Genomic DNA, 56,777 nt, shown 5'->3' with positions numbered 1-56,777 from the left:
CCGCTCGGCGACCCCGTCACGACTGAGGATGGCCAGACGCATGCCGGGTCTGAGCTCATCGTTGCCTGCCACCCCGCTCAGCGCGGCGTTGCCGAGTTCGAGTTCGGCGCCCTGAAACTGCAAGCGCAGGCCATCGTTGTGTTCCAGCTCCACCAGCCAGAGCTCGCCATCGGCGGCCAGAGCGCAGAGCGGCAGTGTCAGCAGCAGGAGGGAAGTGCGTGTCATAGCAAAAGGCCCATGGTCAAACCGTGCGAGGTTTAACTATGGACCCAGCTGTACCATTTTTCCGCCAGCGCCCCGCCGGCCTGGCTCAGTCATCCTCGCGGCAGCGGCTCAGGCGCATGCCGTCAAACTTGCACTCCAGCTCCAGCCAGCGTCCTTCGAACGGGGCCAGGCTGTCGTCCGAAGTGACATAACCCCAGATCCGCCCCTGCTCCACCGGCCCTTCCAGATCCATCTCGTCATCCTCCTCCAGCTTCTCGACCTCCCGGATCAGCCGCAGCTCGCCCTCGACCACCCCTTCCAGGTCAACCCAGGTACCGCCGAGATCGTCCTCTCTCAGCCCGTCCTTGAAGCGGGTCTGCTCATCGAGCACAAAGGGGATGCCGTTGACCATCAGCTGGCCCAGCTGCCAGGTGGTGCGGCCGGTCAATTTGAACTCCGCCGACTGCGCAGCGCCAAGTGGCAGCAAGATCAGCAGCAGGAGAGTGCAGAGAGACTTCTTCATCGGGGATCCTCGGGGTTACACTGCCACACAGGATGCCTTATCCGGTGTGAGATGACCGTGAAATGCCGGTCAAGACCAGGAGATCAAAGCATGAAAATACTGGTGGTGGAAGACAATCCCCAGGTCGCGGAAACCATCATGGATTATCTGGAGCTGGCGGGTCACCGGCTGGACTGCGCCTACCACGGCCAGGCCGCCCTGCAGTTGCTGGCCGAGCAGCGCTTCGACGTCATCATCATGGACGTCATGATGCCGCGCCTCGACGGCCTCAGCACGGTGGCCCGTCTGCGGGAGCAGGGGATCCCGACCCCAGTGCTGTTTCTCACCGCCCGCGACAGCCTGGACGACAAGCTGGCAGGCTTCAAGGCCGGCGGTGACGACTATCTGGTCAAGCCGTTCGCCATGGAGGAGCTGGAAGTGCGGCTGCAGGCGCTGGCCCTGCGCGGCCCGCGCAGCGACATGGGGGCGCTGTGCGTGGGCGAGCTGACCCTGGATCCTGCCAGCGGCCGCGCCACCCGGGCCGGGGTCGAACTCAAGCTCGGCAAGATCCCGTTCCAGATCCTCACCCTGCTGGCCCGTCGGGCCCCCGCCCTGGTCACTCGCCAGGAGGTGCTCGACACCGTCTGGGGCGACGAGGAGCCCGACTCCGATGCCCTGCGCAGCCACATCTATGCCCTGCGCAATGCCCTCGACAAGCCCTTCCCCACTCCCATGCTGGAAACCCTGCACGGTCAGGGCTATCGGCTGGTGACCCCATGATGAGCCGCCAGCGCTACCTGACTCGGCCCGCAGGGAGGCCATCATGAGCCTGCCCAGCCTGCGCCGTCGCCTGATCCTCACCCTGAGTGGCGCCGGCCTGCTGCTGCTGGTCATCATCAGCCTGCTGATGGTGGTGGCCGAGGACAAGATGGAGGAGCTCAGCCTGCGCCACTGGCTGGAGGCCGAGGTGACCCGCTACAGCGACGACTGGCTGCGGCTCGGCATGGCGGCCCCCGCCCCCAGCCCGCGCCAGTTCTCCAGCTACTGGACCGAGGCCGGCCGCCTGCCGGTATGGCTCAAGCCCTACCAGAGTCCGGGCTTCTACGAACACGTGCTGGGGGACGAGGACAAGCACTTCCTGGTGCGGCCCCATCCGTCCGGTGAGGGGCTGCTCTACCTGGTGTTCAACGACGACGCCGACGACTACCTGGATCCTTACGAGGATCAGCTGCACCTGGCGACCCGGCTGATCGGGCTGGTCCTGCTGCTCGGCTGCATCGGCTTCGGCATCTGGCTGGTGCGCCACATCACCCGGCCGCTGCAGCGACTGCAGCAGCGGGTCGCCCACCTCACCCCGGATCAGGCGGACTTCGTGCCCGACGCCCCCTGGCAAGAGCTCAGAGACATCGAGCTGGCACTGCTGGCCGGCAAGCAGGAGGTGGCTGCCGTGTTTGCCCGCGAGCAGGAGTTCAGCCGCTTCGCCAGCCACGAGCTGCGCACCCCCAACATGGTGATCCAGGGCTCGGCCGCCCTGCTCGGCAAGGTGAGCGATCTGCCCGCGCCAGCCGCTCGTGCCACCACCCGCATCCGCGCCGCCGCCGACGAGATGGCGCTGCTCACCGAGACCTTTCTGCTGCTGGGCCGCAAGGAGCCGGTAGAGCGCCCGCCCCAGCAGGTGGCGCCGCTCATTCGCCAGGAGCTGGCCCGCCTCGCCCCGCTGCTGCAGCGGGAGGAGCTGGATATCCGGTTGCAGCTGGACGATGAGAGCGAGGCGCTGGCCCCCCTCTCCCTGCTCGCCATTGCGCTCGGCAACCTGCTGAAGAATGCCCTCAGCTACGCCGAGGGACACATCGACATCGAGCTGGCCGGCCCCGTGCTCACCATCAGCAACCCCACCGCCGCCGCGCCGGACCAGATCCTCGGTTACGGCTGCGGCCTCACCATCATCCAGCGCATCTGCGAGAAGCTGGGCTGGCAGATAGAGACCCGGCTGGAGGGCGGCATCTTCAGTGCCAGACTGGCGATGCGGGAGTAAAAACAACAAGGCGCCCGAGGGCGCCTTGTTCATTGTTTCAACCACCAAAACCGGCCAAAAGGCCGGTTTTGCATTCAGGCCGCGCTCTTGCTGACAGACGCCACCTGTGGACGACCCTGCAGGCGATCCCAGAGGGCCGCCAGCAGCAGGGCACACAGCGAGGGCGGCAGCCAGGCCAGCCCCTGCTCGTTCAGGGGCAGGGCAAGGCTCCAGGCCGGCAGCAGGCCGGCAAGGGCCGAGGCCTTGAGCCCGTCGATCAGGCCGAACAGCAGGCTGATCAGCATGACAGGCCCCACCACCCGGGTGCCGTTGCCCCACCAGCGCAGGGTGAAGCTCAGCACCACCAGCACGATGCAGGGAGGATAGATGGCGGTCAGCACCGGCACCGAGAGCTGGATCAGGTGGCTCAGCCCCAGGTTCGAAACCAGCATGGAGAAGCCGCCCAGCAGCAGCACCAGGGTGCGGTAGGAGAGCGGCAGGTACTGGGCGAAGAACTCGGCGCAGGCACAGGTCAGGCCGACGGCCGTCACCAGACAGGCGATGAAGATAAGCAGTGCCAGGAAGCCGCTGCCCATGTTGCCGAAGGTGTGCTGAACGTAGGCATGCAGGATCTCGGCGCCATTCTGGGCATGGGGTACCAGTTCACCGCTCACCGAGCCCAGGCGGAACAGGCTGAGGTAGACCAGCGTCAAGCCCATCCCGGCGATAAGGCCGGCCAGTACGGTATAACGGGTCAGCAACTTGGCGCTGCTCACCCCGCGCGAGCGGGCCGCATTGACGATGACGATGCCAAACACCATGGCACCCAGGGTGTCCATGGTGAGGTAGCCATTGACGAAACCGTTGGAGAAAGGCTGATGCTGGTAGCTTTCGACGGCAGGGATGGCAGAACCGGCAGGCCACAGCAGAACGGCGAGACCCAGCGCCGCCAGCGCCAGGATCTTGATCGGCGCCAGCACGTGGCCCACGGTGTCGAGCAGCCGGCCAGGATAGAGGGAGATGCCGATCACCAGGCTGAAGTAGACCAGGCTGTAGATCAGCAGGGCCGAGCCATCGTCGCCAAACAGCGGCGCCAGCCCCACCTCGTAGGAGACGGTCGCCGTACGCGGGGTGGCAAACAGCGGCCCCACGGCCAGATAGCAGACGGTGGCCAGCAGCAACCCGGCCTTGCGGCCGATGGGCGCACTCAGGGCATCCACACCACCCCCGACCTTGGCCAGCGCCACCACGGTGAGCACCGGCAGGCCGACTGCCGTCAGCAGGAAGCCGGCGGCGGCGCCCCACACCTGTTCACCGGCCTGCAACCCCACCATGGGCGGGAAGATGATGTTGCCGGCACCGACGAAGAGCGCGAAGGTCATGAAGCCCAACGCGACTATGTCTCTGGATGTTAATTTTTGGTTATTCATGCTGCGTAATCTGCCTATGACAATGTCAAATCATGACGGAAGTCGGCACGAATGGTTTATTCGTGCAAAAAATCCGCAGATAGTTTTATTAAATTTTTATGTTTCGCGACCTGCGAAGGGCGACAAGTAGAGCGTTTGTGCCAACTGGAGGCAAGTGCGGCACGGCAATCCAGTCACTTCATCCAGAAAATAATTAAGCAATGGTGTTTGATATTGGTGTGGTGCAATTTTGCAACAGATGATAACGCCACAACCAGCGTCATTTGTTACCGGCCTTGCCGTTCGCGGCACCCGCAGGTTCAAGCCACCCGCCCAGCCGAGCAATGAGCCCAAAAACAACAGGGCGCCCGAAGGCGCCCTGTGTGATGGAGTGGCGGCAAGCCCGGCGTCACTCCGCCGGCTTGTGCTTGCGACTCGCCTTGAGCTCGAGAAACTCGATGATCTTGCCCGCCACGTCCTTGCCGGAGGCAGCTTCCACCCCTTGCAGGCCGGGGGAGGAGTTCACCTCCAGCACCAGCGGACCGCGGGCACTGCGCAGGATATCCACCCCGGCCACGTCCAGCCCCATGATCTTGGCGGCCTGCACCGCGGTGGCCCGCTCTTCCGGGCTTATCTTGATCGCCTCGGCAGTGCCGCCCCGATGCAGGTTGGAGCGAAACTCCCCCGGCTGGGCCTGGCGGCGCATGGCGGCCACCACCTTGCCGTTGACCACCAGACAGCGGATGTCGGCGCCGTTGGCCTCGCGGATGTACTCCTGCACCAGGATGTTGTTGTTGGTCTGGATGAAAGCCTCGATCACGCTCTCGGCCGCTTTCTGGGTCTCGCACAGCACCACGCCGATCCCCTGGGTCCCCTCCAGCAGCTTCACCACCAGCGGCGCACCGCCCACCATGGTGATGAGGTCGGGCACGTCGTGGGTGCTGTGGGCATAGCCGGTCACCGGCAGGCCGATGCCGTGGCGGGAGAGCAGCTGCATGGCCCGCAGCTTGTCGCGGGAGCGGGAGATGGCCACCGAGCTGTTGAGCGCCATGGTGTTCATCATCTCGAACTGGCGCAGCACGGCGGTGCCGTAGAAGGTGATGCTGGCCCCGATGCGCGGGATCACCGCATCATAGCTCTCCAGTTCCCGTCCTTCGTAGTGGATGGAGGGGTTGTGGGAGGCGATGTTCATGTAACAGCGCAGGGTGTCGAGCACCTCGACCTGATGACCGCGCGCCTGCGCCACCTCGACCAGACGGCGGGTGGAGTAGTTGTTGGGCTCACGGGATAAAATGGCGATCTTCATGACAATTCCGCTAGAAGGCAGTGCCTGGGCAGGATGGGGCGGGAGAGTATAAGGTGCCACAGCGCCAAGACAACGCCAATTGTTTCTCCTGACAACAAGACAAACCACACAGAAACCTGCGCTGCCATCCCGCTGTCACTAGCTTGTCAAACGGCGGCACCAGACTGGTCTGTCCCCCAATACAGGATGCCGCCGTTATTCATCCAGGATCAATCGGGATTGACCCGGTTCCCACCCCTTTAATGCAGGTTCGGCCCCAGCCAGCGCTCGGCTTCGGCCAGGGTCATCCCCTTGCGCTGGGCATAATCTTCCACCTGATCCTGCTGGATCTGCGCCACCGCGAAGTACTTGCTGTCGGGGTGGGAGAAATACCAGCCCGACACCGCCGCCCCCGGCCACATGGCGTAGGATTCGGTGAGCTTCATGCCGATGGCCTGCTCCACCCCCAGCAGTTCCCAGATGCTGCCCTTCTCGGTGTGCTCCGGGCAGGCCGGGTAGCCCGGCGCCGGGCGGATGCCGCGATAGTTCTCGCGGATCAGCTCCTCGTTGCTGAGCGCTTCGTTGGGGGCATAACCCCAGTGCACCTTGCGCACCTGTTCGTGCAGGTACTCGGCGAAGGCCTCGGCCAGGCGATCGCACACCGCCTGAATGAGGATGGCGTTGTAGTCGTCGTGCTCTGCCTTGTAAGCCTTGGCGATGGCCTCCTCGCCGATACCGCCGGTCACCGCGAAGGCACCGATCCAGTCGGGCTTGCCGCTCTCCTTCGGGGCCACATAGTCTGCCAGACAGTAGTTGGGGAAGCCCTGCTTCTCGCTCTGCTGACGCAGGTGGTGCAGCACCTTGCGTACCTCGCGGCGCGACTCATCGGTATAAACCTCGATGCTGTCGCCCACGGCGTTGGCGGGGAACAGGCCTATGATGCCGGCGCAGCGCACGCTCCGATCTTGCTCCAGCTGATCCAGCATGGCGTTGGCGTCGGCGTAGAGGCGCGTTGCCTCCTCCCCCACCACCTCATCTTCCAGGATGCGGGGGAACTTGCCCGCCAGCTCCCAGCTCAGGAAGAACGGCGTCCAGTCGATGTAGGGGCGCAGCACCGAGACCGGCACATCCTCGAAGGTCTGCACACCGGGCTCCCGGGGCTTGGGTGGCTGATAGCCGACCCAGTCCAGCTGATGGCGGTTGGCACGGGCGTGGGCCAGACTGACCGGCTTGGAACGCGGCTGCTTGCGGGCGTGCTGCTCGCGGGCAATCTCGTACTCCTTGTCGATGCGGGCCACGAAGGCGGGCTTGAGCTCCGGGCTCAGCAGACTCTGGGCCACCCCCACCGCGCGCGACGCGTTGGAGACATAAACCACGGGTTCGGAGTAGTTCTGCTCTATCTTCACCGCGGTGTGGGCCTTGGAGGTGGTGGCGCCGCCGATGAGCAGCGGCAACTTGAAGCCCTGGCGCTCCATCTCTTTCGCCACGTGCACCATCTCGTCCAGCGACGGGGTGATCAGGCCCGACAGGCCGATGATGTCGGCATTGACCTCCCGCGCCGTCTTGAGGATCGTCTCGCAAGAGACCATGACCCCGAGATCGACGATCTCGTAGTTGTTGCACTGCAGCACCACCCCGACGATGTTCTTGCCGATGTCGTGCACGTCCCCCTTCACGGTGGCCATCACGATTTTGCCGTTGCTGGAACCGCCGGACTTCTCCGCCTCTATGTAGGGCTGCAGGTAGGCGACCGCCCGCTTCATCACCCGCGCCGACTTCACCACCTGGGGCAGGAACATCTTGCCGGCGCCGAACAGATCGCCCACCACGTTCATGCCGTCCATCAGCGGCCCCTCGATCACGTGCAGCGGCTTCTCAGCCTTGCTGCGGGCCTCCTCGGTATCCTCCTCGATGAAATCGGTGATCCCCTTGACCAGCGCATGCTCCAGCCGCTTGCCTACCGGCCAGCTGCGCCATGCCTGATCCCGTGGATCCTCGGTCTGGGCTCCGCCACCGCGATAGCGCTCGGCGATGGCCAACAGCGCCTCGGTGGCGTCCGGATTGAGGTTCAGCACCACCGCCTCGACCTTCTCTTTCAGATCGCTCGGGATGTCTTCGTAGATGGCCAGCTGACCGGCGTTGACGATCCCCATGTCCATGCCGTTCTGGATGGCGTGATAGAGGAACACCGCGTGGATCGCCTCGCGCACCGGCTCGTTGCCACGAAACGAGAAGGAGACGTTGGAGACGCCACCGGAGATCATGGCGTGGGGCAGGTTCTGCTTGATGTCCTTCACCGCGTCGATGAAGTCCACTGCATAGTTGTTGTGCTCGTCGATGCCGGTCGCCACCGCGAAGATGTTGGGGTCGAAGATGATGTCTTCCGGCGGGAAACCCACCCGGTCCACCAGAATGCGGTAGGCGCGCTGGCAGATCTCGAACTTGCGGGCGCGGGTATCGGCCTGGCCCACCTCGTCGAACGCCATCACGATGACGGCAGCGCCGTAGCGGCGCAGCAATCTGGCCTGCTGGATGAATTTCTCCTCCCCCTCCTTCATGGAGATGGAGTTGACTACCGGCTTGCCCTGCACGCACTTGAGGCCGGCCTCCAGCACCTCCCACTTGGAGGAGTCGATCATCACCGGCACCCGGGCGATGTCCGGTTCGCCGGCAATCAGGTTCAAGAAGCGCACCATGGCCGCCTCGGCGTCCAGCATCCCCTCGTCCATGTTGATGTCGATGATCTGGGCGCCGCTCTCCACCTGCTGCTTGGCGACGTCGAGGGCCTCGTCGTAGAGCCCCTCCTTGATCAGCCGCTTGAACTTGGCCGAGCCGGTGACGTTGGTGCGCTCCCCCACGTTCACGAACATGGATTCGGGGGTGATGATGAGGGGCTCCAGGCCCGACAGCCGGCAGGCTACCGGCAGCTCGGGCAGGGCGCGCGGTTTGATGCCCGCCACGGCGTCCGCCATGGCGCGAATATGGGTCGGGGTGGTGCCGCAGCAGCCGCCCACCAGGTTGAGAAAGCCGCTCGCAGCCCACTCGCGGATATGCTCGGCCATCTCGACGGCATCGAGGTCGTACTCGCCGAACGCATTGGGCAACCCGGCGTTGGGGTGGGCGCTGACATGGGTCTCGCTGATGCGCGACAACTCCTCCACGTACTGGCGCAGCTCATCCGGCCCGAGCGCGCAGTTGAGACCGAACGAGACCGGTTTGACATGGCGCAGCGAGTGGTAGAAGGCTTCGGTGGTCTGGCCGGAGAGGGTACGGCCGGAGGCATCCGTGATGGTGCCCGAGATCATCACCGGCAGGCTGTAGCCCAGCGCCTCGAACACCCCTTCCACCGCGAAGGCGGCGGCCTTGGCGTTGAGGGTATCGAAGATGGTCTCGATCAGAATGATGTCGGCGCCGCCCTCGATCAGGGCGTGGGTCGATTCGGTGTAGGCGGCCACCAGCTGGTCATAGGTGACGTTGCGCTTGCCGGGATCGTTCACGTCCGGCGAGATGGAGGCGGTGCGGTTGGTCGGGCCCAAGACCCCGGCCACGAAGCGCGGCTTGTGGGGCTCTTTCGCCGTCCACTCGTCTGCCACCGCGCGTGCCAGCCGGGCCGCCTCGCAGTTGATCTCGGCCGAGAACTCTTCCATCTCGTAGTCGGCCATGGCGATGCGGGTGGCGTTGAAGGTGTTGGTCTCGAGGATGTCGGCACCGGCGGCGCAGTACTGCTCGTGGATCTCGCGAATCACGGCGGGACGGGTCAGCACCAGCAGGTCATTGTTGCCCTTGATGTCGGTGTGCCAGTCGGCGAAACGCGCGCCGCGATAATCGGCCTCACCGAGCTTGTAGCCCTGGATCATGGTGCCCATGGCGCCATCGATGATCAGGATCCGCTCCTTGAGACAGGCTTCCAGTTTGTTTGTCACATCCGACTTTTTGTTCGACACCGCTCGTTCCTCTTACATCCATGCAACTGCGTAAACAGCATCCTAACAGCAAACAAATCAAATGGAAATCTAGCCGTCTATCTGTCTATATCAGTGACCTATATACTCATAAATAGGTAATGAGTAACATGTGACCCAAGAGTACCCTATGCCCGTCCTCAATCCGGACACGTGCTTGCTGTTTACTAAAGAGAAAAATAACTATGAGCGTCTACTACACACTCTGCTTCCTGGCAGCGTTGGCGATCTTTATCGCCTTTGCCAATCAGTATGTTGTGAAGATCCAGACCACCATCGCCATCACCGCGGGCTCCATGCTGATCTCCGCGCTGCTGGTGCTGTTCGGTAAGCTGGGCTGGTTCAATCTGGAACCCCTGGCCGTCAAGACCATGGAGAGCATCGACTTCCAGAATTTCCTGCTGAAGGGGATCCTGGGCTTCCTGCTGTTCGCCGGCGGTCTCGGGATCAATCTGAAAGCCCTGCGCAGCCAGAAGTGGGAGATCACCATTCTCTCCATCGTGGCGACCCTGCTCTCCACCTTCATGGTCGGCTACGGCTTCTGGTTCATCGCCAAGCTGCTGGGCTGGGAGCTGCCGCTGGTCTATTGCATGCTGTTCGGTGCCCTGATCTCCCCCACCGACCCCATCGCCGTACTGGCCATCGTCAAGAAGATGAAGGCGCCGCCCCAGATCGCCATCCAGATCGAAGGGGAGTCGCTGTTCAACGACGGTGTCGGCCTGGTGATCTTCGCCACCGTGTTCGCCGTTGCATTCGGCGGCGTCGAGCCCACCTTCGGCAGCGTGGCCGGCCTGTTCCTGCATGAGGCCCTCGGCGGCATCCTGTTCGGCGCCGTGCTGGGCCTCATCACCCACGTGATGATCAGCGCCACCGACGATGGTTCGCTGGAGCTGCTGCTGACCCTCTGCATCCCCACCGCCGGCTTCGCCTTCGCCAACATGATCGGCGTCTCCGGCGCCCTGGCCATGGTGGTGACCGGCATCATGATCGGCAACTGGACCCGTCACTCCGGCTTCTCCGAGCAGAGCAGCCATCACCTGGATCACTTCTGGGAGTTGATGGACCAGTTCCTCAATGCCCTGCTGTTCCTGCTGATCGGTCTGGCGCTGGTGCTGCTGGATCTGGCCTGGCGTGACTGGATCCTGCTGGTCATCGCGGTACCGCTCTGCCTCGCCGCCCGCTTCATCAGCGTGTCGCTGCCCTACATGGCCTTCCGCCGCTATCGCAGCTACAACAAGTTCTCGGTGCGGATCCTCACCTGGGGCGGCCTGCGCGGCGGTCTGGCCATGGCCATGGCGCTGGCGCTCCCCTCCGGCGTCATGATGCTGCCGGAACACGGCGTCGACCTGCGGGAAGTGATCCTGGTGATGACCTACTCGGTGGTGATGTTCTCCATCGTGGTACAAGGCATGACCATCACTCCGATGATCACCGCCGCCAAGAAGGCCAGCGGCCACTATTGAGTCACCGGCTGACGTCACCTGGTGATGAAAAAGGGCTCCCTCGGGAGCCCTTTTTGTGGCCGACAGACGACCCTCAAGGAAAAACTGCAAATAATTGTTTGCTTTTTACTCATGTCGAGGAGAGAATGCGCGCCGGCTAGTTAATCAGCCCTGATTATGTTTACCCTGAAATGCTTCACCTCACGATGAATCCTGCCAGTACCCGCATAACCTTCTTCTGATTTACTCGCCTTGAGAACCGTTCAGGCTGTCTGCCTGCGTTGCCCGGCTCTCACGGTGCAGACCCGATCTGCCCACTCCCAAGTAGCATCATGCATCCGCGTGGTCCTTGGCGCATTCCTTGAAAGTGCAGACGCCCCTGAACCGGGCTGGGTATTCCTGCGCGCTCGTCCGCAATCGTGCTGACCGCGCCCATTGACCTGACATTTGCCAATACAAGGAGCAAACACCTAATTGATATAGAGAAATACCATGATGAAAGTAGTACAAACACACAAACCCCTGCGTCGCAGCAAACCCATCAACCTGCCCGTGCAAGAGCACGATGACGACGGGTTCCTGATCCAGTTCAGCACCCGCTTCAGCGGCGGTTTTGCCATCTCCTGTGACGGCATCGCTGGCGAGTTCTCCATCGAAGACCTCAACTGATCCTGCCTGCCCAACGGCAGCGCCCGATGCAGACAGGCCGCAACTCACGGCGGCCTCTTTGTCTTACTCCCGCAAATTGTTCAGGCATAGCCTAATCCGCACTCTTGGCCGGCAAGCCCCATACTCTCAGACCCGGCAGGCCTGTGCTCCTTGCACCTCCAGCAGCAGACACTCATCCGCATCCTCGGCCAGTTTGACCAGCCTGCTCTGTACCAGCCCCAGCTTGGCCAGCAGCGCCACCGAACGCTCGTTGCCCGGGGTGACGATGGCGACCACCCGCTCGATGCCGAGCCGCTCCCGACCATCTTGCAGCGCTGCCTGCGCCGCTTCGATGCCATAACCCTGACCGCGATAGGCGGGCAGGAAGGCGTAGCCGATGTCTTCACAAGGCAGGGTATCGCGCTTGATCAGCCCGCAGATGCCGAGCTTGGCGCCGTCGCTGCGCCGGGCCACCAGATAGAGGCCGTGACCATGGCGGGCATAGCTGACCGCCGGCCCCTGCTGGATGTAGTTTTCGGCATCCTGCAGAGTGCGGATGCCCCGATCGCCGATGTAGCGGTGAAAGTCGGGGTCGTTGAGCAGTTCGACAATGAAGGGGGCGTCGGCAATGGTCAGTTCGCGCAGTTCCAGGCGCTCGGAGAGGATCATGACAAGGGCTCGCATAGAAGAGACAGGCCCCAAGACTGCCCCCGCCACCGGCTATTGGCAAGGCCGTCACCATGAAAAAGGGCCGCAGCGCGGCCCCGGTCAATGAAATCAGCCGTGTCAGGCCGCCAGCAGCCCGGCGTAGCCATTACCCTGCTCGCGCAGCGCCACGAACACCGCCGCACAATCGGACCAGGAGAGGCCGAGCCGCTCGGCCACCTGGGCGGGCCACTCGGGCGGTGCCTCGTCCCCCACGTCGGACTGCGCCGCCAGGGCGATGGCCAGATGGATGAGGGCGGCCTCGACAGAGAACTCCTTGGCCAACAAGGGGTTGTAGTGATACTCCACCGCATGGCAGATGCTCAGGGGGAATTGCCAGCGCCTGGCCATCTCGGCCCCGGTCTGGGCATAGTTGAAGCCGACCACCAGCTCCTCGGCCTTGGCGCGCCCCTTGCTGGGCTCCAGATCCTTGATGTGGTTCACCATGTTCTCCGGCAGCCCCACGTGCATGATGAGCCGCCCCATGTCGTAGAGCAGGGCGCAGGTGAACACCTCCTCCCCCTTCATTCCCTTGAGCTTGGCCAGCCGTCTGGCCAGTTCGGCCACGTCGAATACCTTGCCCCAGAAATGTTTGAGATCGATGCCGGGCACCGCATTGATGGAACCTGTCAGGCCGCAGGCGAGCACCATATTGCGCACCACATCGACCCCGAGCCGTACCACGGCCTCGTTGACAGTGGCGACCTGGCGACTGCCGCCAAACTTGGCGGAGTTGGCCAGCCGCAGCAGCTTGGCGGAGATCACCGGATCCTTGTTGATCTTCTTGGCAATCAGCAGGATATCCGGCTCTTTCTCGTTGAAGGTCTGCACCAGTTCGCGCATGACTTCCGGCACGTTGGGCAGGTTCTGGGGCTTGGATAACAGCGAGTCTATGGTGGGCATATTGATATCCGTCCATGCGATTTTATGATGGTTGTTGTTTGCCGACAGCAAACCCACATTAATTATGGGTAACAAAAACCGCCCCTACCGAAATGTTTTTATCGAAATATTTCAATGTGTTAATAGCCATCTCGCTATACTGGCATCCTTTATGACATGACGAGGCACAGCACATGAGCGAACCCACCGAGTTCTTCGACGAACAAACCCTGCTGGAGATGGTCGACAACCAGCTGAGCGACGGCCACCCGCTGCAGGTCAAGGCGACCCTGATGCGGCTGGTGATGAAGGGCACCCCCCGTGAAGAGACGCTGCAATATATCGCCTGTGCACTAGGGGCCGAGCTGATGGCGATGGAAGCGGATCAGGGCCCCTTCAACCTCGAGCGCTACGGCCAGTTTCTGGACTCCCTGCCCGAGATGCCCTGGGCCGAATAAACGCCCGCTACCACCGCCGGCGACCCGGTCGCCGGCCGGCTCCCGTTAGGCAAGCCACCCCGCCAGCCATTATCATTACTGCCACCGGACAGCAGGGGAGCAAGCATATGCGCTGGCAAGATCGCCGTGAGAGCAACAATGTGGAAGACAGGCGCCAGCAGGGCAGCGGGGGCGGTATCCCCATCGGCGGCAAGGGGCGTCTGATCCTGCTGGTGGTGGTCATGGTGGCCGGCTACTACGGGGTGGACCTCTCCCCCCTGCTCAGCGAGCCGACCACCCAGAGCCAGCCCCAGCGTCAGGAGATGTCTCAGCCGGCCAAGGATCCCCTCGCCAGGTTCACCTCGGTGATGCTCGCCTCCACCGAAGATGCCTGGGGCGAAATCTTCCAGCAGAGCGGCAGCCGCTATCAGGCCCCCAAACTGGTGCTCTATCGCGGCGCAACCCGTACCGGCTGCGGCCAGGGCCAGTCGGTGATGGGCCCCTTCTACTGCCCGGCGGATCGCACCGTCTACATCGATCTCTCCTTCTATCAGGAGATGCGCGACAAGCTGGGGGCCGACGGCGACTTTGCCCAGGGCTACGTGGTGGCACACGAGGTGGGCCACCACGTGCAGAACCTGCTCGGCATCGAGCGCAAGATACGTGAGCAGCAGCAGGGGTTGAGCCGGGCCGAGCAGAACAAGCTGTCGGTCAAACTCGAGTTGCAGGCTGACTGCTTTGCCGGCGTCTGGGGTCACTACATGCAGCAGGAACAGGTGCTGGAGCATGGCGATCTGGAAGAGGCGCTCAACGCCGCCCAGGCCATCGGCGACGACCGTCTGCAGCAGCAGAGCCAGGGCCGGGTGATCCCGGACAGCTTCACCCACGGCAGTTCGGCCCAGCGCTACGCCTGGTTCAAGCGCGGCTTCGACAGCGGCAAGCCCGCCAGCTGCAATACCTTCGCCGCCCGCTAGACGCCCAAAAGAAGGGCCGGATCCTGACAGGATCCGGCCCTTTTTCCATTCATGGGTGAACGTCAGTACTGGGAGTTGACGATCACCTCCTCCCCCAACGCCCCAGCCAGCGGCAGCGGCCGGTAGGTGGAATTGGCCGAGCGCAGCAGCCGGATGCCGCGAATGCCGAGCTCCTGCGCCGCCTTGATGTCGCCATCGGCATCGCCGTAGAAGATCTTCATCTGCTTCTCCTTGAGCCACTGCACCTTGGTGTTCTGGCCCGGCTGATCGCCGGCGAAGATCACCGGGTTGAGCTGGTCGGCCGGAATATTCATGGTCTGCTGCAGGGTCTGGCTGACGGTCTCGGTCTTGGTGGCCGAACGGCCGGTGACGAAATAGATGTGATCGCCGCGCTCAAGGTGCATGGCGATGAGCGCCTTGCCCACCTCCTTCGGCACACTGAACGCGTCCCAGCCGTTGTTCATCTTCTCCCAGAAGGCCGGGTTCTTCAGGTAGCTCTCGTCGTTGGGGGAGAACTCCTGCTTGCCGCGATAGAACCCCGGGCTGGAGAAGAGCAGGGTGTCGTCGATGTCGAAACCTACCGCCATCGGCGGCAACCCATCCAGGCTCTTGGCAATCTGCGTCACCGACACCCAGTGAATGGGGGCCTGCTGGGCCAGGGTCACTGCAGTGACACCGGCGGGGCTGGCCGGGGCTTCGACCGCCACGGCAGGCAGGGTCAGGCTGGCGGCGACCAGGGAGGCAAGCAGGGCAAAACGGGGAGATAAGGACATGATACGGCTCGTGACATGAAGGAAACAGGGGGCCGATCCTGCCCCATGCCGGCACCGGAAACCGTGAAACCCGCCACAAAACAGGGCCAAGTGACACGCATCGCCACGGCAAGCCCCCATCTTGGCGCAATCGCCAAACAGCATGGCGTGAGCACCAAGGCCGGTGCCGACGACAGGCCCCATACTGGCCACTCCCATCCACTCAGGAGCCCATCATGGATTACAAGCAACGGCTGCAAGACTGCCTCAACCGGGTCATCTGCGACCCCGATTTCACCCCGGCCGAGCTCGATCACTGGTTCTGCCCGGACTATGTCCAGCTGGTGGATGACCAGCGGCTGGATCGCGCCGCCTTCGAGCAACACCTGCTGGTCCTGCGCCAGAGCCTGGCCCGCTGCGAGATCCACTTTGTCTCGCTGCTGGCCGAGGGAAACCGGGTCCACTCCCAGCATCGGGTGCGGGCCTGGCGTCACGATGGCGCCCAGATCGAGTGCAAGGTAAGCGCCCTGTTCACCTTTCAGGGTGAACGCCTGAGTCACACCGATGAGCTGACCTGTCTGCTGGCGGGAGAGCCGGCAGACCGGGATCTCGGCTCCCGCCTCACGGCCCCGCCGGCTCCCGCAAGAAGCGATTGAAGGCGTGAGAAAAGGCGCTGAAATCCCCGTAACCCAGTTCGAGGGCTATCCGCGACAGCGGCTGGCCCTGTTGCTGCAACTGGCGGGCCCGTCCCATCACCACCTGTTGCCGCCATTGCCGAAAGCTGCAGCCCAGCTGCTGGCTGAACAGCCGGTTGAGGGTGCGCACCGAGGCACCTGAATCGGCCGCCAGCTCCGCCAATCCGTATTCGATGGAAGGGTGCCGGCAGACCCGTTCCAACACCCGCAGCAACCGCACGTCCAGCGCCGCGCTCAGCATGAATCCAGCCGCCACCGGCGCCTGTCGCAACTCGGCCGCCAATACCGTTAGATAGGCATCCCTGAGCCCCGGCTCTGCCATATCCGCCAGCCGCTCGAACAGGCCAGCCAGCAGCGGGCTCACCTGGCGGGTCGTCAGCTCACTCCCCCCATCCAGGTCATCCAGATAGATCAGACTGAGCCGGGAGTGACGCAGCACCCTGAACTCATGGGCAAGCCCGGCCGGGATCAGGCAGAGCTGGCCCGCCACCAGCAGCACGCCTGCCGCCTGACTGCTGATCACGCCACCACCCCGATGCAGATAGCAAAACTGTGAACCGCCGTGACAGTGGAGGGCGGTGAGCGCGCCTTGCGGGTAGTCGCGATACCAGAGGTTCATGACGAACTCCCCAAGTCCAAGGCCCACCCACCAGCAGGCTCTTTCGGCACTTCTTGCCCCCCGCTCTCGCCCCGGTGGGCTATAACTGCTGTACGCCTTCTAATGACATTCAAATCAATTGCACCATTTATTGGAGATGCCATGGACGTGCACACCGCAGCTGCCCATTCGAATACAGTCACTCCCGCTTCCCCCCAGGCCAGACTGGAGGCCATCGACCAGCTGATGGCACGGCTCGAGCTTGCGCCAGACGGCTTGATTCTGGATGCCAACCCCCGTTTTCTCGCCATCATGGGATATCAGCTGGCCGAGCTCAAGGGTCAGCACTACAGCATGCTGCTCCCCGCGGAAGCGGAAGAATCCGCCGAAGAGGTCGCCCGTTGGCAGGCGCTGCGGACGGGGCAGGTACAGGAGGGAGAGTTTCATCGGCTCGATCGCCAGGGCCGGGACATATGGCTGCGAGGCAGTTGCAGCCCCCAGCTGGATGAACAGGGCGCGCTGATCCAGGTCATCGAATACAGCATGGATCTGACCGAGCAGAAGCAGCTGAACGCCAACTTCGAGGGGCAGCTCAACGCCCTCAGCCGGGTCATGGGCAAGGTGGAGTTTTCACTGGATGGCATCATCCTCGATGCCAATGCCCGCTTCCTGGAGACGGTGGGCTATCAGCTGGAGGAGCTGAAGGGCCAGCACCACCGGCTGCTGGTCGATCCTGACTACGCCCAGTCGGCCGACTATCGTAGCTTCTGGGAAACCCTGCGCCGCGGTGAATTCCTGGCGGGAGAGTTCTGCCGACTCGGCAAGCAGGGTGAAGAGATCTGGATCCAGGGCTCCTACAACCCGGTGCTGGATCTCACCGGCAAGCCCAGCAAGATCGTCAAGTTTGCCACCGACATCACGGCCCAGGTGGCGCAGCATCGCCAACTCAAGCGCGCCATGGAGGAGGCCGAAGAAGCCGCCAGGGTGCGTGAGGAGCTGCACAAGTCGCTGCAGGAGATGTCGACCCCGGTCACCCCCATCTGGGACGGGATCCTGCTGCTGCCGCTGGTGGGGATCATCGATTCCATGCGCACCGCCGACGTGATGAACAAGTCGCTCACCAAGATTGCCGAGACCCGGGCCCGGGTCTTCGTACTGGACATCGCCGGGGTCGCCACCGTGGATACCGGCGTCGCCAATCAGCTGATCAAGATCACCAAGGCGACCCAGTTCATGGGGTGCGAGGCCATCATCTCCGGCGTCTCTCCAGCCATCGCCCGCACCATGGTGGAGCTGGGGGTCTCTGTCGGCGACATCCGTACCACGGCGACCCTGCGGGATGCCTTCGAGATCGCCCTCAAGCGGGTCGGATCCACCCTCTAGGAGAGATGCATGCTGCTCAACAATGATCTGGGCATCGCCGACGTGGCCGACTGCATCGTGGTCAGCATGCGCCCCGACCTCGGTGACGAGGGCATGCAGCAACTGATGCAGGCCCTTTCCCAGCGGCTGATGCTGGGCCGCCAGCACGCGGTACTGCTCGACTTCTCCGGGGTCATGCTGCTCGATCACCACGAATTCAGGCAGGTACGCAAACTGGCCGAGGTGTGTCGCCTGCTCGGTGCCGTCTGCCTGCTGGTGGGACTCAATGCAGGGATCGCGGCCTTCCTGGCGCTGGCCGATGCCGAGCCCGGGCCGCTGCGCTGCTTTCTCGACATGGACGATGCCTTCGCCCATGTTCGCACGACGCTCAAGGATGAGGAGTAGCGCAGCATGCAGTTGGAACAGAGCGTGCTAGAGGCCAGCTACCCGCTGCGCCACGACATCGACCTGCACCTGACGGTGATGGCGGTACGCCGCCTTCCCTTCATCGCCAACCTGTCCGAGGTGGACCGTGCCATGCTCTCCACCGTGGTCTCCGAGCTTGGCAGCAACATCCTGAAATACGCCGAGCGGGGGGAGATCACCCTCACCCTCCACCATCCCAGAGGACGCCCCTGCATCGACATCGTCGCCCGCGATCAGGGCCCCGGCATTGGGGACGTGCATCAGGCCATGCAGGATCACTACAGCACCTCGGGCACCCTGGGCCTGGGCCTGCCCGGCGTGCGCCGCATGATGTCGGAACTCACCATCAGCACCCCGCCGGAAGGGGGGACTCTGGTGCAGGCCCGCAAGTGGCTGGGCGCGGCGCCCCTGGTATCCAGGCCAATCGCCCCCCTCGCCAGTGCCGGCCAGCTGCACGCCGGCCTGCAACTGGCATGGGCCAGCGAAAACCGCCCCTGCTATCCGGAACGGGTCTCCGGCGATCTGGCCTTCATCCGGCCGGGGCCGGAGGGGGTGTCGCTGATCCTGATCGACGTGAGCGGCCACGGCGCCTCGGCCAACAAGCTGGTCCAGGTGCTGGAAGCGGCGCTGCAGCAAACCCACGAGCAGGAGCCGGCCCGCCTGTTGCAACTGCTGCACCAACACTGCATCGGCACCCGGGGCGCCGCCGCTGGCGTGGCCCTGGTCAACGGCGAACGGGGCGAGCTGAGCTATGCCGGCATCGGCAATACCCGCATCTGCCTGCGTGGCCGCGAGCCCTGGCGCGGCATCTCCCGCGATGGGGTGCTGGGAGAGCGCTTTCCCACCCCCCTGCTGCAGCGCCAGCCACTCGTTGCGGGGGACGTGGTAATGCTCTATTCGGACGGTATCAGCGAATCCCTCAACCTGCGCGACGGTGCGCTGGATCTGGCCGCCGAGCCCGCCCAGCTGGCACGCCAGGTGATCGCCCACAGTGGCCGCAGCACCGACGATGCCAGCTGCATCGTGCTGCGCGTGCTGGCAGGGGAGGAGGACTAGATGCGGCAACTGATCGGCGAAACCCTGCTGTCAGGCCCGGCGGCGGCACTCACCGCCCGGCGCAAGGTGATTCAGGTACTCACCTGCCTCGACAGAAGCCCCACCTTCGTGGCACCGCTGGCGGGCGCCACCTCCGAGCTGGTACGCCAGCTGGTGGCGAACGCTGAGCCGCTGCAACTGCAGGTGTGGCTGGAACCGCACGCGCAGGAGTTGTGGCTATCGCTCTCCGCTAATGCCCCTATTTCCCCCGAGCCGGACGGCCGCCATTCACGTGGCATCCGGCTGGTAGCACACGCGGACAACGCCATCGCCCTGGTCTACCGCCTGCCCCGCTGGCCCGATGAACCGCTGCTGCAACAGATGCAGCGGCAGTTCGCCGAACCGACCCGGGACGAGCTGTTTGCGGTGATGCAGGCCAAGAACCAGGAGCTGGAAGTGGCCTATGAGCTGGCGGAGGGCGCGACCCGGGCCAAGAGCGATTTTCTCGCCAACATGAGCCACGAGATCCGCACCCCCATGAACGCCATCCTTGGCATGTCCCATCTCGCCCTGCAGACCCGGCTCGATCCGCAGCAGTTCGACTATGTCAGCAAGATCCAGCGCTCGGCCCAGCATCTGCTCGGCATCATCAACGACATCCTCGACTTCTCCAAGATCGAGGCAGGCAAACTGGATCTGGAGCGGATCGAATTCGATCTCGACCATGTGCTGGAGAATCTGGCCACCCTGGTGGGCGAAAAGGCAGAGGCCAAAGGCATAGAGCTGCTGTTCGAGGTCGATCACCAGCTCGACACCCTGCTCTATGGCGATCCCCTTCGCCTCGGCCAGATCCTGATCAACTACGCCAACAACGCGGTCAAGTTCACCGAGCAGGGGGAGATCCTGGTCAAGGTCAGCTGCCTGGAGAAACAACCCCAGGAGGTGTTGCTGCACTGCTCGGTACAGGACACCGGGATCGGCATGAGCCAGGAGCAGCAGCAGCGGCTGTTCCAGTCATTCCAGCAGGCAGACAGCTCCACCACCCGCAAGTACGGCGGCACCGGCCTCGGCCTCGCCATCTCCCGCAAGCTGGCGGAGCTGATGGGCGGCGAGGTGGGGGTACAGAGCGAGCCAGGCCGGGGCAGCACCTTCTGGTTTACCGCCCGACTCGGTAGGGGCAGACGCAGATCCCGCTATCTGCCAAGCCTGGATCTGCGCGGGCGCCGCATGCTGGTGGCCGACGACAGTGCCAGCGCCCGTACCATCATGGCCGCCCTGCTACGCAGCATGAGCTTTGTGGTGGACACCGCCGAATCTGGCCAGCAGGCACTGCAGATGATCGCCGGCGCCGAGCAGGAGGGGCAGCCCTACGAAGTGGTATTGCTGGACTGGCACATGCCGGGGCTGGATGGCATCGAGACCGGTCGCCGCCTCATCGCCCGCGGCATGGGCCAGCGTCCCTACCGGGTCATGGTGACCGGCTACGGGCGGGAGGAGGTCTTTCGCCAGGCCGATACCGCCGGCTTTGATCGGGTGCTGGTCAAGCCGGTATGCGCCTCCGTGCTGTTCGACACCGTCATCGGCCTGTTTGGTCAGCAAGCAAGCCCCCTCACCTTCAAACCACCCCAGGCGACCCATCACTACCGCTTCGACGGACTCAGGATCCTGCTGGCGGAAGACAACGAGCTCAATCAGCAAGTAGCGCTGGAGCTGCTGCGGGCGGTCGGCGCCGATGTCAGCATCGCCGGCAATGGTGCCATCGCGCTGGAGATGGTGGCCCAGACCCACTACGACCTGATCCTGATGGACATGCAGATGCCGGTGATGGATGGCCTGGCCGCCACCCGGCTGTTGCGCGAGCGGGAAGACGTCGGACAACACACCCCGATCCTGGCGATGACGGCCAACGTCATGGCCGGTGATCGCGAACGCTGCCTCGCTGCCGGGATGGACGATCACATCGCCAAGCCCATCGACCCCGACAGGCTGTATGCGGCCCTGCAGCGCTGGGCCACCTCCTTCAGCCGCGAGGTCAGCAGCAGACTCACTGCCTCGCGCGCATCCCCCGCCACCGCCTTGCTGCCACAGTTGCGGGCGCTCGGCCTCAACGCCGAAACCGCCCTGCAACGCTTGATGCACAACTGGGAGTGGTATCGGGATCTGCTGCAACGCTTCGCCCGCCAAGGGAGTCAGCCGATGGAAACCCTGCTGGCCGCCCTGCAGGCGAATGACCGGGAAGAAGCGCATCGACAGGCCCATACCCTAAAGGGCATAGCCGCAACGCTGGGGGCCGGGTCGCTGCAGGAGCTCTCGGCCCGGCTGGAGAGCGCCCTCGCCCGGGGAGACGACGCCGCCAGCCTGCTGCCGCTGGCCGAGCTGGGGTTGCAACAGCAGCAGCAACTGGCCGCCGGCCTGCTGACGCTGCTGCCGGCCCCTGCCGCCGCCGGCCTGCCGGAAGCAACTCCTGCCGAGTTGGCGCCCCTGCTGCATCAGCTGACCGGGCTGCTGCTGGAAGACGATGCAGAAGCCTTCATCCTGTTCCAGCGCAATCAGGCCAGGCTCGCCCCTTTGCTGGGCGAGGCGGCACCGGCCATGCACGATGCCATGACCCGTTTTCGCTTCGCCGATGCCCTGGCACATCTGCAACAAGTCCGGGCCCTCAGGCCCGATCTGTTCAACCAAGAGTGAGGCCACCATCATGCTCAACTTGCTGGATCCCGATACCAAACCCACCCTGCTGGTGGTCGATGACACACCGGAGAACCTCTCCCTGCTCAGCGCCCTGCTCAGCCCCCACTACCGGGTCAAGGTCGCCATCAGCGGCCAGCGGGCGCTGGAGATCCTCTCGGCCGGCACCCGGGTGGACCTGATCCTGCTCGACGTGGTGATGCCCCAGATGGATGGCTATCAGGTGATGCAGGCACTGCAGGAGATGCCGCAGGCGCGGGAGATCCCGGTGATCTTCCTGACCGCCAAGGTGGAGGAGAGTGCGGAGGCACACGGCCTGGCGCTGGGGGCTGTCGACTACATCCACAAACCGATCACCCCCGCCATCGTGCTGGCCCGGGTCAGAAACCACCTGGAGCTGAAAGCCGCGCGGGATCTGCTGCACGACCAGAACGCCTTTCTGGAGCAGGAGGTGGAGCGGCGCACCCGGGAGAACGAACTGATCCAGAACATCACCATCCACTCCCTCGCCTCGCTTGCCGAAACCCGCGACAACGAGACCGGCAACCATATCTTGCGCACCCAGCACTATGTGCGGCTGCTGGCGGAAACCCTCTGCGAGCACCCCCGCTTTCGTGCCGAGCTGACCCCCAAGACCATCGATCTGCTGTTCAAATCGGCCCCGCTGCACGACATCGGCAAGGTCGGTGTGCCGGACCGGATCCTGCTCAAACCCGGCAAGCTGGATGCGGACGAGTTTGCCCAGATGAAGCACCACTCCATTCTCGGCAAGGAGGCCATCGTCCATGCCGAGGAGGCGCTGGGGGTGGAGGTGGAGTTTCTGCGGCTGGCCAAGGAGATCGCCTGCTACCACCACGAGAAGTGGGACGGCACCGGCTACCCCTATGGCTTGATCGGTGACGAGATCCCCCTCTCGGCCCGCTTGATGGCGCTGGCCGACGTGTACGACGCCCTCATCAGCAAGCGCTGCTACAAGGCCGCCATGTCCCACCAGGAGGTGGTGCCCATCATACTGGCGGGGCGGGGCAATCACTTTGACCCCGACATCACGGACGCCTTTGCCCGCATCCACCAGCAGTTCCACGAGATCGCCCTGCGCTACAACGACGACAAGGGCGAACGGGAGTCCAACCGCGACTAGATGGTGGCGGGCAGCAGGTCGGTGAAGACGAAGCCGTCCCGCTCCACCGTCTCCCCCACCCGGATGGCCAGCGGCCGCTGGAACATGGGGCCGTCCCAGGCCAGGGTATGAAACTCGCCGTTCTCCCCGCAGGGGTCCACTCCGGCGGGCAGGGCCGCCAGCAAGGCCCCATCAAACTCATGCCCGCCGAGGGTGGCAGGCAGCTTGCGCGGATCCAGGGTGCTGATCCTGGCCCTGAGCCCTGCCGCCATCATCTCGCCAGCCAGCTCGTCGGTCTTGCTGCCCCACAGCGGAAACAGCGGCGTGATCCCGGTCCCCGCCAGTTGCCGCTCCCGATAGGCACGCACATCCTCGAGGAAGAGATCGCCAAACGCCATGTGGCGGATCCCCTGCGCCACCACGTCCGCGATGAAGTCGGTCATGATGCGGGCGTAATCTTCATTGCTGCAGGGCCAGGGCAGGTCGATGGTGGTCAGCGGCAAGCCCACGCACTCGGCCTGTGCCAGCAGCAACTGCTTGCGCACTCCGTGCATGGCCACCCGTTCGAACGCCTGGTTGAGGGTGGTGAACAGTCCCACCACCTCGATGGCCGGATCCTGCCGCAGTGCGTGCAGCGCCCAGGCGCTGTCCTTGCCGCTGCTCCAGGAGAGCAGCACCTTGGTCTTCATATGATTTCTCCAGCTATCTTGAGGTCGGAGCCGGCAAGGCGCCGGCCATCGTCCTGATTATTCGTCCGGGCGAGGAGCCCGGCGCTTGAGCGTGTCGCTCCGTCTCGCTGCACTAAAAAGCTGCAAGACAGTGTTGCGAATTGTGCGATTTACATCACGGGATGCAAAAGCATACCCTCGGTAATGAGCGTGTCCCCTGCAAGGATGGGGGAGCAATAACTAAAAAAACGATGGGAAACATAAGGATATGACGACAGTCACACCAGCTTACGACCACAGCCGTCCCCTCAACCGACAGGATTACAAGACCCTGAGCCTGGCCGCCCTCGGCGGTGCCCTCGAGTTTTACGACTTTATCATCTTCGTCTTCTTCGCCGTGGTGATCGGCGAGCTGTTCTTCCCGGCCGACATTCCCGAGTGGCTGCGCCAGTTCCAGACCTTCGGCATCTTCGCCGCCGGCTATCTGGCCCGCCCGCTGGGGGGCATCATCATGGCCCACTTCGGCGATCTCATCGGCCGCAAGCGGATGTTTACCCTCAGCATACTACTGATGGCGCTGCCGACCCTGCTGATCGGCCTGCTGCCCACCTACGCCACCCTCGGCATCGCCGCGCCCCTGCTGTTGCTGCTGTTGCGGATCCTGCAAGGGGCCGCCATCGGCGGTGAAGTACCCGGTGCCTGGGTGTTCGTGGCAGAGCACGTGCCCGCCCGCCGGGTCGGTGTTGCCTGCGGCACCCTCACCGCCGGGTTGACGGCCGGCATCCTGCTCGGCTCCCTGGTGGCCACCGCCATCAACCGCGGCATGAGCCCGAGCGAGGTAAGCGACTGGGGCTGGCGGCTGGCCTTCGTGCTCGGCGGAGCATTCGGCATCGTCGCCATGTACCTGCGCCGCTGGCTGCACGAGACCCCGGTCTTTGCCGAGATGCAGGCCAACAAGGCGCTGGCGGAAGAGCTGCCGCTCAAGACGGTGCTGCGCAGCCACAAGGGCAGCGTCGTGGTCTCCATGCTGCTCACCTGGCTGCTCTCAGCCGGCATAGTGGTGGTGATCTTGATGACCCCCACCTACCTGCAGAAGGTGCACGGCATCAGCCCGGCCGATGCGCTGACCGCCAACTCGCTGGCCATTCTGGCGCTCACCTTCGGCTGCATCGTCTATGGCCGGCTGATCGACGCCCTCGGCAGCGGCCCCACCTTCATGCTGGGCTCCTTGCTGCTGGCCGGCGCCAGCTACGCCTTCTATCACGGGCTGGCGACCGACACCAGCCAGCTGGTGCCGCTCTATGCGCTGGCCGGTTTCTCGGTGGGGATCGTCGGTGCCGTGCCCTACGTCATGGTCAACGCCTTCCCGGCGGTGGTGCGCTTCTCCGGGCTGTCGTTCTCCTACAACGTGGCCTACGCCATCTTCGGCGGCCTGACGCCCATGCTGGTCACGCTCTGGATGAAGGAGGACGTGCTGGCCCCCTCCCACTACGTGGTCAGTCTGGCTGCGCTCGGCTTCGTGCTCGGTCTGCTGCTCTGGCTGCAACAGCGCAGCCAGCGCCAGAGCGCGCCGCAGGCCGCCTGAACCATTCCGAGCCCCGCCCAGTGCGGGGCTTTTTCATATGGCTGGTGTTCAGCCAGGCCGACATAAGATAGCCTCCCTCTCGGGCCCATCGACGGCCCGGGACACTCCTCCACCCTAGTCATCCGAGGTTCATGATGTTCTTTCAGGTCGTATTTCTCGCCTTGCTGGCCCTGCTGCCCATGGTCAACCCGCCCACCACGGCCACCCTGTTGCTGGGGCTGAGCAAGGGCATGTCGCGCGAGCACGTGCGCCGCCAGATCAACCTGGCCGCCATCTATCTGTTCTGCACCCTCTGCGTCAGCTTCTTCATCGGCTCCTCCATCCTGGATCTGTTCGGGATCTCCATTCCCGGCCTGCGCCTGGCCGGCGGCCTCATCATCGCCTTCATCGGCTTTCGCATGCTGTTCCCGGCACCGAGCCAGGCGGCCGGGGTCGACATCAACCAGAGCATCGCCTTCGTGCCGCTCACCATGCCCAGCATGTGCGGGCCGGGCACTATGGCGCTGGTGATCAGCGGCGCCGCCCAGATCGCCGAGCTGCCGGACGAATACAACCGCTTCACCATCTATGCCGCCATGGTCACCGCCTTCGCCCTGATGAGCCTGCTCAGCTGGGGGGTGCTCAAGCTGGCGGATCCGGTCTGCAAGATCCTCGGCGCCACTGGCATCGATGCCATGACCCGGATCATGGGCTTCTTGCTGGTTTGCATGGGTATGCAGTTCTGCATCAATGGCATCAAGGAAGTGGCGCAGGATCCGGTGTTCCACGGTGCGCCGGCGGCACAAACGGCCCCCGCGTTGCCACACGTATCCGGCGCCCTTGATCAATTGCCGGACCCGCGCCAGCCCTGACTGAAAACGGTGTCATAAAAGCGCAGGAATCGTCGCTGATCTTGCGCCTGATCATGTTGTTGACACATAAATGAGTTAGTGTGTTTTTCATACAGATTCGATTCAGAGAGTGCTTGGTAAGTTTATGGATGGACACCCACTCACTTCAGGAGATGTGCAAATGGAAAAGATGCTGACCGAGATTGGAAGCTACAGCCTGTTTCATGAATATCTGAACGTGGTCGGTGCCGCCAGCCCCGCTCTGACCCGGATCAAGAGCCGGTGGGAGTACAAGCAGAGCGATCGTCTGGTTGCCCAGATCAGGGTCGATCAACAAGGCAACGCGCGCTTCTTCATCGACGCCCGCGCCATTTCGGTCAACTGACCGAGCCCCGTATCTGCAGCCCCGGCCCTTGCCGGGGCTTTTTATTGGCTGACGCTCACCCCTCCTCGGCGTAATCAGCACCACCCAGCTCCCCCCATGGATATCACCGTGTAGGAATTTTCATAACTTAAAAACAAAAATAAATGGAATAATTAATTATGCGACATTGATCTCATCATAGAAATCAAAAATCGATAATCATGCCTGTCATCAAGAGGGATGTTTTACGCCGGGAGTGGCGATGACCTTAAGCAGAGGAAACGATGACCATTGACCTATCAAGCATGATTACCGAGACCCGCAACCCGGCCAGCGTCGAGATCGACCAGTTGCCGACCCTGGAGATGCTGCGCGTCATCAATCAGGAGGATCAGCAGGTCGCGCTGGCGGTCAGCCAGTTGCTGCCCGAGATCACCCGGGCGGTCGATGCCATCGCGGCAGCGTTCGGCAAGGGAGGCCGGCTGGTCTACATCGGCGCCGGCACCTCGGGCCGGCTCGGTATCCTGGATGCCAGCGAATGCCCGCCGACCTACGGCGTCTCTGCCGAGCAGGTGGTCGGCCTGATTGCCGGCGGCCACAAGGCCATCTTGCAGGCGGTCGAAAACGCCGAAGATGACGCCGAACTCGGCGCCCAGGATCTGAAAAACATCCAGTTCTGCGCCAACGACGTACTGGTGGGCATCGCCGCCAGCGGCAGAACCCCCTACGTACTGGGCGCCATGGCCCACGCCAGAGCGGTGGGCGCTACGGTCTGCAGCATCAGCTGCAACCCGGGCAGCCCGCTGGCCCAGGCGGCCGACATCAGCATGGTAGCGGTGGTCGGCCCCGAGATCGTCACCGGCTCCTCCCGCATGAAGGCGGGCACCGCGCAGAAGCTGATCCTCAACATGCTCTCCACCGGTGCCATGATCCGCACCGGCAAGGTCTACGGCAACCTGATGGTGGACGTGGAAGCCACCAACGCCAAGCTGGTGGAGCGGCAAAAGCGCATCGTGATGGAGGCCACCGACTGCGAGCGCGCCGTGGCAGAGCGGGCGCTGGCGCAGGCGGACAACCACTGCAAGACCGCCATCGTGATGATCTTGGCGGGACTCACGGCCGACGAAGCCCGCACCCGCCTGCAAAGCAGCAACGGCTTCATCAGCCAGTGCACCCACTGATCGGCCAACCGCACATTGGCCGGGCCAGGGACGGCAATACCACAACAAGAACGGGGTGCCCAGGCACCCTCATGACACAACAGACTGACTGGGTTCTTTATGGCAAAAATAACTGACACCATGGTTGGCCAGCTCATCCAGGCCATCGGTGGTCGCGACAACATCACCCACTGCGGCCACTGCATGACCCGGCTGCGGCTAAGCCTGGCCGACAGCCTGCATGCCGACCGGGATACCATCAAGCGCATCGCCGGCGTGATGGGGGTCATCGAGAGCGACGACCAGTTCCAGATCGTGCTGGGGCCGGGCAAGGCCCAGACCGCCTGCGAGCTGATGAACGGCATGCTGAGCGCGGGGCTCGGCGCACTGGAAGCGCCTACCGCCCAATCCGCCGATCTGGGCGAGATCGCCGCCGCCAAGAAACAGGCGCTGAAGCAGAAACAGACCAGTGCGGCTCACCGCTTCCTGGCCAAGTTTGCCACCATCTTCACTCCGCTGATCCCCGGCTTCATCGCCGCCGGCCTGCTGCTCGGCTTCGCCACCCTGATCGAGCAGACCCTGCTGCTGGAAGGCCAGCAGGCGGGCGGCATGTTGGCCGAATTCGTCGGCTACATGAAGCTGTTCAGCAAGGGCTTGTTCAGCTTCCTCAGCATCCTCATCGGCTACAACGCCCAGAAGGCGTTCGGCGGCTCCGGGGTCAATGGTGCCATCCTCGCCTCGCTGTTCGTCATGGGCTATGACCCGCAGGCCACCAGCGGCATCTATGCCGGGGTCAGCGACTTCTTCGGCCACCAGATAGATCCGCGCGGCAACATCATCGGGGTGCTAATCGCCTGCATCATCGGCGCCTCGGTGGAGCGTCAGGTACGCCGCTTCATACCCGACAGCCTCGACATGATCCTCACCTCCGGCATCACCTTGCTGATCATGGGGGCCGTCACCTTCGTCCTGATCATGCCCCTCGGCGTGCAGCTCTACAACGGCATGTCCTGGCTCTTCATCCACCTCAACGGCAATCCGTTCGGCACCGCCATTCTGGCCGGCCTGTTCCTCATCTCGGTGATGTTCGGCATCCACCAGGGGTTTGTGCCCGTCTACTTCGCACTGATGGATGCCCAGGGCTTCAACTCCCTGTTCCCCATCCTGGCGCTGGCAGGGGCCGGCCAGGTCGGCGCAGCCCTGGCGCTCTACAGCCGCGCCGGCAAGGACTCCCTGCTGCGCACCCAGGTCAAGGGCACCATCATTCCCGGCATCCTGGGGGTGGGCGAGCCGCTCATCTACGGCGTCACCCTGCCGCGGGTCAAACCCTTCATCACCGCCTGCTGCGGTGGCGCCCTCGGCGGCTTCCTGGTCGGCCTCATCTCCTGGCTGGGCCTGCCGGTCGGTCTCAATACCGTGTTCGGTCCCTCCGGCATCGTCGCACTGCCGCTGATGACCTCGGCCCAGGGGATCTTCCCCGGCATGCTGGTCTACGCCGCCGGCCTCGCCGTCGCCTACCTCGGCGGCTACCTCATCACCCTGATGTTCGGCTGCAAGAACGTCGATCTGAGTTAATCCCCCCTCCGGATTTATCGCCAAGGTCTGGCCCCGAGCAATCGGGGTCACGGCCAAACTCACCCCGGCTCTGGCACAGAGCCCTCACAGGAAAGACAACAATGAAACAGTCCATGCTTGCCCTGGCCATTCCTGCCCTGCTTGCCGTCGGTACGGCGCAGGCCGCCGTCATCTATCAGGCCGATGACGGCTCCAACGTCGATCTCTACGGTCGCCTCGGCTTCAACATCTCGGACAAGAAGAGCGGCAACGATCAGGGCGACTTCGACGGCCGCATCGGCTTCACCGCCCGCCAGACCGTCAACGAGCAGGTGGCCGTGATCGGCATGGCCCAGTACCAGGTCAATGCCGCCGAATACGCCAACAACGTGCAGAAGAACAGCAGCGATCTCACCGCCCGTTACGTCTGGGCCGGGCTCGATGGCGGCCAGTGGGGCAAGCTGACCGGTGGCCGGGTCTCCTCCGGGCTCATCATGTTCACCGACATCGGCGACGTGTTTGCCGCCTCCGATGTCTCCATGGCGCGCCAGGCCAGCAAGGTGGACTCCACCGCGGTACAGGTGTTCCGTCAGGACGGCACCCTGCAATACCAGAACACCCTCGGCAATCTGGACTTGTCGCTGGCCTACATCCTCGGCAACGGCACCTCGGATCTCGACTACGGCTACAACGGCGCCCTGCGCTACACCTTCGATCTCGGAGCGGCGGGCAAGCTGGCGCCAGTCATCGCCTACCAGCAGAGCAAGGCGGCCCAGACCGGTGCCAGCAAGGTCGACCCCAACGCCGACGAGTACCGCTTCAGCGGTATCGGTACCCGTTACACCCTGGGCCCGCTGATGCTGGGCGCCCTCTATGCCAAGGATCAGGTGAGCTATCGCAACGGCCAGGCGGACAGCGAAGACAAAGTGTGGGAGCTGACCGCGGTCTACGACATCAACCAGAAGTGGGCCGCCCGCGCCGGCTACCGCCACCTCGACAACGACGGAGGAGACGGCATGAGCCTGCGCGACACCACCCTGGAGCTGCAGTACAAGCTCACTCCGCGCTCCTCCCTCTACAGCGCCTACGTATTCCGGGGCGGTGAAGACGGGCTGGCCGGCAGCACGGTCACCAGTTTTGGCGGCAGCAGCAACAGCGAGGATTTCTACCACCTCGGCCTGCGCTACGAGTTCTGATCCCCTGCCGGCCAGTCGGCCGGCTTTTTGCTTTCTGCTGGAGCCCCCCATGATCCACCTCCCACTGCTCACCACCCTGCTGCTGTTGCTGGCCCTGCCGACCCAGGCCGCCCGGCTGGAGCTGGCAGACAACCTCACCCTGCTGGCCTCATCCCGGGGCAAGGCCTCCCCCTTCGAGCGAGCCCTCACGCTGCCCGCCGGCGAGACCCGGCTGCTGGTGCGCTTCGACAGCCCACTCGATCCCGGCTCCACCAACGAGAGCCAGGGACGCGTCCGCTCCGCCCCGCTGCTGCTGACCCTGACTCTGCCGGCCAGCGGCACCCTGCGGCTGGTCACCCCGCCGCTGCCCACCCCGCAGGCCATTCGCCGCTTTGCGGCCAGCCCGGCACTGCAGCTGGCGACCGCTGACGGCACCCGCCCCTTGCTGACCACTGCCCTGCCACGCAGCCAGGACAGCCTGCTGACTGACTATCAGGCACTACTGGCCCGTTACGACGGGTCGGCCAGCGCAGCCACCGCCCTGCCAGCCGTCACGCCAGTCCTGCCCGCAGCTACCCCGGGCGCCGTGCCCGTCGACCCTGAACTGCAACGGCGCTACCTTGCCGCCGACGAGGCCCAGCGCAAGGCCTTCCTGCGCTGGGCCCTCGCCCTCTGAGCCGGCACTGGCCCATAAAAAAACCACCCGCAAGCGGGTGGTTTTTTCTATCGGCAGGTCTCGGCGTCTGTTGCAGCCGGGCCCGCCTCACTCCTTGTTGAGCCGGTCGATGGCACCACGGGTGCCGTCGATCAGCGCCCAGGCCTCGTCACGGCGCTGCACCAGGCCGAGGAACAGGATGTCGGTGATGGTGTTCTGGGCAGTGCGCGACGAGATGGAGGAGATGCGCAGCTCGTTCTCGTCGGCCACCGTGTCCAGCACCATGTCGGCCATCTGCCGCAGAGGGGTGTTGCGAAACGAGGTGACCGCGATCAGGGTGGCGCCGTTGCGCTTGGCCAGCTCCGCCGCCGCCAGCACATCCCGGCTGGCGCCGGAATAGGAGACCACCAGCTGCACGTCCCCCGGTCCCAGGGTCTGGGCGATGGAGATCTGCACGTGGCTGTCCTGGGCGAACAGGGTGGTGACCCCGATCTTGAGCAGCTTGTACCAGAGATCCTTGGCGGTCAGCGCCGAGCCACCGATCCCCACCAGCTGGACCCGGCCAGCCTGGTTGATGACGTCGAGCACCCGCGCCAAAGTGGCGTTGTCGAGGGCCTGGGTGGTCTCCACGATGGAGTTGATCTTCTCCTGGGCCAGCTTCTTGGCCATGGTCTCCAGATCGTCGTCGCGGCCGATGCCGTTGTAGAGATCCCCTACGTTGTCGGTCTTGATGGCGTGCTTGCGCCCCAGATCCTCGCTGACCGCCAGCTTGAAGGCGGTGAAGCCCTTGAACCCGATCTTCTGGGTGAACTTCACTATGCTCGACTGGCTGACGTCAGCCTGCTGGGCCAGCTCCTGGGAGGAGAAGTGGGTCACCTGCTCCGGGCAAGCCAGGATGTAATCGGCGATCTTGAGCTCGCTGGGGGAGAGCTGACTGCGGATATTGGAAATTTTCGACAGGGTAAGCATGGGTTCTCTCTGCTGCTTGTTCTGCGGCGCCCTTACTGGGTGCCGCCCACGGTGAGCTGATCCAGCTTGAGGGTGGGTTGGCCGACACCGACCGGCACGCTCTGCCCCTCCTTGCCACAGACCCCGACCCCGCGATCCAGCGCGAGATCCTTGCCCACCATGGAAACCTGGCTCATCGCCTCGGGGCCGTTGCCGATCAGGGTCGCCCCCTTGATGGGCGCGGTGATCTTGCCATCCTCGATGAGGTAGGCCTCGGAGGCGGAGAAGACGAACTTGCCGGAGGTGATATCCACCTGACCACCGCCGAAGTTGGGGGCGTAGATCCCCTTCTTCACCGAGGCGATGATCTCGGCCGGATCATACTGACCCGCCAGCATGTAGGTGTTGGTCATGCGCGGCATCGGTAGGGCGGCGTAGGATTCGCGGCGGCCGTTGCCGGTGAGCGGCACGCCCATCAGGCGGGCGTTCTGCTTGTCCTGCAGGTAACCCTTGAGGATGCCGTTCTCGATCAGCACGTTGTAACCGCCCGGCGTCCCCTCATCGTCGATGGAGACGGAGCCGCGCCGACCCGGCAGGGTGCCGTCATCGACGATGGTGCAGTGTTTGGAAGCCACCTGCTCGCCGATGCGACCGGCAAAGGCAGACGACCCCTTGCGGTTGAAATCCCCCTCCAGACCGTGGCCCACCGCCTCGTGCAGCAGCACGCCGGGCCAGCCGGCACCAAGCACCACCGGCATGGTGCCGGCCGGTGCGTCGATGGCGTCAAGGTTGACCAGCGCCTGGCGCACCGCCTCGCGCACATAGCCAAACGCCCGGCTCTCCAGTCCGTCCAACTCAAGGAAATAGTCGTATCCGAAGCGGCCACCACCACCGGCACTGCCGCGTTCGCGACGATCGCCCTTTTCGGCGATGACGGTCACCGAGAGGCGCACCAGCGGGCGCACGTCGGCGGCCAGGGTGCCATCGGTGGCGGCCACCAGTACCTCTTCATAGACGCCGCTGATGGAGGCCATTACCTGATTGATGGCGGGATCCAGACTTCTGGCAAACTTGTCCATCTGCTCCAGCAGGGCGATCTTCTGCTGCTTGTCGAGGGTCTGCAGCGGATCCAGCGCCGGGTAGAGCAGGTTTGCTTCGGTGCGAGCCCACGCCTTCACCTTGCCCTGCGCACCGGCAGCTGCGATGCCACGGGCGGCGGTCACCGACTGTTGCAGTGCCAGCAGGCTCAGTTCGTCCGAGTAGGCGAAGCCGGTCTTCTCGCCGCTGACGGCGCGCACCCCGACCCCCTGATCGATGTTGTAACTGCCATCCTTGACGATACCGTCCTCCAGCATCCAGGACTCGTGCCAGCTGCGCTGGAAATAGAGGTCGCCGAACTCCACCTGATGGCTCATCAGGCTGCCGAGCAGCTGCTGCAGCCGCCCTTCGTCGAGGTCGTGGGGGGCCAACAGGGAGGCACTAACCTGGCTCAATAGACTCAATCTTTCTCTCCACTCTCGATGCGAGATGTCGTAACGGTTAAATCCCAGACCGTGGGTTCGCTTGGCGAAACGTCAGCGGACGTCCAATCCACCATCGGGCTTGCAAGCGTCCGACTCCCCCACCACAGGGCGAATCGAACCTGCACATGTTCATAGCAGACGGGCATGGCCCAGCACCGGCATGGTGCGTTGCAGTTCGTCGACAAGACCGGGGTCCAGCGGTGCCAGCACGGTGCCGCGCCCGCTGTCCAGGCTGGCCAGCACCCGACCCCAGGGGTCGATCACCATGCTGTGACCCCAGGTCTGGCGCCCCGTCTCGTGGGTGCCGCCCTGATTGGCGGCCACCAGGTAACACTGGTTCTCGATGGCGCGGGCCCGCAGCAGCGGCTCCCAGTGCGCCTCGCCAGTCACGGCGGTGAAGGCGGCAGGCACCAGCAGCACGCGGGCACCGGCGCGGGCCAGCCGGCGGTACAGCTCGGGAAAGCGCAGATCATAACAGATCGAGAGGCCGAGGGGACCAAACGGGGAGTCCACCAGCACAGGCTCCTCACCGGGGCTGAAGGTTTCCGACTCCCGGTAACGGCCGTGATTGTCCGCCACGTCCACATCGAACAGGTGGATCTTGTGGTAGTGGCCCTTGCGCTCACCGCTGGGATCGAACACCAGGGTACTGGTGTGGATATGGTCGGAACCGGCGATGGTGGTCGGCATGGCCCCCGCCACCAGCCAGATGCCGTAATCACGGGCCCATTCGGCCAGCTGGGCCTGGATCGGCCCTGCACCGATTGCCTCGGCCCCGTCCAGATAGCCCTGCCGCTCGCCAAACAGGGCGAAATTCTCCGGCAGCAGCACCAGCAGTGGCCGCTCACTCGGCAACAGGGCCAGCTCGGCGGCGATCTGCTCCCGGTTATCCTGCCAGCGACGGCCCGATACCAGCTGTATTGCGGCTAACCACATGAGGCGCTCCTTGTCGTTGTTGCCACCGTCAGATGCTGACCGCATCGCCGGCCTGCAGGGTGTAATCCAGCACTATGATACGTTCCAGCACCGGGCGGAAGATGGCCTTGAGGGCATCGTGATCCGGGTGGGGCAGATAGCGCTGGCGGGCCGCCTCGTCGGCAAAGGTCATCAGCACGCTGTGGGTGAAGCCCTCGGCCCGCCCCTCCGGGCTGTCATCCCGCCCCCACTCCACCGCCAGCACGCCGCTGACCTGATGGGGGATGGCGAGAAAGGCGGCGCGCACCGCGTCTATCTGTGCGGGCTGGGTGCCCGGCTTGAAGGCGATCAGCAGGATATGTCGGATCATGGCTCACTCCTTGTGATGGTGCCGGGCCGCTCGTTCAGCGCTGGGCGGGCCCCGCGTGCTTGGGGGTCAGCAGGAAAGGGGTCACCTCCTGCGTTGGCAGGTTGGGGGCCACCGCGTCAACCGCCTCCTTCTGCTGCTGGTTGAGCTTGATGCGGGCCCGATCCCGTCCCGCCTCGATCAGCTTGGGATCGTCGAGCGGGCCGGAGACCCGGAAATCGATGCGGGTGACCACGTCCACCACCGGCTCCAGCAGTTTGGAGAGCGCCAGCACATAGAGCCCGGTGATCGGGGTCAGCGAGAAGGCCGCCACCACCGGCAGGGTGCCGCCCAGGTTGGGGGAGAAGCTCAACTCGTAGTCGAGCCGCCAGCGCACCAGATCGGCGATACCCTCGCCGCGCAGGTTGCCGGCCGCCCCCTTCATGTAGAAGTCGCGGTTGTCCACCACCCCCTGCTTGATCTTGGCGGAGGCCGACATGGACTCGAAGTAGAAGCCCTTGTCGAACACGTCGCGAAAATCGAGGCGCAGCTTGCGCAGCAATGAATCCAGGCTGAGCAGGGAGAGCAGTCGCGCCCCCTTGTCGTTGACCTCGCGCAGGGTGCCACCTTCCAGCTGGTAGTCTGCAGTGCCGCTCAGGGTCGGCACGTTGGGCCGATAGGGTACGTCGCGCCAGCTCAGATCCAGCGCCATCTTGCCGGGCGCATCGCCGATGGGCGAGGTGTAGCCGAGCCGCTTGAGCAGCAGCTCGCTGTTGTTGCTGCTGATGTGGGCGCGGGCGCGGGTCTGCATGCCATCCGCCCCGGCCAGCCACTCGGCGCTGCCGTTCAGCTGGCTGCCCGCCAGCCGCATCTCCAGCCCCTTGAGGCTCAGCTTGTCGGCCCCCGGGATCAGCTCCCCCTTCACCTCCCCCAGCGGCAACTCGCCGAAGCGGCAGTCCACGCAGCTGAAGGTGAGCCAGGGGATGGCATCCATGATGGCTCTGTCCTGTCTGGCATCGGGGTCCGGGCTCAGATCCGAACTCTTGCCGGACCAGTGGATGCGGGCAAATTTGGCGTCGATGGGCTGACGCTCGGATACCGGCAGGCGCACCACCCCCATCACGTCCGGGCTGTCGATCATCACCTCGGTGGCCTGATTGACCGGCCCCACGGTGAAGTGCACCGCCTTGAGGTTGGCGCTGCCGATGTCGGCGCGGGCCAGACGGCCGTCCACCCACCACTCCTGCGGCAAGAAGGAGGGGCCCACCACCGCATTGCCGCTCGGCGCCGTGCTGGCCGGCAGCCACTGCTTGAGACGGGCCAGCCAGCCAGCCACATCGGCCTGCTGCTGGTTGATGGCGAGCAGCATGGGCCGGTCGCGCAGCACCCGGGCGCCGGGCTGCCCCACGTCCACCCGCACCCGGCTGAGGTAGGGCACACCGTCGCCGTACACCAGCCGGCTCTGCATATCCACGTCGGCCCCGAGCACGGCGCGGATGTCAGCACTGCCATCGCGACCACGCGCGGTCACCTTGAGCGGCAGCCGGCTGCCGGCCGCCTTGGCGAGCGGCGCGGGCAGATCCAGCCCCATGCCCTGCAGGTTGGAGTCGAGCGCCAGCTGGAAGCTGAACGGCTGATCGCCCGGCAGGGTCAGCCCCAGGCTGCCGGCCCAGTTGCCGCGCCCCTTGAGGATGTCCAGCGCCGGGATGTCCTGACGCTGGCGGCGGCTGTCCCACTGCCCCTTGAACTTGAGATCGACCTGATAGCGATTGGGCTGCTGGCGCCCCTGATAGTCGAGGGTGAGCGGCTGGTTCCACAGGCTCGCCTTGAGGTTGCTGAAGCGGGTCTGCTCGTTGTCATACTCGAGCCGCCCCTGCACCTGCTCCAGCGGCAGATCCAGGCTGGTCACCCGCACCTTGTTGTTGCTGAACAGGGCGTCGCCGCTGGCCTTGACCTCGCTCTCGCCATCCAGCGGAATATCCAGCTTCACCGAGCCCTTCATGGGGCCGCGGATCTCCACCTCCCGCAGCGCCTGACCGACCGAGCCGCCGAGCGGCGAGTCCTGCAAGTAGTCGCTGATGGCCTTGCCCTCGCCCTCAACCTTGGCGTCCACGTAGAGGTGAGCACCCGGATAGAGGTCCGGGATCCAGGCGTGCACCGAGTCGGAGCTGGCCTTGCCGAGCTGGGTGGCGCGGCTGTTCATGTCGAGGCTGGCGTTCTGGAACAACAGATCGATCTGCAGGTCGGTAAGCGGTTGCCAACCGGGGAAGAATTCGTAGGAGGCCTGCTGCAGCGGCACCGCCACCTGGAAGATGCCCTCGCCCTTGCGGTAGGGGAAGTCACGGAACTCGCCATACCAGAGCAGGTCAGCCCCCTTGGCCTTGCCCCCCTTGATGGCCCCGCTCAGGTAATCCACCAGGCTCTTGTCCATCACCTGCAGCGGATAGTAACGATCGGCGTTGGCCGCATTCTTGACGTCGATGCGACCGGTCAGGGCGAGGAAGGGGTGCTCGAACAGATCGAGCCGAAAACGGCTGGCTAGGCTCAAGTCCGGGTTGTCCAGCACCAGATCCTGGCCATAGAGCACCCAGCCCTGCGGCACCTGCCACCAGTCGAGCCGCGCCGAGAAACGATCGATGGGGATCGGCTCCTTGAAGTGGCGGGCCGGATCTATGGCATCGTTTGCCAGTTGCAGCCGGGCGCTGCCGCCGGTCGGGGTGAGCCAGAACTCGCCGTTGAGGTCGCGCACGCCGGGCACATCGTGCCAGGCGTTGACCCGGATGTGGGACAGCTGGCCGCTGACGGAGAGCCCCTGCCAGCCGGCATCCGCCTGCAGGATCAGATCCTGGATCTTGCCGGTCGGGCGGGTGCGCTTGAGGGTCTCGGTCAGCTCGGGATAGATCCCCGACACCAGCTGGCTCAGGTTGGCGATCTGGTCCAGATCGATGGCCGGCACATAACCCTGGATGCGATCGCCGACCCGCTCGAGCTGCAGCCGGCTGTGCAGCCAGGGCTTGCCGTCGAGCTTGAAGGTGACGTCGTGGCTGGCAAACTGCCACTCCTTGCCGTCCCGGCGCAGCTGGATCTTGCCCCCCTGCAGCCCGAGCCGGTGCAGGTCACCCTGTTTTTCATCCTGCCAGATCAGATAGTTGTCGCCAAACGCCAGCAGCGAATCCCCCAGCTGGCCGGCCTTGAACTCGCTCCAGAGCTGAAAGTCGAGCTGGCCGCTCACCTTGGGCTCCCCTGAGTGGGTGCGGGCCAGCATGGGGCTGATGTCGAGCTGGCGGGCCCCCAGATAGAGCTGGCCCTTGAGTCGATCGAGCCGCACCTGGGGGGCATCCACGTCGACGATGAGGTCGAGGGTACTCTCGCCCACCCCGTTGATGAGATAGGCCTTACCGACCCCCTGATGGCGTTTGCCGCGGTTCTGCCAGCGCAGCTGGGCGATGTCGAGGGCGCGCACCTCCCCCAGCGCCGTGGTGAGGCTGAGACGGGTGTCGTGAATATCGAAGGTGGAGAGCTGAGTCAGCAGAAAGCGCAGCAGGGCCTGCTGCTGGTCGCTGCCGTTGCCGGTTTCCGGCTCCGCGGGCTGGCCTAGATCCAGCGCGATGTCGCCATCGCTCAGGATCAACTGGCCAAACACCGGCTTGAGTTCGTTGAGGGAGCGCCAGAAGTCGAGGTGGGCCCACACCTTGCCAAGACGCAGGGCGAAGCGACCCGAATTCGGCGCGATCACCAGTTGCTGCAGTTCGAGGGCCGGGCCGAGCTGAGTCCAGTCCAGCCCGATGCGATCGACGCTGGCCTCCAGCTTGCTGTCGGCCAGCAGGGTATTGAGCAGCGCCTGCCGGTGCTGATTGAGCAAGGGGCCGCCAAAGCGCACCAGGCTGACCAGGATGGCCAGCAGCACGAAGAAGACCCCGAGGGCCAACCAGCCCCGACTCAGCCAGCGATAGACCAATTACATCATCACCACGTCGAACTGCTCCTGCCCGCAGAGGGGCTCGCTCACCACCCTGACCTGCTTGCCGATGAACACTTCCAGTTCGGCCAGACTGTGAGACTCCTCGCCCCGCAGGTAGTCGGCCACCGCCGGTGCGGCGTAGACGGTGAACTGATCCGCGTCGTAAGCCCGGTTGACCCGGATGATCTCCCGCAGGATCTCGAAGCAGACCGACTCCACCGTCTTGACTCGACCGCGCCCCTTGCACTCGGGGCACTCGGAGCAGAGCACGTGCTCCAGGCTCTCGCGGGTGCGCTTGCGGGTCATCTCCACCAGGCCGAGCTGGGAGAAGCCGTTGACGTTGGTCTTGGCGCGGTCCTTCGACAGCGCCTGCTCCAGGCTGTGCAGCACCCGCCGGCGGTGATCCTCCGACTGCATGTCGATGAAGTCGATGATGATGATGCCGCCGAGGTTGCGCAGGCGCAGGTGGCGGGCGATGGCCGCCGTCGCCTCGACGTTGGTGTTGAAGATGGTCTCTTCCAGGTTACGATGGCCGACGAAGGCCCCGGTGTTGATGTCCACCGTGGTCATGGCTTCGGTCTGGTCGATGATGAGGTAGCCGCCGGATTTGAGCTCTACCTTGCGCTCCAGCGCGCGCTGGATCTCGTTCTCCACGTCGTAGAGATCGAAGATCGGCGACTCGCCGGAGTAGTACTCCAGCTTGTTGGCCAGCTCAGGCACGTACTCCTCGGTGAAGCGCTTGAGCTGATCGAAGCTCTGGCGCGAGTCGACCCGGATCTTGTCGAGCTCAGCCCCGACGAAGTCGCGTACCACCCGAAAGGCCAGGCTGGGATCCTCGTAGAGGATCTTGCAGGGGGGGTACTTCTGCTTGCGCTCCAGGATCTTGCGCCACAGGCGCTTCAAGAAAGCGGCATCCTGCTCCAGCTCCTGCTCACCCACCCCTTCGGCAGCGGTGCGGATGATGTAGCCACCCAGCTCGTCCACATAGCCGGCCACGGTGCGCTTGAGGCGCTCGCGCTCCGCCTCGGACTCGATGCGCTGGGAGACGCCGACGTGGGCACTGCCCGGCATGAACACCAGATAGCGGGACGGCAGGGTGATATCGGTGGTAAGGCGGGCGCCCTTGGTGCCCAGCGGATCTTTCACCACCTGCACCATGATGTCCTGCCCCTGGCGCACCAGCTCGGCGATGTTGCCAGCCTGGAACTGCTCTTTCTCCTTCACCGCCACGCACTCGGTGTGCGGCACTATGTCGGAGGCGTGCAGGAAGGCCGCCTTGTCCATGCCGATATCGACGAAAGCCGCCTGCATGCCGGGCAGCACCCGGCTGATCTTGCCTTTGTAGATGTTGCCCACGATGCCGCGCTTGGCCTGACGCTCCACGTGCACTTCCTGCAGCAGACCGTTCTCGACCAGGGCAACCCGGGTTTCGGAGGGGGTGACGTTTACCAGCAGTTCTACCGACATAAGTTACCTTGCCTTTCTAGTTTTAAATTCTGGCAGCCAAACCGGCACGTGCCCGGTGAGTAACGCAGTAAGAAACAGCCGGTGCATGTCACCGACCTATGCCTTGCCTGTGATGGCTTCAAATTCTGATCGCCTTGCTGCGAGCGGTTCGCGGAACCGGCACAGCGCAACAAGGCAGCGGTTGGATTACCGAGACTGTTCCAGATGATGCTTGATCAGCAGATCTGTTTCCAGCAGGGGCAGGCCGACCACGGCGCTGTAGCTCCCCTCGATACGGCTGACGAACTTGCCGGCAATGCCCTGGATAGCATAGGCACCGGCCTTGTCGCAGGGCTCACCGGTACGCCAGTAAGCCTCGATCTCGGCCTCGTCCAGCTTGCGAAACGCCACGTTGGTGGTGACCAGCCGCACGTCGCAGCGCTCCGGGGTGGCCAGCGCCACCGCCGTCATCACCTGATGCACTTTGCCGGAGAGCGCCTCCAGCATGTCCTTGGCGTCGAGCAGATCGGACGGCTTCTCCAGCACCCGGTCACCCAGCACCACTATGGTGTCGGCGCCCAGCACCGGCAGCGCCGTGGGCGCGGCGGCCACGCCGGCCGTTGCCTTGTCGCGGGCCAGCCGGCAGACATAGTCCTGGGGCTTCTCGCCCTCTTCCCGCTGTTCCGGCACATCCAGCTTGAGTACCTCGAAGCGGTAGCCCAGCTGGGTCAGCAGTTCGTGACGGCGGGGCGAGCCCGAGGCGAGATAGAGTTGCAGTTCGTTGTGCTTGTTCATAATCACTTCGCGAGCCAGGATACGGTTACAATGAGTTGTTTTTACTCATATTCACTTGATATTGAAGCGCCGGCGCACCTTGCGCAAGACCAGGAAAACCCAGGGCCATATTAGCATCGTGCTCAGGGTCGACCAAAAGTAGGCGAAATTGAGGCTGGCGCGGCTGAACAGGTGCTCGGCCCAGAAGATGGTCACCTTGCCCACCAGCGAAAGGCAGCCAATGATCAGCGCCTGTTGCCAAAGGGAGAAGTTGCGGATCTTCTGGAACTGGAACGCCGCCAGATAGGTGGTGATGGCCATCGCCATGGCCCGCACGCCGAGGGTGCTGCCGAGCAGCACATCCAGCAGCAGGCCCGCCACCCAGGCGGTGCCGACGTTGGTCCGGTGTGGCAGCGCCAGCGCCCAGTAGATGAGCACCATGGCGAGCCAGTCCGGCCGGAAGGGTTCGAGTTGGAAAGGAAGCGGCAGGATCGACAGGCTAAGGGCCAGCAGGATCGAGATCCAGATCCAGATCCTGCCGCTGGCGGGTTGCAACATCAGCGCGTCGCTCCCGCAGCCGAAGGCGCCGCAGCCGGGGCTGCCGCAGGGGTCGGCGCCTCTTCATCGTCATGCACTTCCGGTTTCTTGTCGGTCCACAGCAGCAGCAGATAGCGCAAGCGATCCAGCGCCACCAGCGGCTTGGCCTCGACCTGGGCGAAGGGTTTGCCCTCCACGTAGTCGGAGCGGGTCACGGTCGCCACCGGATAACCTTCCGGGAAGCGGCCGCCAAGGCCCGAGGTGACCAGCAGATCGCCGACCTGGACGTCGGTGTTGCGCGGCAGGTTGCGCAGCTCCAGCTTGTCCAGCTCGCCGCTGCCGGAGGCTATGGCGCGCAGGTCGTTGCGCAGCACCCGCACCGGGATGCCGTGGCTGGAGTCGGTGATCAGCAGGACGCGGCTGGTGGTGGAACCCACGTGCAGCACCTGACCTATCACCCCCTGATCGTTGATCACCGGCTGGCCGTTGTAGACACCGTCCAGCGCCCCCTTGTTGATCAGCACCTGATGGCTGAAGGGGTCGGAATCCACTGACAGCAGCTCGGCCACCATCTTGCGGGACTCCTTGTGCACCGGCGAACCCAGCAGCTCGCGCAGGCGCTGGTTCTCGTGCTCCAGATGATCCATCTTGAGCAGGCGTGAGCGCAGGGTGAACAGCTGTTGTTCCTGCTGCTTGGTCTGCTCGATGAGGCCGGCCCGGGTCTGCACCTGGGTCGACATGGTGTCGAGCATGATACCCGGCGCATTGGCCATATATTGCAGCGGACTGACGAGCGAACTGAGGTAGACGCGGACGTGGCTGAACACACCGAAGCGGGAGTCCGCTACGATGGCAGCAATGGAGATGATGACGGCGAGAAACAACCGTAACTGAAGCGAAGGGCCTCTACCAAAAATGGGTTTCATGGGTCGTCAAAAAAGAGCCGGCACGCTGGCCGGCTTTGGGTCTTATTCGTAGTGGAACAGATCGCCACCGTGCATATCGATCAGCTCCAGTGCCTTGCCGCCACCACGGGCCACGCAAGTCAGCGGATCTTCGGCAACCACCACCGGGATGCCGGTCTCTTCCATCAGCAGACGGTCGATATCTTTCAGCAGGGCACCACCACCGGTCAGCACCATGCCGCGCTCGGAGATGTCGGAGGCCAGCTCGGGCGGAGACTGCTCCAGCGCCACCATGACGGCGGAGACGATACCGGACAGCGGCTCTTGCAGCGCTTCCAGGATCTCGTTGGAGTTGAGGGTGAAGCTGCGCGGCACACCTTCAGCCAGGTTGCGACCACGCACTTCGATCTCGCGCACCTCTTCGCCCGGATAGGCGGAGCCGATCTCGTGCTTGATGCGCTCGGCGGTGGCTTCCCCGATCAGGCTGCCGTAGTTGCGGCGCACGTAGCTGATGATGGCTTCGTCGAACTTGTCGCCGCCGATACGGACGGACTGGGAGTAAACCACACCGTTCAGGGAGATGATGGCCACTTCGGTGGTACCACCACCGATATCGACCACCATGGAACCGGTCGCTTCGGAGACCGGCAGGCCGGCACCGATGGCGGCAGCCATGGGTTCATCGATCAGGTAGACCTCGCGGGCACCGGCACCCAGAGCGGATTCCTTGATGGCGCGGCGTTCCACCTGGGTGGAGCCACACGGCACGCACACCAGCACGCGCGGGCTGGGGCGGAAATAGTTGTTGTCGTGAACCTGCTTGATGAAGTGCTGCAGCATCTTCTCGGTCACGTAGAAATCGGCGATCACGCCGTCTTTCATCGGGCGAATGGCGGAGATGTTACCAGGGGTACGACCCAGCATCTGCTTGGCGGCATGACCGACGGCAGCGACCGATTTGGCGTTCCCGCGCTCTTGGCGAATGGCGACAACTGAGGGTTCGTTAAGGACGATCCCTTGATCTTTTACATAGATCAGGGTGTTGGCAGTTCCCAAGTCGATCGACAAATCGTTGGAAAAGACGCCTCTGAGCTTTTTGAACATGGCTACGGGAAATCCTAAGAATTTGGAGGTGCAGAAAACCGGCTAACTTTACCAATGCCCACCCCAATCGGCAAGCGCTCAAACTGTCGCCAACCCATCAGGCGCGACAAAAATGCGAGTCATCACTCACCCGCACAAGCCGACAAACGCTAATAAACAAGGGGATAGGTGGGCGAAGGTGACAGATCCGCCCCAACTCCCCGCTCAGTGCATCACTTCGCGCCGATAAATAATTCTGTCATTACCCCGGCTGGAGCCGAAGATGGCCTCACCCAGCAGGCTGTTCAGGTTCCCCGGATCGGCCAGCCAACGCGGCTGTTGCGGTTGTTTTTCCAGCACGATGCTATATGGCACGCGTACCGCGAACTGAGGAGCGCCAAAGTGGAACAGCAACTCTCCCTTGTCGGCCTTCCCTACGACGGCCCCTGGCGAAGGGGCTCCCAGTCCGACTCTAATCCTGGCCGTCGTTCCCAACACCAGATCGCCACTGGCCACATCATAGTGCTGGGTATCATCGGTAAAGAGCACGCCGTCATTGGCCAGCGAGAGCGTGCTGCACACATCTGCCTCATTGCGGCTCCAGGCGCCGTTCTGGTAGTACTGCATCAGCAAGGAGAGCGACAGCGGCTCGCTGGCGGCGCCACGATCCGTACCGGCCAGCACCCTGCCGTAGTAGGCAACCATGGTGTCATCAATCACTGCCGGGATGCTCAGCTGCTTCGCATTGCAGGTCACACCGACCTGGCAGTCACCCGACACGCCTGTGTTCATGTTCATTCCGGTCAGGGTCGTGATCGACGGGTTTTCACCATCGATGACGCGCAACCCGAATCGTAGCTTGAAAAAGGGCTCTTCCGGCGTGGTGAGCGACGGCGTCCGCTCTGCCAGACGGGCAAACCGGCTGCTGCCATCGAAAATGACCTCGCCAGCCTGCCAGTTGGTCGCCAGGCTGCCGATCCGATCGGTTCGATCGATGCCGTCCTTGTTGTCGGCAGCGACCAGATAGAGCAGCCCTCTGGCAAAGGCGTCGCGGTAATTGAGAGTCACCCCGCCCTGCTTGTTGCGAGCCTGCAGACGCATCTTCACGCCAAACGGCTGACTCATATAGCTGAAACCGCCACAGGCGGGGGTCACGGTCCCGCTGAACAGATTAAAGTCCCAGGGTACGAAGCGGCCCACCGGCACACTGCTGGCGGGAGGGATGGTATAGGTGAAATAAGCATTGGCCTGCGGGGTGGCCGTCATCCTGAACACCCCCACCTCGCTCACCGTCTGGGTGACGCTGTTGAGGCTGTTGCTCGCGGGAACATGGTTATAGGTAGCCGTTCCCACCGCTGCATTGGTGCCGGGGTTTGGCGCCACCAAGGTGCTGCCCAGAGCAATATTGGACAGGACAAAGTTGGGCGTGGTCTGGTTCCCGGCACAAATATCCCCATCGTTGACCGATTCCCAGGCCATGGCCTTGATATCTACCTGGAAGGTGTCTCCCGCCTTCTTGAACACCGGGCAACTGCTGTCCCCTGCCGCGCAGACGCCTTGCGGGGGCGTAATGCACAAGCCGACCGGACGCGCCACAAACTGATCCGAACCGAGCATCACCAGCCCCGCCTCACTGCCCGTGCCGTCGTAGCGGGCATCCAGCTGAACCTTGCCGGCATCTGGATACTTGACCGTCATGCTCGACTGCCCCTGGGCATCGAAGCTGAGGGAGAGCGCAGTGGCATTGCCCTGGCTGGTGCCGATCACGCTGTTGTTGACGCTCATTCTGCTGTTGTAGTTATTGCTGGCCGGCGAAACATAGCTGCTCCAGAACTTGACGCTCTTGCTCTGATTGGCAAAACCCGGCACGCACTGCTTGGTCACGTCGCTCTTCTTGACCGCCTTGATGGCTACTGTCTGCGGCTGGTTCGAGTAGGTATCCGGCACATCGAAGAAGAAACCGCTATCGGCAAAATTCAGGGTACAGGCAGCCGCACTGGGTGTCCCGGCGCCAGCCTTGCACAAGGTTGTGCTGAACGGCTTGGTAGCCGGAACCGAACCGGATACCCCTATGGTGACCGAAGTGGCGGTGTTGTTGCGCAGTTGAACAGTCGTGGAACCGCCACTGAAGGTCACCGTATTGCCGCCAACCCAGCCATTGCTGCTGGAAACCGGCTCCAGACTCAGGGTCGCGGTCACAGGGTCGGTGATCAGAGTGGTACAAGCCGCATCGGCGCATGCCTTGACCGTCACCGTCTCCGGATTGCAGGTCAGCGCCTGACCCGAGTGATCGAGCTGGAAGTGGTCGATCTGCACCCCCACCGGGTTGGAGCGCAGGGCGCAGATCCGCACGTTGTCTATCTCGTGAAAGTTGGTCACCGAACCGGTGGAGCCGGTCAGGGAGAGCAGGAAATTAGCCGGCACCGCCGCCTGACCGGTCTGGCTCGTCATGTTGATGGGGCCGATCAGGGAGCTGTAACCAGCCCCGGTATCCCGTTCCACCGTGGCCAGCGAGCTGCCAGCCACCCGGGAGTCGACCGTGATGCGATAGCGATGGGGCCGGTTGCCGTTGGTGCCGCTGTCGACGGGCGGGTTCAGGTTGCTGGCCGTCCCCGTCAGATAACGGTAACCCGAGGTGCCCGACCCCGAACCACGGATGGAGACCGCCTGCGGCCGCGACCCCAGGTTGGTACTTCCCCCCTCGTTGGCATAGTTGCCGTACTCGTCGAGCCCCACCCCGAGCCAACCGCCGGCAAAGCCGCTGATCCCGGTCTTGTAGCCATAGCCCAGCGGGCCACCAAACGCCCCCGGTTGCGGCGTCAGGGTGGCATCCGAAAGCACCACCGCCATGCCGTCCGCCCCGCTCGTGCCGGAAGTCTTGTAGGCGTATTGATCGAATTCGACCGTCACCAGGTTGCCAGCCCCCGGGAAGAGGCGCTGGAAAGTGGCCGAAGTGGCCTGATCGGTAATGTTCTGGGTGAGGCGCAGACGGCCGTTCTGTACCGATGGCAGGGTGCTGTTGTTGCGCTGGGCCACCACCCAGCTGTCCGGGTTGATCTGGGCGCTGTCGAAGCCATCGGCAAAACAGGTCAGCATAGGCGGCAACACCGCCGTATTGATGCTGGATTGAGCATCCATCTTCAGGTAGCCGGCCGTCACCTTGCCATAGACGGTGGCATTGTTGTTCATGTTGAGCAGCCCGTCGGTATAGAGGTAACCATAAAACGTGGTGCTGTTGTCGATCACCATGTTGTTGTAGTTCACCCAGATGAGGCTGCCCTGGTTGTTGGCGTTGATACTGACCGTGTTGACCAGCTTCACGTCCTGGTTGACGAAGATCCGGGTGGTCCCGCTGCCGGAGAGACGGATGGTGCCGTTGTCCAGGTTCAGGCGGTCGATAAAATAATCCCCCTCGCCCAGCACCAGGGTCGCGTTGTTGCGCACCGTCAGGGTTTTGAACTGATAGGTGCTGCGGCTGGGGAAAGTCATGGTGCAGCTTTCCACCGTCATGGTGTCATAAGCCGCGCTGGAAGCACTCTGCGAGCCGGACGAGCAGGTCTGGGTCGTATTGGCATTGTTGGAGGGGAAGGCGTTGTTGCCGTTCAGCGCCAGCCCGCGAATGTCACTGCCGGTGACGGTACAGACCTTGTAGCCGCCAGCACCATCGTCGCAGCGCCGCGTGTTGTTCTGATCCGGCTGGATGGAGCAGAAGTTGAGTGGCAGCCCGCCGCTACCATTGATCTTGGCGTTGTTGAGCTGGATCAGCTGGTATCCGTTGATCTGGTGGCAGGCATCGTTGTTGTTGCCATGATGGCCCTGCACCACGGCCGGGAAGAGCGAGCCGGTATCGATGGGATCGAACGCCCAGACCTGGCTAGTGAAGAGGGCCAGCGCCCACAGCCATTTCATCATCAGCCTCCGTCATACGCTTCGACCATCAAGGTGCGGCTCACCCTGAAGTCTGGACTGGCACTGGTCAGGTCATTGCGCAAACCGCAGGTGCCGACACTCTGGAGGCGATAGCCGGTACTGGTCACGCCGTTATAGGTCGCCGAGACACTGCGGCACTGCACCACCGCCTGACAGTCGATCAGCCCCGGATTGCCGGTGAAGCTGATCGTTCTGCTCGACTCACACACCGCAGGTGGCTGGGGCTGGGCCGCCGTCCGGTTGGGAAACAGCCGATAGAGCGCCACTTCCAACCCGCTCTGGGCCGCCAGCAAGGCACGCACGCTGCGCACCTCCACCGTATTCTTCTCGCTGCTGTCGAGCAAAAAGCGCCCCATGGCCGCCGCCAACATGGCCATCACCACGATCACGAACAGGGCGATCATCAGGGCACTGCCCCCCATCTTCTTGCTCTGGCGCCGCTCAGGGAACATTGAAGACCCCCAGCTTGTGGTTGAAGGTGACCGCTTCGCCCTGGCGTTCGAACACCAGCCGCACGCCAAACGCTCCTTCGGCATTGAAGGCCGAGACCTCCCGATAGAAGTTGCCGGCACGAAGCGACTCAGCCATCAGCACACCCGCTGCAACAGGGGCATCGATCGCGGCGCTGGATCGCGTCATCGTGCTGCCTTCCACGCAGTAGCGTACCTGCTGATTGGCAAAATAAACCCGGCTGCCGGGCGAGATCCCGGCCAGGGTTTCGCCACTGATATAGCGAACGGTCTGCGCCCCCGATACCGGCGCCAGCACCTCGGTGACCCTGGCGACACAGCGGCCATATTCACAGCCATTGACCAGTGAGCCGGCCGCTGACGTCGGCATCGGGAAGACCACCATCAGATCCCCGACCTTGACCGCATTGGCATCCTGGTTGAGTGGATTGGCCGCAGAGGCGGGGATTGCCATCACCAGTTCCAGGGTGGATGTGCTGCCGGACTGGGCCCGGTTGAGCGCAAGATAGCGGCTGGAGGTGCTGATGGGCCAGAAACGCAGGCAGGGACCGCTGTCATCCCAGCTGCCATCCAGGGCTTCAATCCGCTCGGAGCCCGGCAACGCATCGCGCACCTCGCGGTTGAGCCGCTCCATGGCGAAGCGGGCATCACTCATCAGCTGTTCGCGGCTGCTGGCATCGCCGTAGATCTGGGTGCCGATGCCGATGAACTGGCTGGCGAAGGTGGCCATGATCCCCAGCAGCAGGATCACCATCACCAGTTCGATCAGGGTAAAACCGCTCGCCGTCCGCATCAGTAGTTGCCCCGATAGAAGGAGAAGTCGAGCACGCTCTCGTCAGGCAGGCGCACCTGCAGATCGATGCGCTTGCCCACCGAACAGGGGGCAGTACAGGTGTTTTTGAATGTTCCATCACTGAAGTCGACCGGGCTCACCGCAATCCGGACTTGATAGTTGCGATACTCGTCGCTGGCGATGATGCCGCCGGTCTGGGTGTAGAAGCTGGCATCTTTCCAGCTGCCAGCAGTATCGAAATCGTCCACGTCGTTGAACATGTAGGGGGCAGGCTCACCGTCCGGGCCATAGTGGGTCGAGCAGGCCTGAATGGTGACGCCGGCCACCACCTCACCGCAGCGATAACGGCCACCGTTGTGATCCGACTGTTCATCGAACGATGTTTGCTGGATCTCGCCCGCCAGGCGCTGGGCCAGCTGGGCGGCCCGCACCTGCTGCACCGGATCCACCGCCTGGGGAGCCTGATTGATCAACAGGCCGAGGATGCCGGTCAGTGCCACCGCCAGCAGCACTATGCCGACGATCAGCTCGATCAGGGTAAAACCGCGCTCAGGGGCTCTCATGGATATAGCCCTCGGACTCTATCTTGAGGCGGCCGGTTTCGCGGCCATCGCTCACCAGCAGAGTACAACCCGTGGCACAGCTGCCGAACGGCCTGCCCATCTGATCAAAACGGATCACGAAACTGCTGGCGTTATTGAGGGAGACTGCCATACCGGCGGAAGGGGTCACAAGGCGGCCACGGGTGCGCTGATTGTCGCTCCAGTCGGTCATGGGGCCAGGATCCGGGCATGCCCCACCGGCAACCGCCAGCGTGATATGGGCAAAACGGGAAGCCTCCACCACCAGCTGGGTACAGCGGTCGGCGGGTTCATGCATGTTGATGGTCTGCACCAGCCGCAGCCGGGTCAGCAGCTCATCACGAAGGGTTTGGGTTTCAAAGCCGCCTTTGCCCAGCAATTTGGGCACGGCAAAGGCGGCCAGAATCCCCAGCAACAGGATCACAATAACCAGTTCAATCAGAGTGAAGCCTCTGCGCATTGAAATCTCTTATAAAAGGCGAGGCACTTGGCCTCGCCTGATATCTATCAATCACAACCGTTCAAAGTTGTCGCTGCGGCGGAAGTTTCGGATGCAGCAGTGTAATTCACAGTACATTTGGAACTACTGGTCGAGAAGACATAGGAGTTATTAGCAGACGCTTTACCACTCCAAGAACCATCAATGGTGACTGCATTCTTGATCCCATCATCGGTTGCTTCCGGATAACCATAGACAGTTTTAATCTCTGTACCGTCAGAACCAGTAACCACTGCGCTACTAGCACGCTCTTTACCTTCCAGTGCTGACTTGCTGTAAACCAGCTGAGCTGAGCTGCTGACTGCGGCCTGTACGCCCTGAGCAGCGGACTTCTTGGCATCATCCTGCAAATTCAGGAACTTGGGAGCAGCGGTCACTGCCAGGATACCCAGAATGATGATCACGATGACCAGTTCGATCAGGGTAAAACCCGCCTGTTTTTTCATATTACTTTCCTCTGTCAATTGATATTGGTGGTCACCTGACCGGAAGCCGGACGGTAACTGAAACTCATGAATGCATCAGTACTGCCTTGCGGATCCTGATACTTGCCATCACTACCCTTACTCAAACTATTGACCAGATAGTAGCGGCAGACCGAGTCCAGGCCGTTATTGGTCACACTGACATAGTATTTCAGGTCATTGCCGCTACCACGCACCTCGCTGAAGCTGGCGGTAGCCTTGGGTGGGTTCTGCAGCAGACCCTCCCAAATCTTGAGACAGCGCGGGGCCGTCAGGTTGGCCGGATCCACGTCGATGCCGCCACCGGCCGAGGTATCCATGGGATAACCGGGGGAGAGCTCGCCGTTGCTGACCTGGGTGTCGGTCGGCGTGGTCAGATAAAAACGTGAACCGTCATAGAGCACGGTATTGAGGCTGTCCTGCTTGGCGCGCCCTTCGGCCTCCCATTGAGCCCGTACCAGCGACACGCCGGTGGCAAACCCGCCGGAGACCCCCTCCACACTGGCTTTCTTGGCTTCGTCCGTGACATCGAGAAAGCGGGGCAAGGCGGTGACCGCCAGGATCCCCAGGATGACGATGACGATCACCAGCTCGATCAACGAGAAACCCGCTGCCCGATGGGGACTCACCACACCGGAATATCTTGGTACCAGTCGCGTTGTTGTCATGGACCCTCCGTAATAACCCGCATTATTTCATGCAGATATAAAAAAATCATTTAACTGAATCGCAAAACAAGCCTCATTCAGGGCTTTGTTGCACTCTGCCGTCAGAAAATTGATAAATCAGCCAATTATTCTCCCAGCCGAACTGGCACCCTTCGCCATCCAGACTCGCCAAGGCCTGCACAGGCGGCTGGGTCGACGCTGCTTTACCGATGAGTTGCTCCCACAGCCAGCGGCAGTTTTCCGACGGCGTCATCACTGTACCGGCACCCAGTGGCCAGCCACGCTCATCAAACTGCCAGGCCATCCCATCGACATGCAGCACGGCGGGACGCCGCTGATCGAGCCAGAGCCCATGCAACCTTTGTGCGCGCTCGGCAAATTGCTCCCCCAGCAGGGTCAGGCTGACGGCCAGCGCCTCCTCCCGGTGGACAAGATAGCTCCGGGCCAGGGTCGCCACCATGATCAGCAACAGGATCCCCACGGCCAGCCGCCGATAGCTTCCCAGCCAGTGCTCATCCTGTTGTGACTGTCGACTCACCCATCTCGCTCCACGCTCTGCCGCTTATCCACTCCCCGCCTCACTGACGGTAAAGCTGCCTGTTTACTTGTCACGCACGGCCCACATCATGCCCCGCCTCAGCGACGGTAAAGATACCGGTTACTTGCCGCGTACGGCCCACATCATGCCCCGCCTCAGTGACGGTAAAGATACCGGTTACTTGCCGCGTACGGCCCGCATCATGTCCCACATCGGCGTGAAGATACCCAGCGCCAGGATCAATACCATGACCGCCACGATCCCGATCAGGATCGGCTCGATCCGGGCGGTGAGACTCTTGAGGTCATAGTCCACCTCCCGCTCGTAATACTCGGCTGCCTCGTGCAGCAGATCATCGACCTGGCCGGTCTCTTCCCCCACCGCGATCATCTGCATCACCAGCGGGGTGAACAGGCCGCTGCTGCCGGCGGTGCGCAGCAGACTCTCACCCCGCTCGATGCCGGCCCGCATGTCGCGGATCCGGCCCGCCATCCAGGCGTTGTCCACCGCATCGGCCACCAGGCTCAGCGCCGTGTTGAGCGGCACCCCGGCCTTGAGCATCATGGAGAAGCTGCGGGCAAAGCGGGCCAGCAGGGAGCGCTCTATGATGGTGCCGACGATCGGCAACTTGAGCTGCCATCTGTGCCAGGTCAGCTTGCCCTTGACCGTGCTCACCCAGCGCCGCCAGCCAAACACCATGGCCAGCAACACGCCGAGCATCACCCACCAGTAGTGCACGAAGAAGTGGGAGGTGGCGAGCAGGATCCGGGTCGCCAGCGGCAGCTCGACGCCAAATTTGGCGAACATGCCGGCAAAGACCGGGATCACCATGATGTTGAGGATCACCATGGCGATGCCGATGGCAATCAGCACGAAGCTGGGGTAGCGCATGGCGGTCTTGATCCGCTTGCGGGTTTCCAGCTCCAGCTCGAAATAGTTGGCAAGCTGCAAGAACGCCTCTTCCAGCTGACCCGTGTTCTCCCCCACGTGGATGATGGCCACGAACAGGCTGCTGAACACCCTGGGGTGGGCCTGCATCGAGCTCGACAGCGGCCGACCGTTGCCCAGATCCTCTCCCAGCGCGTGCAGCGCCCGCTTGAGCGGCTTGCTGTGGGCGCTCTCCTCCAGCCCGGCGATGGCGCGCAGGATGGGGATGCCGGCCCGGGTCAGGGCATACATCTGGCGGCTGAACACCACCAGCTCGTCCAGCCGCACGCCCCGCTCCAGCAAGAGCGACCAGTCGAGGGCGGCCGCCTTCGCCTTGCCGGGTTTCAACTCGGTCGGCATCACGCCGCGGCGCATTAGCTGCTCGGCCGCAGCCATCTCGTTGGCCGCGTCCACCACCCCGCTGACGGCATTGCCCTGGCTGTCGCGCCCCTTGTAGGCGAAGCTGCTCATGGGGTGCCTCGCGCCAGCCGGCCGTGTTCATTGCCGATGAAGTTGGTCATCACTTACCCCAGGTCCTCCGCCAGCCGCAGCACCTCGTCCACCGAGGTGATCCCCTGGCGGGCGTAATCGAGCGCGGTCAGCGCCAGCGGCCGGTAGTGCGGGTGCTGGCGGGCCGCCTTGGCAAACCCTTCGGCGTCGTTGCGGCGCAGGGAGTCCATCATGGGCTGATCCAGCTCCAGCAGCTCGTACACCCCGATCCGGCCGGCATAGCCGGTGAAGTTGCAGCTCTGGCAGCCGCGCCCCTTGTGATAGACGTGCTGGCCCGGCGCTTCGCCGGAGAGCACGGTCAGCCAAGTGGCCTGGCCTTCATCCGGCGCCTTCTCCTCGACGCAGTGCTCGCACACCCGCCGCACCAGCCGCTGAGCCACCACCGCCCGCAGCGCGCTCGCCACCAGATAGCCGGGAGCCCCCATGTCGATGAGGCGCAGGGCGCTGGTCACCGCATCGTTGGTGTGCAGCGTGGTCAGCACCAGGTGACCTGTGATGGCGCCGCGCAGGCCGATCTCCACCGTTTCGTTGTCCCGCATCTCGCCCACCAGCAGGATGTCGGGGTCCTGGCGCAGGGTGGAGCGCAGCACGTGGGAGAAGGTCAGCCCGATCTTGGGATTGACCTGAACCTGATTGACCCTGGGCAGCCGATATTCCACCGGATCTTCCACCGTGATGATCTTCTGGCTGGCCTGGTTGAGCTCGGAGAGGGCGCCGTAGAGGGTAGTGGTCTTGCCGCTACCGGTTGGGCCCGTCACCAGGATCATGCCGTGGGGTCGCTTGAGCTGGCGCCGGAAGCGGGTCAGGATCTCCGGCGGCATGCCGGTCTCGGTCAGCGACAGGATGCCGGAGGATTGGTCCAGCAGCCGCATCACCACGGATTCACCGTACTGCACCGGCATGGTCGACATCCGCACATCCACGTCGCGGCCGCGCACCTTCATGTTGAAGCGGCCATCCTGCGGCAGCCGCTTCTCGGAGATATCGAGGCCGGCCACCAGCTTGAGGCGCAGTACCAGCGCCTGGGCGATACGCACCTCGCTCAGGATGTTCTCGTGCAGGATGCCGTCGATGCGCTGGCGAATGCGCAGCACCTTCTCGTCCGGCTCGATGTGAATATCGGAGGCCCCCACCTGCACCGCATCCTCGAACAGGGAGCGCAGCAGCTTGGCCACCGTCGCCTCCCCCTCGTCACCCGCCCCCAGATTGCTGGAACCCAGCTCGAAGCCGGCGTCCTGATACTCCTCATGTAGCTGTTCGGCGAAGCTCTCTATTTCGCGGGTGCGACGATAGAGGCGGTCGAAATACTCCAGCAGCTGGCCTTCCCGCGCCACCGCCAGCCCCATCTCCCGCGGGCGCAGCAGCGCCGCGATGGCGTCGAGGGCGCTCAAGTCGGCCGGATCCGACATGGCCACCGTCACCTTGTTGTCGGTGAGGTTGACCGCCAGCGCACGATAGCGGCGCGCCTGCACTTCCGGCAGCAGCGGCACCGCCGACGCATCTATGGTGAGGTTGTTGAGATCGAAGAAGGGCACATCCAGCTGGCGGGCGAGAAACTGCAGCAGTTGCACCTCGCTGATGAAGCCGAGATCGATCAGGGTGGTGCCCAGCTTGCGGCCGGTCTGACGCTGCTGCTGCAGGGCGAGCTGCAGCTGATCATCCGAGATGATCTGCTCTTGTACCAGCAGGTCGCCGAGGCGCATTTTCAGTCTGGGTTGTGCCATGCAAACTCCAAAAAAGTGATCCCGGCCGCCCGTCAGGGGGCGAGCTGGGCAATCCGCTGTTCGAGCCAGCTGGTCGACGCCTCGCCCAGGTTGCCGTGCAACTGGGCATTGCGATAGGCATCCAGCGCCCGCTGGCTGTGGCCCTGGCCATCTTCGGCCACGCCGAGCCCGAGCCACCAGCGGCCCTGATCCGGCTGCTGGCGCAACAATTTCACGTAAAGATCCGCCGCCTCGGCATGCTGACCCAACTCCTGGCTGAGCCCGGCCCAGGTGGCGTAATAATCCAGATTGCTGGCCAGATCCGGTCGATGGCCGGTCAGCCAGCCGAGCGCCTTGAGCTGATCGCCGCCGCTGATGGCGAGCCGCGCCAGCAGCAGCCGGAAATCGGCCTGTTCGGGATCGAATCTGAGCCCCTCTTCCAGCAACTGGCTCGCCTCGCTCAGCCGCCCCTCGCCGTAGAGCAGGCCCGCCAGCTGCTCGCGCGCCCCCTGATTGCGCGGATCGTGGGCCAGCACCTGATAGTAGTTGTCCTGGGCATCGCGCAGCTGTCCCTTGGCCATGGCAGTGGTGGCCTTGCGCTCGGCCAGGGTGGCCAGTTCGGCCTCGGAGAGGTTGACCGTCTCTATCTTGAGCACGCCGGGCTTGCGCGGCGCGGCCGCGGGGGCCTCCTGCTCCGCCGCGAGCTCGGCATAGAGATCGGGTTGCAGCTCCTCGTCGCTCGGCCCCTCCTCATCGATGGCAGCCACGTCAGCGTCATCGGCTGTGCGCTCCTCCGCCTGCTGCGGCTCGGCGGTAGGCGAGGTGGCAAGGTGGCGCGGGGTTGGCAGCGCCACCACCTGATCCACCGGCTCTTGTTCTGCACTGGCCGGCACCGCTGCGGGAACCGCGCGGGCGATGGCGTCCGGTGTGGGTTCGCCGGCCGCCTGCAGCTGGCGGGCCTCGACGACCCGCTGGCTCTGCTGCCAGTAGATCCAGGTACGCCAGCCCAGAATGCCGAGGGCCAGCCCGCAGATCAGGGTCAGCAACAGCATCCACCAGCCCTGCTGGCGCACGGGTGGCACATAGACAGCCCCCTCGCCCCCCTGCTGGCGCTGCTCCAGATCCTTGAGCATCTGATTGATCACGCTCATTGCCAGACTCCATAAGCGAGGGCGCAGCCCAGCAGCAGTACGAGTGGCCACCAGCGCCGCGGCACGAAGCGGCGGGCATCGTCGGTGTCGCGTACGGCCAGCCGCACCAGCCGGCTATCGATCTGGCGCGCCCCCTGGCCATAGGCCAGCATCAGGCACTTCTGCGCCAGTATGTTGATGAGTCGCGGAATACCGCGCGAGGCACGCCACAGCTGGCGCAGCGCCCGGCCGCCAAACAGCGGGGCCCCGCGATAACCGGAAATCTGCAATCTGTGCTCCAGGTAGGCCCGGGTTTCATCGAAACGCAGCGGCCGCAGGCAGTAGGAGAAACCGATCCGCTGGCGCAGCTGGCGCAGATAGGGCTTGGCCAGCCTGGCATCCAGCTCGGGCTGTCCGAACAGCACGATCTGCAGCAGCTTGCTCGATTCGGTCTCCAGGTTGCCAAACAGCCGGATCGCCTCCAGCGTCTCGTCCGGCAGCGCCTGCGCCTCGTCGATCAGCACCACCACCCGGCTCCCCTGCTGATGCAAGGCAATGAGGTGGCGATGGATGCGATCGGTCAGATCCAGCTCGCTCTGATCCCGCACCGCCAGTCCCAGCTCCAGCGCCAGGGCGATGCGCAGCTCGGCCGGGTTGAGATGGGGGTTGGGCAACCAGGCCAGACGCACCGGCCGCTCCTCGGAGCCCAGTTCGCTCAGCAGCTTGCGGCAGAGCAGGGTCTTGCCTGTGCCGACCTCGCCGGTCACCTTGATGAAGCCCTCCCCCTGCGCCAGCGCCCAGTTGAGTACCTGCAGCGCCTCCTCGTGCGGGGGCAGCCCGTAATAGAAACCGGTGTTGGGGGTGAGGCCGAAGGGAGCCTCCTGCAAACCGAAGTGGTTCAGGTACATGGGCAATCCCCTGCCATCTCTGCCAGGGAGCCCGTGATGGCCCCCGGCACGTGATCAAACCGGTCCAGGATCATGACTCAGCCCTTG

Annotated in this window: 52 protein-coding genes (2 of these 52 running past the window's edge); 19 read left to right on the top strand and 33 right to left on the bottom strand. The window is 63.8% G+C overall.

What is annotated here, in order from left to right:
* Together AHA_RS02185 and AHA_RS02180 are read right to left on the bottom strand one after the other, a co-directional pair.
* Nucleotides 1-225 carry the 5' portion of a hypothetical protein gene (locus AHA_RS02185; RefSeq protein ID WP_011704411.1) on the bottom strand. It extends 255 nt beyond the left edge of the window, so the window shows 225 of its 480 coding nt (coding positions 1-225); it begins with the start codon at nt 223-225; the stop codon falls past the left edge of the window.
* An 85-nt stretch (nt 226-310) separates the two neighbouring features.
* Nucleotides 311-727, bottom strand: a complete 417-nt coding sequence (locus AHA_RS02180) for a hypothetical protein (protein ID WP_044798981.1) — start codon at nt 725-727, stop codon at nt 311-313.
* A 90-nt stretch (nt 728-817) separates the two neighbouring features.
* Here AHA_RS02180 and AHA_RS02175 point away from each other — a divergent pair, with 90 nt between their 5' ends.
* Nucleotides 818-1,486 carry a response regulator transcription factor gene (locus AHA_RS02175; RefSeq protein WP_016349215.1) on the top strand — a complete coding sequence of 223 codons (669 nt, stop codon included), beginning with the start codon at nt 818-820 and terminating at the stop codon, nt 1,484-1,486.
* A gap of 43 nt (nt 1,487-1,529) precedes the next feature.
* Nucleotides 1,530-2,741 (top strand): sensor histidine kinase, encoded by a 1,212-nt coding sequence (locus tag AHA_RS02170; protein ID WP_011704409.1) that lies wholly within the window; start codon nt 1,530-1,532, stop codon nt 2,739-2,741.
* A 74-nt stretch (nt 2,742-2,815) separates the two neighbouring features.
* Here the strand turns inward: AHA_RS02170 and brnQ are convergent, their stop codons facing one another.
* The 3 genes from brnQ to metH all read right to left on the bottom strand — a co-directional run bounded on the left by brnQ (nt 2,816) and on the right by metH (nt 9,358).
* Nucleotides 2,816-4,150, bottom strand: coding sequence for a branched-chain amino acid transport system II carrier protein (gene brnQ, locus AHA_RS02165; protein ID WP_011704408.1), 1,335 nt, complete (start codon nt 4,148-4,150; stop codon nt 2,816-2,818).
* Nucleotides 4,151-4,538: 388 nt separating this feature from the next.
* Nucleotides 4,539-5,435: a 30S ribosomal protein S6--L-glutamate ligase gene (rimK, locus tag AHA_RS02160; RefSeq protein ID WP_016349212.1), complete on the bottom strand. Its 897-nt coding sequence runs from the start codon at nt 5,433-5,435 to the stop codon at nt 4,539-4,541.
* Between the two features lie 239 nt (nt 5,436-5,674).
* A complete protein-coding gene (gene metH, locus AHA_RS02155) occupies nt 5,675-9,358 on the bottom strand; it encodes a methionine synthase (RefSeq protein ID WP_011704406.1) in 3,684 nt (1,227 codons plus the stop codon).
* 203 nt (nt 9,359-9,561) lie between these two features.
* On the opposite strand from metH, the gene AHA_RS02150 reads away from it, so the two are divergent.
* Both AHA_RS02150 and AHA_RS21670 read left to right on the top strand, forming a co-directional pair.
* The gene (locus AHA_RS02150; RefSeq protein ID WP_011704405.1) at nt 9,562-10,839 is read left to right on the top strand and encodes a cation:proton antiporter; all 1,278 of its coding nucleotides are present in this window, start codon (nt 9,562-9,564) and stop codon (nt 10,837-10,839) included.
* 471 nt (nt 10,840-11,310) lie between these two features.
* Complete coding sequence (locus AHA_RS21670; RefSeq protein WP_011704404.1) at nt 11,311-11,487, top strand: hypothetical protein; 177 nt, start codon at nt 11,311-11,313, stop codon at nt 11,485-11,487.
* A 126-nt stretch (nt 11,488-11,613) separates the two neighbouring features.
* On the opposite strand, the gene AHA_RS02145 is transcribed toward AHA_RS21670, so the two are convergent.
* Nucleotides 11,614-12,135 (bottom strand): GNAT family N-acetyltransferase, encoded by a 522-nt coding sequence (locus tag AHA_RS02145; protein ID WP_011704403.1) that lies wholly within the window; start codon nt 12,133-12,135, stop codon nt 11,614-11,616.
* Nucleotides 12,136-12,252: 117 nt separating this feature from the next.
* On the bottom strand, nt 12,253-13,074 hold the full coding sequence (locus tag AHA_RS02140) for an HDOD domain-containing protein (RefSeq protein WP_024945656.1): 822 nt from the start codon (nt 13,072-13,074) through the stop codon (nt 12,253-12,255).
* Between the two features lie 173 nt (nt 13,075-13,247).
* Here AHA_RS02140 and AHA_RS02135 point away from each other — a divergent pair, with 173 nt between their 5' ends.
* On the top strand, nt 13,248-13,511 hold the full coding sequence (locus AHA_RS02135) for a hypothetical protein (protein ID WP_011704401.1): 264 nt from the start codon (nt 13,248-13,250) through the stop codon (nt 13,509-13,511).
* Nucleotides 13,512-13,618: 107 nt separating this feature from the next.
* A complete protein-coding gene (gene ypfJ / locus AHA_RS02130) occupies nt 13,619-14,464 on the top strand; it encodes a KPN_02809 family neutral zinc metallopeptidase (protein WP_011704400.1) in 846 nt (281 codons plus the stop codon).
* A 62-nt stretch (nt 14,465-14,526) separates the two neighbouring features.
* Here the strand turns inward: ypfJ and aphA are convergent, their stop codons facing one another.
* Nucleotides 14,527-15,237: an acid phosphatase AphA gene (gene aphA / locus AHA_RS02125; RefSeq protein WP_043168835.1), complete on the bottom strand. Its 711-nt coding sequence runs from the start codon at nt 15,235-15,237 to the stop codon at nt 14,527-14,529.
* Between the two features lie 215 nt (nt 15,238-15,452).
* Between aphA and AHA_RS02120 the strand changes: the two genes are divergently transcribed.
* Nucleotides 15,453-15,872 carry a hypothetical protein gene (locus AHA_RS02120; RefSeq protein ID WP_011704398.1) on the top strand — a complete coding sequence of 140 codons (420 nt, stop codon included), beginning with the start codon at nt 15,453-15,455 and terminating at the stop codon, nt 15,870-15,872.
* On the opposite strand, the gene AHA_RS02115 is transcribed toward AHA_RS02120, so the two are convergent.
* Nucleotides 15,838-16,530: an AraC family transcriptional regulator gene (locus AHA_RS02115; RefSeq protein WP_011704397.1), complete on the bottom strand. Its 693-nt coding sequence runs from the start codon at nt 16,528-16,530 to the stop codon at nt 15,838-15,840. The genes AHA_RS02120 and AHA_RS02115 overlap by 35 nt on opposite strands.
* A gap of 141 nt (nt 16,531-16,671) precedes the next feature.
* Here AHA_RS02115 and AHA_RS02110 point away from each other — a divergent pair, with 141 nt between their 5' ends.
* From AHA_RS02110 to AHA_RS02090, 5 genes are read left to right on the top strand one after another with little or no spacing between them, the layout of a single operon-like run.
* Nucleotides 16,672-17,892 carry a PAS domain-containing protein gene (locus tag AHA_RS02110; protein ID WP_164927518.1) on the top strand — a complete coding sequence of 407 codons (1,221 nt, stop codon included), beginning with the start codon at nt 16,672-16,674 and terminating at the stop codon, nt 17,890-17,892.
* 9 nt (nt 17,893-17,901) lie between these two features.
* Nucleotides 17,902-18,276 carry an STAS domain-containing protein gene (locus AHA_RS02105; RefSeq protein ID WP_011704395.1) on the top strand — a complete coding sequence of 125 codons (375 nt, stop codon included), beginning with the start codon at nt 17,902-17,904 and terminating at the stop codon, nt 18,274-18,276.
* Nucleotides 18,277-18,282: 6 nt separating this feature from the next.
* On the top strand, nt 18,283-19,353 hold the full coding sequence (locus AHA_RS02100) for an ATP-binding SpoIIE family protein phosphatase (RefSeq protein WP_011704394.1): 1,071 nt from the start codon (nt 18,283-18,285) through the stop codon (nt 19,351-19,353).
* Nucleotides 19,354-22,020, top strand: a complete 2,667-nt coding sequence (locus AHA_RS02095) for a response regulator (protein ID WP_011704393.1) — start codon at nt 19,354-19,356, stop codon at nt 22,018-22,020.
* On the top strand, nt 21,959-23,161 hold the full coding sequence (locus AHA_RS02090; RefSeq protein WP_011704392.1) for an HD-GYP domain-containing protein: 1,203 nt from the start codon (nt 21,959-21,961) through the stop codon (nt 23,159-23,161). Before AHA_RS02095 ends, AHA_RS02090 begins: the two co-directional genes overlap by 62 nt.
* Here the strand turns inward: AHA_RS02090 and AHA_RS02085 are convergent.
* On the bottom strand, nt 23,158-23,829 hold the full coding sequence (locus AHA_RS02085; RefSeq protein WP_011704391.1) for a Dph6-related ATP pyrophosphatase: 672 nt from the start codon (nt 23,827-23,829) through the stop codon (nt 23,158-23,160). The genes AHA_RS02090 and AHA_RS02085 overlap by 4 nt on opposite strands.
* A 247-nt stretch (nt 23,830-24,076) precedes the next feature.
* Here AHA_RS02085 and AHA_RS02080 point away from each other — a divergent pair, with 247 nt between their 5' ends.
* From AHA_RS02080 to AHA_RS02050, 7 genes are all read left to right on the top strand, one after another.
* Entirely contained in the window at nt 24,077-25,393 is a 1,317-nt protein-coding gene (locus tag AHA_RS02080; RefSeq protein WP_011704390.1) for an MFS transporter, read from the top strand.
* A gap of 134 nt (nt 25,394-25,527) precedes the next feature.
* Nucleotides 25,528-26,244, top strand: coding sequence for a MarC family NAAT transporter (locus AHA_RS02075; protein WP_016349179.1), 717 nt, complete (start codon nt 25,528-25,530; stop codon nt 26,242-26,244).
* A gap of 160 nt (nt 26,245-26,404) precedes the next feature.
* The gene (locus tag AHA_RS02070) at nt 26,405-26,608 is read left to right on the top strand and encodes a hypothetical protein (protein ID WP_005308127.1); all 204 of its coding nucleotides are present in this window, start codon (nt 26,405-26,407) and stop codon (nt 26,606-26,608) included.
* A gap of 263 nt (nt 26,609-26,871) precedes the next feature.
* The gene (gene murQ, locus AHA_RS02065) at nt 26,872-27,768 is read left to right on the top strand and encodes an N-acetylmuramic acid 6-phosphate etherase (RefSeq protein ID WP_011704387.1); all 897 of its coding nucleotides are present in this window, start codon (nt 26,872-26,874) and stop codon (nt 27,766-27,768) included.
* 99 nt (nt 27,769-27,867) lie between these two features.
* The gene (gene murP / locus AHA_RS02060; RefSeq protein ID WP_011704386.1) at nt 27,868-29,322 is read left to right on the top strand and encodes a PTS N-acetylmuramic acid transporter subunit IIBC; all 1,455 of its coding nucleotides are present in this window, start codon (nt 27,868-27,870) and stop codon (nt 29,320-29,322) included.
* 101 nt (nt 29,323-29,423) lie between these two features.
* Nucleotides 29,424-30,497: a porin gene (locus AHA_RS02055; RefSeq protein ID WP_011704385.1), complete on the top strand. Its 1,074-nt coding sequence runs from the start codon at nt 29,424-29,426 to the stop codon at nt 30,495-30,497.
* Nucleotides 30,498-30,546: 49 nt separating this feature from the next.
* Nucleotides 30,547-31,152 carry a DUF2057 domain-containing protein gene (locus AHA_RS02050; protein ID WP_011704384.1) on the top strand — a complete coding sequence of 202 codons (606 nt, stop codon included), beginning with the start codon at nt 30,547-30,549 and terminating at the stop codon, nt 31,150-31,152.
* A gap of 87 nt (nt 31,153-31,239) precedes the next feature.
* On the opposite strand, the gene AHA_RS02045 is transcribed toward AHA_RS02050, so the two are convergent.
* From AHA_RS02045 to mshL, 23 genes are all read right to left on the bottom strand, one after another.
* Nucleotides 31,240-32,100, bottom strand: coding sequence for an SIS domain-containing protein (locus AHA_RS02045; RefSeq protein ID WP_011704383.1), 861 nt, complete (start codon nt 32,098-32,100; stop codon nt 31,240-31,242).
* A 32-nt stretch (nt 32,101-32,132) separates the two neighbouring features.
* On the bottom strand, nt 32,133-33,581 hold the full coding sequence (tldD, locus tag AHA_RS02040; RefSeq protein WP_016349174.1) for a metalloprotease TldD: 1,449 nt from the start codon (nt 33,579-33,581) through the stop codon (nt 32,133-32,135).
* 150 nt (nt 33,582-33,731) lie between these two features.
* Complete coding sequence (locus AHA_RS02035; RefSeq protein ID WP_011704381.1) at nt 33,732-34,538, bottom strand: carbon-nitrogen hydrolase family protein; 807 nt, start codon at nt 34,536-34,538, stop codon at nt 33,732-33,734.
* A gap of 28 nt (nt 34,539-34,566) precedes the next feature.
* The gene (locus AHA_RS02030) at nt 34,567-34,887 is read right to left on the bottom strand and encodes a Dabb family protein (protein WP_011704380.1); all 321 of its coding nucleotides are present in this window, start codon (nt 34,885-34,887) and stop codon (nt 34,567-34,569) included.
* Between the two features lie 34 nt (nt 34,888-34,921).
* Nucleotides 34,922-38,821 carry a YhdP family protein gene (locus AHA_RS02025; protein WP_164927517.1) on the bottom strand — a complete coding sequence of 1,300 codons (3,900 nt, stop codon included), beginning with the start codon at nt 38,819-38,821 and terminating at the stop codon, nt 34,922-34,924.
* A complete protein-coding gene (gene rng / locus AHA_RS02020; RefSeq protein ID WP_011704378.1) occupies nt 38,822-40,291 on the bottom strand; it encodes a ribonuclease G in 1,470 nt (489 codons plus the stop codon). It lies immediately after the preceding gene.
* Between the two features lie 186 nt (nt 40,292-40,477).
* The gene (locus AHA_RS02015) at nt 40,478-41,065 is read right to left on the bottom strand and encodes a Maf family protein (protein ID WP_011704377.1); all 588 of its coding nucleotides are present in this window, start codon (nt 41,063-41,065) and stop codon (nt 40,478-40,480) included.
* Nucleotides 41,066-41,116: 51 nt separating this feature from the next.
* Nucleotides 41,117-41,602, bottom strand: coding sequence for a rod shape-determining protein MreD (mreD, locus tag AHA_RS02010; RefSeq protein ID WP_005308115.1), 486 nt, complete (start codon nt 41,600-41,602; stop codon nt 41,117-41,119).
* Nucleotides 41,602-42,507, bottom strand: a complete 906-nt coding sequence (gene mreC / locus AHA_RS02005; protein WP_011704376.1) for a rod shape-determining protein MreC — start codon at nt 42,505-42,507, stop codon at nt 41,602-41,604. Before mreC ends, mreD begins: the two co-directional genes overlap by 1 nt.
* Before the next feature lie 42 nt (nt 42,508-42,549).
* Nucleotides 42,550-43,590, bottom strand: a complete 1,041-nt coding sequence (locus AHA_RS02000; RefSeq protein WP_005308111.1) for a rod shape-determining protein — start codon at nt 43,588-43,590, stop codon at nt 42,550-42,552.
* 204 nt (nt 43,591-43,794) lie between these two features.
* Nucleotides 43,795-47,478: an MSHA fimbrial biogenesis protein MshQ gene (gene mshQ / locus AHA_RS01995; RefSeq protein WP_011704375.1), complete on the bottom strand. Its 3,684-nt coding sequence runs from the start codon at nt 47,476-47,478 to the stop codon at nt 43,795-43,797.
* 2 nt (nt 47,479-47,480) lie between these two features.
* The gene (locus tag AHA_RS01990; RefSeq protein ID WP_041216134.1) at nt 47,481-47,951 is read right to left on the bottom strand and encodes a hypothetical protein; all 471 of its coding nucleotides are present in this window, start codon (nt 47,949-47,951) and stop codon (nt 47,481-47,483) included.
* Entirely contained in the window at nt 47,941-48,762 is an 822-nt protein-coding gene (gene mshO, locus AHA_RS01985; protein ID WP_011704374.1) for an MSHA fimbrial biogenesis protein MshO, read from the bottom strand. The genes AHA_RS01990 and mshO overlap by 11 nt, the downstream gene beginning before the upstream one ends.
* The gene (gene mshD / locus AHA_RS01980; protein WP_011704373.1) at nt 48,762-49,325 is read right to left on the bottom strand and encodes an MSHA fimbrial minor subunit MshD; all 564 of its coding nucleotides are present in this window, start codon (nt 49,323-49,325) and stop codon (nt 48,762-48,764) included. The genes mshO and mshD overlap by 1 nt, the downstream gene beginning before the upstream one ends.
* Nucleotides 49,312-49,803: an MSHA fimbrial minor subunit MshC gene (gene mshC, locus AHA_RS01975; RefSeq protein WP_011704372.1), complete on the bottom strand. Its 492-nt coding sequence runs from the start codon at nt 49,801-49,803 to the stop codon at nt 49,312-49,314. The genes mshD and mshC overlap by 14 nt, the downstream gene beginning before the upstream one ends.
* Nucleotides 49,804-49,850: 47 nt before the next feature.
* Nucleotides 49,851-50,288, bottom strand: coding sequence for a prepilin-type N-terminal cleavage/methylation domain-containing protein (locus tag AHA_RS01970; protein WP_024945635.1), 438 nt, complete (start codon nt 50,286-50,288; stop codon nt 49,851-49,853).
* 14 nt (nt 50,289-50,302) lie between these two features.
* A complete protein-coding gene (gene mshB / locus AHA_RS01965) occupies nt 50,303-50,974 on the bottom strand; it encodes an MSHA fimbrial major subunit MshB (RefSeq protein WP_011704371.1) in 672 nt (223 codons plus the stop codon).
* Between the two features lie 73 nt (nt 50,975-51,047).
* Entirely contained in the window at nt 51,048-51,512 is a 465-nt protein-coding gene (locus tag AHA_RS01960) for a hypothetical protein (RefSeq protein ID WP_011704370.1), read from the bottom strand.
* A 177-nt stretch (nt 51,513-51,689) separates the two neighbouring features.
* Complete coding sequence (gene mshG / locus AHA_RS01955) at nt 51,690-52,910, bottom strand: MSHA fimbrial biogenesis protein MshG (RefSeq protein ID WP_011704369.1); 1,221 nt, start codon at nt 52,908-52,910, stop codon at nt 51,690-51,692.
* A 53-nt stretch (nt 52,911-52,963) separates the two neighbouring features.
* A complete protein-coding gene (gene mshE, locus AHA_RS01950; protein WP_011704368.1) occupies nt 52,964-54,673 on the bottom strand; it encodes an MSHA fimbrial ATPase MshE in 1,710 nt (569 codons plus the stop codon).
* Nucleotides 54,674-54,705: 32 nt separating this feature from the next.
* Nucleotides 54,706-55,803 carry an MSHA fimbrial biogenesis protein MshN gene (gene mshN, locus AHA_RS01945; protein WP_043125776.1) on the bottom strand — a complete coding sequence of 366 codons (1,098 nt, stop codon included), beginning with the start codon at nt 55,801-55,803 and terminating at the stop codon, nt 54,706-54,708.
* Entirely contained in the window at nt 55,800-56,690 is an 891-nt protein-coding gene (gene mshM, locus AHA_RS01940) for an MSHA fimbrial biogenesis protein MshM (RefSeq protein ID WP_011704366.1), read from the bottom strand. Before mshM ends, mshN begins: the two co-directional genes overlap by 4 nt.
* Before the next feature lie 77 nt (nt 56,691-56,767).
* Nucleotides 56,768-56,777, bottom strand: the 3' portion of a protein-coding gene (mshL, locus tag AHA_RS01935) for a pilus (MSHA type) biogenesis protein MshL (protein WP_011704365.1). The gene runs 1,664 nt beyond the window's last position; 10 of the gene's 1,674 nt are visible here — the last part of the coding sequence; its start codon lies off the right edge, out of view; its stop codon occupies nt 56,768-56,770.

It is taken from the genome of Aeromonas hydrophila subsp. hydrophila ATCC 7966 (genome assembly GCF_000014805.1).
GTDB classification, from domain to species: Bacteria; Pseudomonadota; Gammaproteobacteria; order Enterobacterales; family Aeromonadaceae; genus Aeromonas; species Aeromonas hydrophila.
The sequence above is the reverse complement of the archived record's forward strand: the minus strand, read 5'-3'. Positions and strand labels throughout refer to the sequence as shown.

What these genes read in the sequence shown, in the direction of transcription:
- AHA_RS02180 (WP_044798981.1), bottom strand. Translation starts at nt 727, where the DNA reads ATGAAGAAGTCTCTCTGCACTCTCCTGCTGCTGATCTTGCTGCCACTT.
- AHA_RS02175 (WP_016349215.1), top strand. Translation starts at nt 818, where the DNA reads ATGAAAATACTGGTGGTGGAAGACAATCCCCAGGTCGCGGAAACCATC.
- AHA_RS02170 (WP_011704409.1), top strand. Translation starts at nt 1,530, where the DNA reads ATGAGCCTGCCCAGCCTGCGCCGTCGCCTGATCCTCACCCTGAGTGGC.
- brnQ (WP_011704408.1), bottom strand. Translation starts at nt 4,150, where the DNA reads ATGAATAACCAAAAATTAACATCCAGAGACATAGTCGCGTTGGGCTTC.
- rimK (WP_016349212.1), bottom strand. Translation starts at nt 5,435, where the DNA reads ATGAAGATCGCCATTTTATCCCGTGAGCCCAACAACTACTCCACCCGC.
- AHA_RS02150 (WP_011704405.1), top strand. Translation starts at nt 9,562, where the DNA reads ATGAGCGTCTACTACACACTCTGCTTCCTGGCAGCGTTGGCGATCTTT.
- AHA_RS21670 (WP_011704404.1), top strand. Translation starts at nt 11,311, where the DNA reads ATGATGAAAGTAGTACAAACACACAAACCCCTGCGTCGCAGCAAACCC.
- AHA_RS02145 (WP_011704403.1), bottom strand. Translation starts at nt 12,135, where the DNA reads ATGATCCTCTCCGAGCGCCTGGAACTGCGCGAACTGACCATTGCCGAC.
- AHA_RS02140 (WP_024945656.1), bottom strand. Translation starts at nt 13,074, where the DNA reads ATGCCCACCATAGACTCGCTGTTATCCAAGCCCCAGAACCTGCCCAAC.
- AHA_RS02135 (WP_011704401.1), top strand. Translation starts at nt 13,248, where the DNA reads ATGAGCGAACCCACCGAGTTCTTCGACGAACAAACCCTGCTGGAGATG.
- ypfJ (WP_011704400.1), top strand. Translation starts at nt 13,619, where the DNA reads ATGCGCTGGCAAGATCGCCGTGAGAGCAACAATGTGGAAGACAGGCGC.
- aphA (WP_043168835.1), bottom strand. Translation starts at nt 15,237, where the DNA reads ATGTCCTTATCTCCCCGTTTTGCCCTGCTTGCCTCCCTGGTCGCCGCC.
- AHA_RS02120 (WP_011704398.1), top strand. Translation starts at nt 15,453, where the DNA reads ATGGATTACAAGCAACGGCTGCAAGACTGCCTCAACCGGGTCATCTGC.
- AHA_RS02115 (WP_011704397.1), bottom strand. Translation starts at nt 16,530, where the DNA reads ATGAACCTCTGGTATCGCGACTACCCGCAAGGCGCGCTCACCGCCCTC.
- AHA_RS02110 (WP_164927518.1), top strand. Translation starts at nt 16,672, where the DNA reads ATGGACGTGCACACCGCAGCTGCCCATTCGAATACAGTCACTCCCGCT.
- AHA_RS02105 (WP_011704395.1), top strand. Translation starts at nt 17,902, where the DNA reads ATGCTGCTCAACAATGATCTGGGCATCGCCGACGTGGCCGACTGCATC.
- AHA_RS02100 (WP_011704394.1), top strand. Translation starts at nt 18,283, where the DNA reads ATGCAGTTGGAACAGAGCGTGCTAGAGGCCAGCTACCCGCTGCGCCAC.
- AHA_RS02095 (WP_011704393.1), top strand. Translation starts at nt 19,354, where the DNA reads ATGCGGCAACTGATCGGCGAAACCCTGCTGTCAGGCCCGGCGGCGGCA.
- AHA_RS02090 (WP_011704392.1), top strand. Translation starts at nt 21,959, where the DNA reads ATGCCCTGGCACATCTGCAACAAGTCCGGGCCCTCAGGCCCGATCTGT.
- AHA_RS02085 (WP_011704391.1), bottom strand. Translation starts at nt 23,829, where the DNA reads ATGAAGACCAAGGTGCTGCTCTCCTGGAGCAGCGGCAAGGACAGCGCC.
- AHA_RS02080 (WP_011704390.1), top strand. Translation starts at nt 24,077, where the DNA reads ATGACGACAGTCACACCAGCTTACGACCACAGCCGTCCCCTCAACCGA.
- AHA_RS02075 (WP_016349179.1), top strand. Translation starts at nt 25,528, where the DNA reads ATGTTCTTTCAGGTCGTATTTCTCGCCTTGCTGGCCCTGCTGCCCATG.
- AHA_RS02070 (WP_005308127.1), top strand. Translation starts at nt 26,405, where the DNA reads ATGGAAAAGATGCTGACCGAGATTGGAAGCTACAGCCTGTTTCATGAA.
- murQ (WP_011704387.1), top strand. Translation starts at nt 26,872, where the DNA reads ATGACCATTGACCTATCAAGCATGATTACCGAGACCCGCAACCCGGCC.
- murP (WP_011704386.1), top strand. Translation starts at nt 27,868, where the DNA reads ATGGCAAAAATAACTGACACCATGGTTGGCCAGCTCATCCAGGCCATC.
- AHA_RS02055 (WP_011704385.1), top strand. Translation starts at nt 29,424, where the DNA reads ATGAAACAGTCCATGCTTGCCCTGGCCATTCCTGCCCTGCTTGCCGTC.
- AHA_RS02050 (WP_011704384.1), top strand. Translation starts at nt 30,547, where the DNA reads ATGATCCACCTCCCACTGCTCACCACCCTGCTGCTGTTGCTGGCCCTG.
- AHA_RS02045 (WP_011704383.1), bottom strand. Translation starts at nt 32,100, where the DNA reads ATGCTTACCCTGTCGAAAATTTCCAATATCCGCAGTCAGCTCTCCCCC.
- AHA_RS02035 (WP_011704381.1), bottom strand. Translation starts at nt 34,538, where the DNA reads ATGTGGTTAGCCGCAATACAGCTGGTATCGGGCCGTCGCTGGCAGGAT.
- AHA_RS02030 (WP_011704380.1), bottom strand. Translation starts at nt 34,887, where the DNA reads ATGATCCGACATATCCTGCTGATCGCCTTCAAGCCGGGCACCCAGCCC.
- rng (WP_011704378.1), bottom strand. Translation starts at nt 40,291, where the DNA reads ATGTCGGTAGAACTGCTGGTAAACGTCACCCCCTCCGAAACCCGGGTT.
- AHA_RS02015 (WP_011704377.1), bottom strand. Translation starts at nt 41,065, where the DNA reads ATGAACAAGCACAACGAACTGCAACTCTATCTCGCCTCGGGCTCGCCC.
- mreD (WP_005308115.1), bottom strand. Translation starts at nt 41,602, where the DNA reads ATGTTGCAACCCGCCAGCGGCAGGATCTGGATCTGGATCTCGATCCTG.
- mreC (WP_011704376.1), bottom strand. Translation starts at nt 42,507, where the DNA reads ATGAAACCCATTTTTGGTAGAGGCCCTTCGCTTCAGTTACGGTTGTTT.
- AHA_RS02000 (WP_005308111.1), bottom strand. Translation starts at nt 43,590, where the DNA reads ATGTTCAAAAAGCTCAGAGGCGTCTTTTCCAACGATTTGTCGATCGAC.
- mshQ (WP_011704375.1), bottom strand. Translation starts at nt 47,478, where the DNA reads ATGAAATGGCTGTGGGCGCTGGCCCTCTTCACTAGCCAGGTCTGGGCG.
- AHA_RS01990 (WP_041216134.1), bottom strand. Translation starts at nt 47,951, where the DNA reads ATGTTCCCTGAGCGGCGCCAGAGCAAGAAGATGGGGGGCAGTGCCCTG.
- mshO (WP_011704374.1), bottom strand. Translation starts at nt 48,762, where the DNA reads ATGCGGACGGCGAGCGGTTTTACCCTGATCGAACTGGTGATGGTGATC.
- mshD (WP_011704373.1), bottom strand. Translation starts at nt 49,325, where the DNA reads ATGAGAGCCCCTGAGCGCGGTTTTACCCTGATCGAGCTGATCGTCGGC.
- mshC (WP_011704372.1), bottom strand. Translation starts at nt 49,803, where the DNA reads ATGCGCAGAGGCTTCACTCTGATTGAACTGGTTATTGTGATCCTGTTG.
- AHA_RS01970 (WP_024945635.1), bottom strand. Translation starts at nt 50,288, where the DNA reads ATGAAAAAACAGGCGGGTTTTACCCTGATCGAACTGGTCATCGTGATC.
- mshB (WP_011704371.1), bottom strand. Translation starts at nt 50,974, where the DNA reads ATGACAACAACGCGACTGGTACCAAGATATTCCGGTGTGGTGAGTCCC.
- mshG (WP_011704369.1), bottom strand. Translation starts at nt 52,910, where the DNA reads ATGAGCAGCTTCGCCTACAAGGGGCGCGACAGCCAGGGCAATGCCGTC.
- mshE (WP_011704368.1), bottom strand. Translation starts at nt 54,673, where the DNA reads ATGGCACAACCCAGACTGAAAATGCGCCTCGGCGACCTGCTGGTACAA.
- mshN (WP_043125776.1), bottom strand. Translation starts at nt 55,803, where the DNA reads ATGAGCGTGATCAATCAGATGCTCAAGGATCTGGAGCAGCGCCAGCAG.
- mshM (WP_011704366.1), bottom strand. Translation starts at nt 56,690, where the DNA reads ATGTACCTGAACCACTTCGGTTTGCAGGAGGCTCCCTTCGGCCTCACC.